Here is a 56,701-nt window from a genome sequence, read left to right on the forward strand (position 1 = left end):
GGTCTCCGATACGGTGACGAACGAAAGCGGCGAAGCGATCTCGCTGTCCAACTACGGACGCGTCGCACGCATCGGAACGCCGAAGACCGCAGGGTTCTTCATCCTGCACGAGGGTCTGATCGGTGTCACCGGCGAGGAGGGGCTGCAGGAAATCAAGTACAGCAACCTCGTTGACGACCGCCAGATCGTGCCCGGCAAGTCGCAGGACGGCTGGCTCGGCATCACGGACAAGTACTGGGCCGTGGCAATGGTGCCCTCGGGCGCCCAGCCTTTCCAGCCGCGTTATGCCTATTTCGACGATGGCCGCATCCGTTTCCAGGCGGACTACCTGACCGACCCGCTGGTGGTCCAGCCCGGCCAGTCGCAGACGGTCGATACGCTGGTCTTCGCCGGCGCCAAGGAAACCGGCCTGATCGATGCCTATGAGGAAGACCGCCAGATCAGGCAGTTCGACCTCTTGATCGACTGGGGCTGGTTCTACTTCATCACCAAGCCGATGTTCTACCTGATCGACTGGCTGTTCCGGGTGCTCGGCAATTTCGGCCTCGCAATCCTGGCCACCACCGTCATCGTGAAAGCGATCTTCTTCCCGCTCGCCAACAAGTCGTACAAGTCGATGGCGAACATGAAGAAGATGCAGCCGAAGATGCTGGAAATCCGCGAAAAATACGCGGATGACAGGATGAAGCAGCAGCAGGCGATGATGGAGCTCTACAAGACGGAGAAGATCAATCCGATCGCCGGCTGCTGGCCGGTGCTGATCCAGATCCCCGTCTTCTTCGCGCTCTACAAGGTGCTCTACGTCACCATCGAGATGCGGCATGCGCCGTTCTTCGGCTGGATCCGCGACCTTTCGGCGCCGGACCCGACGTCGGTGTTCAACCTGTTCGGCCTGCTGCCTTACGACGTGCCGTCGTTCCTGATGATCGGCGTATGGCCTCTGATCATGGGCGTCACCATGTTCCTGCAGATGCGCATGAACCCGACGCCGCCCGATCCGACACAGGCGATGATCTTCAACTGGATGCCGGTGGTCTTCACCTTCATGCTGGCGACATTCCCGGCCGGCCTCGTGATCTACTGGGCATGGAACAACACGCTCTCGATCATCCAGCAGGGCGTGATCATGAAACGCCAGGGCGCCAAGATCGAGTTGTGGGACAATCTGATGGGCTTGTTCCGAAAGAAACCGAGTCAACCGGCGGAATAGCCGGCTGCCCAACTACCAACGGCCCGCCTTGCGCGGGCCGTTTTCGTTTCGATGCCAGTCAGAGCGCGGACAGTTCCCGGTCCGCCATCCGCTTGAAACCATCGACGATCGCCCGTCCTTCATCGGGCGGCATTTGCAACGCCATGCGCATCGTTGCCTCGCCAAGATGCATGATCAGGAAGGCGGAGGTTGAGACCGTCTCGGCGTCGGCATCGGGCTTGAGCGTCATGATGGCTTCGGCGAGCAGCGCACCGTTACGACGGCTTTCGGCGAGTTCCAGCGCGGCCAGCGACTTGTCGGTCTGCATCGCCCCCCAGATGTCCCGCATGACCGGTTCGGCGAGGAAGATCGCGTAGTACTCGTCGATCAAATCGGCGAATGAGTTGCGCAGGGCCATCATCTCCTGCGCGCCGGCCAGCCCGTCCTCGATGCACTGTCGGCTTTCCGCATGAGTGCGCTCCGCCAGCACCCGAACGATCGACGCCTTGTCTGGGAAGAACTGATAGAGCGAGCCGATCGGAACCCCCGCACGTGCAGCGATGTCGCTCATCTTCATGGCATCGCTGCCGCCTTGCGTAATCAGTTCCTTTGCCGCCTCCAGCATGCGCTCGTATCGCTCGCGGCTGCGCTTCTGTACCGGCTCGCGCCGCGGCGCGGGCGCCTCGGTCGCGGCGCCATTCTCCGACAGTCGGCCATCTATCATGAGTAGTCCTCATATTTTGCTTGACGCCCATAATACGAGGATGTATCACGTTTGCAAATGCGAGCAGTACTCATATTTTGAAGGAGAGATCAAATGAGTGGCATCAATGCAGGCAGCGGTCCGGTTCTGTTGATCGGGGGCAGGGGCAAGACGGGCAGTCGCGTGACCGACGCTCTGGAAGCCAAGGGGATTGCGGTCCGACTGGGCTCCCGATCCGCCACGCCGTCTTTCGATTGGCACGACGCAAGCACCTGGCCTGCGGCAATGGAAGGCGCAAGCGCGGCCTACATTACCTATTATCCAGACGTCACGGTTCCCGGCGCCGTTGAGGCGATCGAAGCTTTCGTCCGGCTTGCGCTTGATAGCGGCCTGCGTCGTCTCGTCTTGCTGTCGGGTCGTGGTGAAGAGGAGGCGATCCGTGCCGAACAGGTGCTCATAGGCTCCGGAGCGGACTGGACGGTGGTGCGCGCATCGTGGTTCATGCAGAACTTCAGCGAGAGCTTCCTCGCGGAGGGCGTCGTTTCTGGGGAAGTTGTCTTCGCCGCCGATGCTGTGCGCGAGCCCTTTGTCGATGTCGAGGACATCGCCGACGTGGTCGTGGAAGCGCTCACCGGTGACGGCCACGTGGGGCAGATCTACGAATTAACCGGCCCGCGCCTCATAACATTTGCAGAGGCTGTTGGGGAAATCGCGGAAGTGACGGGGCGGCAGATCCGCTACGTCCCGCTCAGTGTCGATGACTATGCGGAGGGCCTTAGGCAGGCAGGCGTCCCGGACGAATATATCGATCTGCTGGTGATGCTCACCCGCGAGGTTCTAGACGGCCGTAACGAGAGCCTGTCCGACGGTGTACGCCGGGCGCTCGGCCGCGAACCGCGCGACTTCCGGGACTATGCGCGTGCCGCTGCGGCATCCGGCGTCTGGAAAGGATGAATGCCATGAGCCCGATCATATATTCGACCACGGTGGCCGCCGCGGTCGGCGCGGGCCTGATGGGCGGCTTCTTCTTCGCATTCTCCAATCTCGTCATGCCTTCGCTGCGGCGGCTAACGCCGCAGGCCGGCATCGAGGCTATGCAGGTCATCAACGAGGTCGTGCTGAACCCGATCTTCTTTCTCGGCTTCTTCGGCACGGCGCTTCTGGCTTTGGTTCTGGTAGCTGTCGCGGCCATGAACTTTGCCGGGTCCGGCATGCCATGGCTGCTTGCCGCAGGCATAGCCTATCTGGCCGGGGTGATCCTGGTCACCGTGTTCTTCAACGTGCCGATGAACAACGCCCTGGCCGCGGTCGATCCGTCGAGCGCTGCCGGCGCAGCCTTGTGGGCCGACTATGTCGATCGCTGGACGATGTGGAACCATGTCCGCACGGTCGGCGGGCTGGTTTCCAGCGGCGCCTTCATTCTCGCCGTAAGGGCCGCCGCATGACGAAACGCAAGGCGCGGTAGCCCTCTTTGTCGCCGTGCCTTGCTCTTGGACTGGTCGCGATGGATTATTGCTCTGCGATCTGCAGCAGGATTGGAGAGCGTCCATGGAAGGAAGTGGCCCAAGACCCGAGATCAAGCATCCCATCCCGATGCACCCGCGCGTCGGCTTTCTCAAGCCACTAATCAATCGGCCCAACATCGAGATCGGCGACTTCACCTACTACGACGATCCCGACGGACCTGATGCCTTTGCCGAGAAGTGCGTGCTGCATCACTATGAGTTCATCGGCGACAGGCTGGTGATCGGCAAGTTCACGGCGATTGCCGAAGGCGCGCGCTTTATTATGAACGGCGCAAATCACGCCATGTCGGGTTTCTCAACCTATCCCTTCAACATCTTCGGCGGGGGATGGGAAGAAGGCTTCGATGAGACGACCTGGGAGCGCGAGCTGCGCGGCGACACGGTGATCGGCAACGATGTGTGGATCGGCATGGAGGCCGTGGTGATGCCGGGCGTGACGATCGGCGACGGCGCCATCGTCGCGGCCCGCTCGGTTGTCACGCACGACGTGCCACCCTACGCCATCGTCGCCGGCAATGCGGCGCGCGTGGTCAAGATGCGCTTCGACAAGCAGACGGTTCGTCGCCTTCTCTCTGTGGCCTGGTGGGATTGGCCGGTTGACAAGATCACCCGCAACCTTGATGCCATCCGCGGCGCCGACATTGATCGGCTCGAACGGTCGACATAAGGGAAGCGCGATGAACAACGATGCCGAGGACGCGACGCGCGACCTGTTCTCGCGCCCATGGGTTTTCATCCGCGGCGTTCCCTCGATGAAGTTCCTGCCACCGGAAGGGCCGGCGGAGATCGCGTTTGCTGGCCGGTCGAATGTCGGCAAGTCCTCGCTCATCAATGGGCTCGTCAGCAAGAAGGGCCTTGCGCGCACCTCGAACACGCCCGGCCGTACCCAGGAACTCAACTATTTCGTGCCCGACGGCTTCTCCGGAGAAAAGGGAGACCTGCCGCCAATGGCGCTCGTCGACATGCCGGGTTACGGCTACGCCAAGGCTCCCAAGGCTCAGGTGGATGCCTGGACGAAGCTCGTCTTCGACTATCTGAAGGGGCGAGTGACTCTCAAACGCGTCTATCTGCTGATCGACGCGCGCCACGGCGTCAAAAAGAATGACGAGGAGGTCATGGACCTGCTCGACAAGGCCGCCGTGTCCTATCAGATCGTCTTGACCAAGGCGGACAAGATCAAGGCGGCCGGCGTGCCGCGCCTCATAGAGGAGACGGCCGCGAAAGTGCGCAAGCGGCCTGCCGCCTACCCCGCGATCATCGCGACGTCGTCGGAAAAGGGCGAGGGGATGGACGAGTTGCGTGCGGCCATAGCGCTTGCGGTGGCCGGCGGCTGAGATGTTGCGGGGGGATATGCCCCTTCATCCAAGATTCTGCTGCAAAACAAGGCAGCTTGATTGCCGGGCCCATAAAATTCGCATAGCTTTGACCAAACGATAAAAAGACGGGATTCCAACAGAGTTTCGCGCCAGCCAGAGGTGGTTCAATGCCCAGTTTTTCAAACAAGTCCAGAACTTTGCCAGTTTCGCGCCGCGCCCTGCTGAAGACAGCGGGTGCCGGCGCTGCGCTCGGCCTCGTCGGCACCTTGCCGTCGCGGCTCTTCGCACAGGAGCCGCTCAAGGTCGCGGCCGTCTACACCGTGCCGACCGAGCAGCAGTGGGTGAGTCGTATTCACCTTGCCGCCAATGCCGCAAAGGAGCGCGGCGACATCGAATATGTCTATTCAGAAAATACCGCCAACAACGACTATGAGCGCGTCATGCGCGAATATTGCGAGGCCGGCCACAAGCTGATCCTCGGCGAGGTGTTCGGTGTCGAGGATGCGGCGCGCGACGTTGCCCGCGACTATCCGGACGTCGCCTTCCTGATGGGCTCCAGCTTCAAGGAAGACCCGTCGGTGCCGAACTTCGCGCCGTTCGACAACTACATCCAGGATGCGTCCTACCTGACCGGCTTGATCGCCGGCGCCATGTCACAGACCAAGAATTTCGGCATGGTCGGCGGCTACCCGATACCTGAGGTCAACCGGCTGATGCATGCCTTCATGGCCGGTGTGCGCGAGGTGGCGGCCGACGCGAAGTTCCAGGTCGCCTTCATTGGTTCGTGGTTCGACCCGCCGAAAGCTAAGGAAACCGCCTTCGCCCAGATCGATGCCGGCGCGGATGTGATGTATGCCGAGCGCTTCGGCGTGTCGGATGCCGCACAGGAGCGCGGCATCCTTGCCATCGGCAATGTCATCGACACCCAGGCTGACTATCCCGAGACGGTGGTGGCCTCTGCCATCTGGCATTTTGAGCCGACGCTCGACAAGGCGATCGAACAGGTCAAGGCCGGCAGCTTCACCGCGGCCGATTACGGGGTCTATTCCTTCATGAAAGAGGGTGGCTGCTCGCTCGCACCGCTCGGCACCTTCGAAGGCAAGGTGCCCGCCGAAGTGAAGGCGCTGGTGGCGGAGAAGGAAGCCGCCATCAAGGATGGAAGTTTCACGGTCGAAATCAACGACGAAGAGCCGAAATCGAGCTAGGCACCCGTTCTTCTCCTCGCTTGAAGAGAGCCTACCCGTGGCGCACACGATGATACCGCTTGGCGATGCTGACCGGTGTCATGGTGCGAGCGCAGCGAGCCTCGAAGGACGCACCTCGTCGATAACCGGCAGTTGGACTCTCTTGGTTTGGCTTCATGACCGCACCCGCCCTCCGCATTTCCGGCATCACCAAGCGCTTCGGGTCGCTCGTCGCCAACGATGCGATCTCGCTCGAGCTTGGGCAGGGCGAGGTGGTGGCCTTGCTTGGCGAGAACGGCGCGGGCAAGACGACTCTCATGAACATCCTCTTCGGCCACTATGTCGCCGATGAGGGCACGGTGGAGGTGTTCGGCGAGGCATTGCCGCCCGGTGACCCGCGCGCGGCACTGGCTGCCGGCATCGGCATGGTGCACCAGCATTTCACGCTGGCCGACAATATGAGCGTGCTCGAAAACATTGTGCTGGGCACGCAGAGCCCGTGGTCATTGCGGCTGGATCGTGCGCAGGCCCGGTCGCGCATCCGCGAGCTCTCGCGCGATTTCGGCCTCGCGGTCGATCCTGAGAGGCAAGTCGCAGCACTGTCCGTCGGTGAACGCCAGCGCGTCGAGATACTCAAGGCGCTCTATCGCGATGCCCGGATCCTTATCCTCGACGAACCGACGGCGGTGCTGACGCCGGGCGAGACGGATGCTCTGTTCGCCACGCTGAAGATGCTTGTGGCCAAGGGGCTTTCGATCATCTTCATCTCGCACAAGCTTCACGAAGTCATGGCCGTCAGCGACCGGGTGCTGGTTCTGCGCGCCGGGCGCATCGCCGGCGAGCGAACCACGCGCGACACGACTCGGCAGGAATTGGCCGCGCTGATGGTCGGAGAGGAGGTCCAGGCGCCGGCCGTTGCGCCGGTATCCCGGGGCCGGGCGTTGCTGACGCTCGACAATGTCTCCACATCGCCGCTGGGCGGCGGCAGCCGGCTGGATGGCGTGTCGCTCGCGCTGCACGAGGGCGTCATCACCGGGCTCGCCGGTGTGTCCGGCAACGGACAGGCAGCGCTTGCCGCACTTCTCGCCGGCACAGCCGTTCCGGCAGATGGCGTCATGACCATCAATGGCGAAGCCGTTTCAGGCTGGTCGCCGCGCGCTGCCCTTGCAAAAGGCGTCGCACGCATTCCCGAGGACCGTCACGCCGTCGGAACGATCGCCGATATGAGTGTAACGGAAAACGTGATTTCCGAGCGCTACCGCTCCGAGCGTTTCAGCAGTCGCGGCCTTGTCGACTGGAAGGCCGCGCGCGGGTTTGCCGAAACGCTCATCCGCGACTACGACGTGAAATGCCCATCGCCCGACACGCGCATTCGCTTGCTCTCCGGCGGAAATATCCAGAAGCTTATCCTCGGCCGTGCGCTCGACCCCGAGCCGAAGATCATCCTTGCCAACCAGCCGACGCGGGGCCTCGACGTCGGTGCTGTCGCCTACGTGCATGGGAGGTTGCTGGAAGCGCGGGCGAGGGGTGCTGCGATCCTGTTGATCTCGGAGGATCTCGACGAGATCATGGCCCTGTCCGACGAGGTGAGGGTGATGTTTCGCGGCCGCATTTCAGCCCCCTCGCAGCGCGGCGAGCGCTCCATAAGCGAGCTTGGCGAACTGATGGCCGGCCATGGAGTGGAGGCGGCGCCTCATGCGGCTTGAAGCCAAGCCCGCGCCGACGCTCGCCGTCACGCTGCTGTTTCCGCTCGGCGCCGTGGTCGTGACGGTCGTTTTGTCGTCGCTGCTGGTGCTGGCCGCCGGCGCATCGCCGTTCTCGGTGTTCGGCCTCGTGGTCAAGGGCGCAGCGGGCTCGCCCTTCGCGCTCGTCGAGACACTGACGCGGGCGACGCCGCTGATCTTTACCGGCCTTGCCGTTGCCGTCGCCTTTCGAGCCAAGCTCTGGAACATAGGTGCTGAAGCGCAGCTCTATGCGGGCGCCGTCATCACCGTGGTCTTGGGAACTGGCGCATTGCCGCTTCCCGCGCTCGTGCTCATCCCGCTGCTGATGATCGTCTCGATGGTTGCCGGCGGGCTGCTGCTGCTTGGGCCGGCGATACTCAAGACCCGCTTCGGGGTCGACGAGGTGGTGACCACGCTCCTGCTCAACTTCATCATGCTGCTTTTCGTCTCCATGCTGCTCGAAGGCGTGCTGAAGGACCCGGTGGGTCTCGGCTGGCCGCAGTCCCAGCGGGTCGTTGCGGAGGCGCGGCTGCCGCGTCTGGTTCAGGGCTGGCGGCTCCACGCCGGCTTCCTGATCGCCGTTCTTGCCGCCGTCGCCGTCTGGGTCGTCATGAAGAAGACGACGCTCGGCTACGAGATGCGCGCCGTCGGGCAGAACGCCGAGGCTGCGCGTTTTGCCGGCATCCCCGTCAACGGGGTGCTGATGAAGACCGCGCTTCTGTCCGGTGGGCTGGCGGCTCTCGCCGGTTTTTCCGAGGTCGCCGGCCTCAAGGGCAACCTGACGCTCGATCTGTCGCCGGGCTTCGGCTACACGGGCATCGTCGTTGCCATGCTCGCCATGCTCAATCCGCTCGGCGTGGTGCTGGCGGCGATCTTCGTCGCAGGCATCTTCGTCGGCGCCGACGCCATGAGCCGTACGGCCGGCGTGCCGTCCTACATCGCCGAGGTGATGGTCGCGACCGCGCTGCTGACCATGGTCGTCGCGATCATGCTGACGCGGTTCCGGGTGAGGTGGAGATGAGGCGAATGTTGGCGCTCTGCGTTGCCCCCCTCTGTCCTGCCGGACATCTCCCCCACGGGTGGGGAGATCGGCCGACCGTTCGGTTTTCGCCAATCGCCGGAATTGCAGAAGGAGCGATGGGCGTGAAGCTGCCGATCTCCCCCCTTGTGGGGGAGATGTCCGGCAGGACAGAGGGGGGCGCGAAGGAGCGCGGGCCTATCCACAACGGAGACGCCCCGTGATCGAAGCCTTCGAGATCCTTTTCACCGCCTCTTTCTGGGTCGCTGCGATCCGCATCGCATCACCGCTGATCTTCGCCACCATGGGTGAGCTGATTTGCGAACGGGCCGGCGTACTCAATCTCGGCATCGAGGGCATCATGGTCGTCGGCGCCTTCGCCGGCTGGCTCACGGTGTATATGGCGGGCGATTTGTGGTTCGGCGTGGCGGTCGCAGCCCTTGCGGGCGCGGCCTTCGGCCTGCTCCACGCGACGCTGACCGTGCCGCTGGGCCTGTCGCAGCATGTCGTCGGCATCGGCATCACGCTGCTCGCCACCAGCCTCACTTATTTCACCTACCGGATCGTGCTGCCGGAAGTGACGTCGCCGCCGCGCATCGAGCCTTTCCAGCCACTGCCTGTGCCGTTGCTCTCCGACATCCCCGTCGTGGGGCCAGCACTCTTCAATCAGACGCCGCTGACCTACCTTGCCTTTGCAACCGTCGCGGTGGTCGCCTGGGTGCTCTACCGCACGCCGCTCGGGCTCGCCGTGCGCGCCGCGGGCGAGAACCCGTCCGCCGTCGAGGCGCAGGGCATCAGCGTCAACGCGGTTCGCATGGGCGCGGTGATGGTGGGCAGCGCGCTGATGGCGATCGGCGGCGCATTTCTGACGATGTCGGCCTTCAACTCGTTCTTCTTCGAGATGATCAACGGACGCGGGTGGATTTGTATCGCGCTTGTCGTGTTCGGCTCGTGGCGGCCGGGCAAGGCGCTGCTTGGGGCAATTCTGTTCGCCGCCTTCGACGCCTATCAGGTGCGGCTCCAGCAGCTTACCGGCGGTGTTGTGCCCTACCAGCTATTCCTGATGATGCCGTTCGTGCTGTCGATCCTCGCCCTCGTCGTCATGTCGCGGCGCGCGGCCTATCCGAAGGCGCTGATGATCCCCTACCAGAAAGGCGAGAGATGAGTTTCGACCTGATCGTGAAGGGCGGCACCCTGCCATCCGGCGAGTCTGCCGACATAGCCATTTCCGGAGAGCGGATCGCGGCAATCGAACCGCGCATCGAGGCCGAGGCAGGCCGCATGGTGGACGCATCCGGCTGCCTCGTCTCGCCACCCTTCGTCGACCCGCATTTCCACATGGATGCGACGCTCTCCTATGGCATCCCGCGCATCAACGCGTCGGGCACGCTGCTTGAGGGCATCGCGCTCTGGGGCGAGCTGAAGCCGCTGCTGACGCATGAAGCGGTGAAAGCGCGCGCGCTTGCCTATTGCGACTGGGCCGTCTCCATGGGGCTGCTTGCGATCCGCACCCACGTCGATGTCTGCGACGACAGGCTGCTTGCCGTCGAGGCCTTGCTGGAAGTCAGGCGCGAGGTCGCGCCCTATATCGACCTGCAACTTGTCGCGTTCCCGCAGGATGGCTATTTCCGCGATCCGACCGCGAAGACCAACACCGTCCGCGCGCTGGACTTGGGCGTCGATGTCGTCGGCGGCATCCCGCATTTCGAGCGCACCATGGACGATGGCCGCCGCTCGGTGACGGAGCTGTGCGAGATGGCCGCCGAGCGCGGTCTGATGGTCGACATGCACTGCGACGAGACCGATGACCCGCTGTCCCGCCACATCGAGCAGCTCGCTTACGAGACCCAGCGCCTCGGCCTGCATGGCAGGGTGGCGGGTTCGCACCTGACTTCCATGCACTCGATGGACAATTATTATGTCTCGAAGCTGCTGCCGCTGATCGCGGAGGCACAGGTCGCCGCCATTCCCAACCCGCTCATCAACATCATGCTGCAGGGCCGGCATGACACCTTCCCCAAGCGGCGGGGCCTCACGCGTGTGAAGGAAATGCTGGCGCATGGCATCCGCGTCGGCTTCGGACAGGATTGCGTTCTCGACCCCTGGTATTCGCTCGGCACCGCCGACATGCTCGACGTCGCCTTCATGGGCTTGCACGTCGCCCAGATGTCGCATCCCGACGAGATGCGCCGCTGCTTCGACATGGTGACGACGGAAAGCGCCGGCATCATGGGCCTCGATGGTTACGGCCTCGCGATCGGCAACAAGGCGAGCCTCGTCGTGCTCGACGCCGGCAACCCGGTGGAAGCGATCCGCCTGCGCGCCGACCGGCTTTGGGTCGTCGCCAAGGGCAAGGTGGTCGCCGAACGCGAGAGGCGCCACATGGCCCTGGCACTGCCCGGCCGGCCAGCGAGCATTCATCGCCGTCACGAAACGCCCCGTAGCCGGTAGATCGATCGGGGCGGACGTTTCCGGTCAGGGCTGCATTTCCGCGCCGCTTCCCATCGGGCTTCCCCTGCGGCATCATTCGCCCGCCTGCGAGAGTCGCGGGCAGGGGGAGGAGGACACATGGCTGCCATCGGAACGATCGTCATCTACATCATCATGGCATGCGCCGTCGCCGGCGCGATTGCCTCGATCAGGAATGCGGAAGAGGGGCTGGGCAAGGAGTTCCGCGAAGGCATCTATGCGATAGGCCCGATCTTCATTCCGGTGGCCGGCATCATGGCGGCTATCCCGTATCTGTCGGAGTTCGTGCGCGTGCTGGTGGGGCCGCTGTTTTCCGCGATCGGCGCCGATCCGGCAATCGCCGCAACCACCATCATCGCCGTTGACATGGGCGGCTACCAGCTCGCCGACGCGCTGGCGCAAACGCGCGACGGCTGGATCATGGCGGCGGTGGTCGGCTACATGGCTGGCGCCACCATCATCTTCTCCATTCCCGTCGGGCTGGCGATGCTGGAGAAACGCGATCACAAATACATGGCGCTTGGCATCATGTCGGGCATCCTCAGCGTGCCCATCGGCGTTTTTATCACCTGCGCGCTGCTTGCGGTTTCAGGGCTCGAGGTGCGCCCGGTCGTTGCGACCGCCGACCCCGAAACCATGCACGCCATCGGCCTCACCTTCGGCGCGATCTTCGCCAACCTGCTGCCGCTGATCGTGTTCTGCGTGGCGATCGCGCTCGGCCTGCGCTTCGCGCCCGATGCGATGATCGCCGGGTTCCTCTGGTTCGGCCGCATCATGTATGCCGGGATCACGCTGGTGCTGGTCTTCTCCATCGTCGAATATTTCACCGGCTTCTTCACCAACGTGTTTGGGGGCTGGGGCTTCGACCCGATCATCGCCGACGAGGCCGACCAGTTTCGTGCGCTGGAGATCGCCGGCTATATCGGCATCATGCTCGCGGGCGCCTTCCCGATGGTTTACCTGCTGACCAAATATCTTGCGACGCCGATGGAGGCGCTTGGCAAGCGCATTGGTGTTGAGGCGCAAGGTGCGGCGGGACTGCTGGCGGCCTGCGCGAATATCCTGGCGATGTACCGGCTGGTTGGCTCGATGCGGCCGCGCGACAAGGTTCTGGCGATCGCCTTTGCCGTATGCGCGGCGTTCATGTTCGGCGACCATCTGGCATTCTCGGCCAATTTCCAGCCCGCCACGATCCTACCGCTGATACTCGGCAAGCTCGGCGGCGGCATTGCAGGTTTCGCCATCGCGTTGTGGCTGTCGGTGCCCAAGGCCGTCGAACTGGCGGCCAGAGAACCGGCCCTGGCGGGGCCAGAGCCTGCAGTTGTAACAGGCTAACTGAACAGGCTGCGGCGGCGCGGCAGGAATCTGTTGAGTCGCCCCTTGTCAAAGTGGACTGTCGCGCTCAATTTTGTTGCATCATCCCGGATGTCGCGAGGACACCATGAAGCCGATCGTTCCGACCCTGTTTGCCCTTGCCGTCCTGGCTGGCTGCACCACGATGACGCCCGAGGAGCGCCGCGCGGCGGATGAGGAGACATGCCGCGAATACGGATTCCGCAAAGGCAGCGAGGCGTTTGCCGAGTGCCTGCAGCGCATCGAGCTGGACCGGCGCGCCGAGCGCCGCGCCAACATGGCTTCGTTCGAATTCAGCCGGCCGATGGTGGTTTATAGACCGGTTCCGGTGCCCGTGCCGCCGTCGAACTAGCTCACGCCTTCACGCGGCTGGACGACGGATCGTAGAGCGGTTCGAGATGAATTTCGGCCGGCACGTTTTCCATTGCCACCACCAGCTCGTAGCGGCCTGACCGGAGGAAGTCTTCGGAAACACCTTCCGCCTTGCGGACATAGCCGTAACCGATGCCCTTGCCGACCGTGTAGCCGTGGCCGCCGGAGGTCAGGTAGCCGACCGGCTCTCCGTCGCGCAGGATCGTTTCGCGCCCCAACAGCACGACGTCGGGATCATCCACCGTGAAGCAGGCCAACCGCTTGCCGAGAGGCTTCGCAGACATTTCTTTGGCGGCCTTGCGACCGAGGAAATCGATGTCCTTCTTCAGCTTCACCGCCCACCCGAGCCCCGCCTCGAACGGCGAATCGTTGGGCGTGATGTCGGAACCCCATGCGCGGTAGCCTTTCTCCAGCCGCAGCGATTCCAGCGCGCGGTAGCCGACCGGCTTTATCTCGAACGGCTTGCCTGCGTCCATCAACGCGTCGAAAACCTCGCCGGTTGCCGAGATGGGAACATGAAGCTCCCAGCCGAGCTCGCCGACATAAGTGACGCGCAGTGCGCGAACGGTGTGGCCGGCGATCGCGATCTCGCGGACATGGCCAAACGGGAAGCCTGCGTTGGAGATGTCGGCCTCCGTCACCGCCGCAAGCACGTTGCGCGCCTCCGGCCCCATCAGCGACAGCGTTCCGAAATCTTCGGTCACGTCCAGCAGCTTGGCGTCGCGGCCCGCCTCGATGTGGTCCTCGATCCAGCCGAAATCGTGGGTGCGGAAGCCGGTGCCGGTGACGATGTAGAACCGGTCTTCGGCAAGCCGCGCCACCGTCAGGTCCGCCTCGATGCCGCCGCGGGTGTTGAGCAACTGTGTATAGGTGAGGCGCCCCGCCGGCTTCGACACGTCGTTGGCGCAGATGAAATCCAGGGCCTTTAGCGCGTCGCGTCCGGTCAGCTCGTATTTGGCGAAGGATGACTGGTCGAAGATGCCAACCTTTTCGCGCACGTGACGATGCTCTTCGCCGACAGCATCGAACCAGTTCTGCCGGCCCATCGAATATTCGTCGCGCGCGCCGGGGTTCGTCGCGAACCAGTTGGGTCGCTCCCAGCCGAGCTTGGAACCGAACACCGCGCCGTGCGCCTTCAGACGCTCGTAGAGCGGCGACACGATGCGGGGGCGGCCGCTCTCATATTCCTCGTGCGGGAAGGCGACGGTGTAATGCTTGCCATAGGCTTCCAGCGTGCGCGCGCAGACCCAGTCGCGATCCTTGTGCAGGCCGGAGAAACGGCGGATATCGACCGTCCACAGGTCGAGCGGCGCTTCACCGTCCATCGTCCATTGCGCCAGAACCCACCCCGCGCCGCCGCCGGACGCGATGCCGAAGGCGTTGAAGCCCGCCCCCACGAACATGTTGGCGCATTCGGGTGCAGTGCCGAGGATGAAGTTGCCGTCGGGCGTGAAACTCTCCGGGCCGTTGATCATCTGCTTGACGCCGGCGGTTTCGAGCGCGGGAACGCGCGCGATCGCCTGCATCATGTGCTGCTCAAAATGGTCGAAATCGTCGTCGAACAGCCGGAACTCCCAGTCGTCCGGCACGTCCCCGCCAGGGAGGTTCGTTTCCCATGCCTGCGGGTCGGGCTCGTAGCCGCCCATCACCAACCCGCCGACCTCCTCCTTGAAATAGGTGCGACGGTCCGGGTCGCGGATCGTCGGCGCGTCGGCCGAAAGCCCGTCGATCGCCTCGGTGATGATGTACTGGTGCTTCACCGGCTGTAGCGGTACGTTGATGCCGGCCATCGCACCCACCTGCCGGGCCCATTGTCCTGCGCAGTTGACCACCTTTTCGCAGCCGATGTCGCCCCGCGTGGTCTTCACCTTGACGATGCGCTTGCCGTCCATCTCGAAACCGGTGACGCGCACGTCCTCGAACAGTTTCGCGCCGTGCATGCGCGCGCCCTTGGCGAGCGATTGGGTGATGTCGGACGGGCTCGCCTGGCCATCGGTCGGCAGCCATGACGCGCCGACGAGGTCGCTGGTGTCCATCAGCGGCCACATGCGCTTGACCTCGTCCGGCGAGACGAGGTGCATATCCATGCCGAAGCTCCTGGCCGTCGTCGCAAGCCGGCGGAACTCCGTCCAGCGGTCCTGATTGGTGGCAAGGCGCAGGCAGCCCGTCATCTTCCAGCCGGTGGCAAGGCCCGTCTCAGCCTCCAGACCTTTGTAGAGGTCGACCGAATATTTCAGCACCCGCGTGATCGAGGCTGACGAGCGCAGTTGCCCGACGAGGCCGGCCGCATGCCAGGTCGAACCCGAGGTGAGTTTGCCCTGCTCCAGCAGCACCACATCGGCCTTGTGGTCGCGAGCCAGATGATAGGCGGTGGAGCAGCCGATGATACCACCGCCGATGACGACGATCTGGGCGTGTGATGGCAGGCTCATGTCAGGGCTTTCCGTAGGTCGAGCGATAGGTGTCCAGCGCGGCGGCAAGGCGCTCGAGGTTTTCTTCGCTGTAGGCGACGAAATCGACGCCCGGCGTATCCAGGTGAAGTTCGGATACCATGCTCCACATCGCCTCGCGCAGCAGCGAGGCGCATTGCATGGCGGCAAGCGAGCGCTTCAGTTCCGGCGAGGGTGGCGCATTGAAATAGGCATGCAGCAGGGCCTCGGATGCCTCGGTGGAGAAGCCGGCGTTCGACGACAGCCCCGCAAGGTCGAACATGGCGGTCGAAAAGCCGGCATATTCGAAATCGATCAGCCAGAGCCGGTCGCCGGTGTCGAGCAGGTTTGCGGGCAGCAAATCATTGTGCCCGAAGACGATCGGCAGCGGGAGCTGAGCCTTTTCCATTTCCTCGGCAAGCGCGAGATAATCCGGCAGGTCGGCAACCCTGCGGCTGTTGCCCGCTTCCAGCGTGCGCGCATAGTCGCGGATGACGTGGAAGACCCAGAAGATGAATCCTGCGCCGGTCACATGGGCCGGCATGGTTGTATGGAAATCGCGCATAAGCGCGGCGACACGGCCGATATTGGCCCGCACGTCTTCCGGGCCGTAGGTTTTCGCGCCGAGAAACTGGCTGACCATCACGCCTGGCTGCGCGAACTCCAGTGCTGGGGCAAAGCCAGCTTCATGGGCTGCGCGGGCCGTCATTCTCTCACGCTCGCGAAAGACATGGTGGAAAGGATAGTCATCGCCGAACCGCACGACATGTTTGCCGGCATCGTCGATGACGAGAAAGTTCTCGTTCGAAAGGCCGCCATGCAGCGGAGAAATCGTGATGTCGCCTTGCCAGCAGGGAAGATTGCGAATGGCGGTGTCGAGAGAGTCCATGGCCGCAGATTGTTTCGAGGTCTAGCGCCTTGTCAATCGGCCACGACCGACCGGCAGTTCCGATATTGCGGAAGGTGTTAGGGTCACGAGACCGGCGTCATATGGACGACATATTGGGCATCTAGAAACGCAGCCAACACGAAATCGTCCTCCCGATGACCACGGATGAACTGGCATCGACGGCGGGATGTAGGGAAGGGTCGGGTCAATCCCGGCCTTTTTCGTTTTTATCGCCTGTGAGCGAGCCTCGAAGGACGCACGGAAAGGCTGGATCTACCCCGCCTTGCGATCTTCGGCCGGGCGCCGGATCGAGGCCGATGCCTCGAGAACGATGGGCAGAAGTCCCTCGCCGCCGGCGTCGACCACCTCGAAGAAATGTCGCCGCATGCGCGGTTCCCAGAATTTGTTGATGTGCTCGGCCGTGCCGGCAACGCCCTCGTCATGCGGTTTCGACAGGAAGAAGGTGCCGATCTGGTTCGCCATGCGGATCAGCTTCGCGTGCGGACCACCGGCCCCGGTATCGTCATGCGACATGCCTGGCTACTCCACTTGTCAGACGATGGGGATGGGTGAAAACGTCGAATTCCTCGCCGCGCACCAGCGCAACCAGCGTCATGCCGGCGTCCTCGGCGGTGCGGACCGCAAGGGCGGTTGGCGCGGAAATGGCGATGATGACGGGCGAGCCGATGGCTGCCGCCTTCTGCACCATTTCGACCGAGACGCGCGACGTCACCAAGACCGCGCCGGTCGATCCGTCGACGCCTGCAAGCGCTAGCGCGCCGGCAAGCTTGTCGAGCGCGTTGTGGCGGCCGACATCCTCGCGCGCTGCGACGATGCCCTTGCCTGCCAGGTAGAAGCCTGCTGCGTGAACCGCGCCGGTCTGCGCATGCAGCGGTTGCAGGCGCGACAGGTCGCCGACAGCTCGAACAATGTCGTCCGCGGACAGTGTAAGCAAAGACGCACTGACGTCGCGCGTCTGGCGCATCGCCTCGTCGATCGATTCGATGCCGCAGAGCCCGCAACCGACGGGGCCAGCCAGACGCCGACGCCGCGCCTCGAACTGCCGGTTGGCGGTGTCCTTCAGGCGGATCTGTATATCGATGCCTTCGCCCGCTTCTTCCACCGTGATCGCATCGATCTCCTCCGGCGAGGCGACGATGCCCTCCGTCAGCGAGAAGCCGGTGGCGAAATCCTCAAGGTCGGCGGGCGAGGCCATCATCACAGCGTGGGTCGTACCGGCATAGCTGAGCGCGACCGGCGTTTCCTCAGGCACCATGCGCGCCGCGGCCTTGGTGCCGCCGGCCCGGCGCGCGATGCGTGTGGTGGAGGCGAGGGGAGGGCGGGTCATTATACGATCACCGGGCAGGGCCGATGACGCTCTACGTTGCCCCCCTCTGTCCTGCCGGACATCTCCCCCACAAGGGGGGAGATCGGACGGGCGCCTACCATCCGTCCTTTCTTCGACGTTGGCGATTGGCGAAACAGAACGTGAAGGCCGATCTCCCCCCTTGTGGGGGAGATGTCCGGCAGGACAGAGGGGGGCGCGAAGGAATTCCACATTTCCGTATCGGCGAAGCTACTCCGCCGCCTCCAGCCGGCCGGCGATGCGGCGGGACTGGCGGGACAGTTCCTCGTATTCCTCCTGCCATTCCGACGGGCCGTTTGACGGGCCGACCTGAACCGCGGTCACCTTGTATTCCGGGCAGTTGGTCGCCCAGTCTGAGAAGTCCGTGGTGATGACGTTGGCTTGCGTATCGGGGTGGTGGAAGGTCGTGTAGACGACGCCCGGCGACACGCGATCGGTGATCTGCGCCCGAAGCGTGGTCTCGCCTGCCCGGCTCGTCAGCCGCACCCAGTCGCCGTCGCGGACCCCGCGCTGTTCGGCATCGTGCGGGTGGATTTCCAGCACGTCCTGATCGTGCCAGATCACGTTTTCGGTGCGACGCGTCTGCGCGCCGACATTGTATTGCGAAAGGATGCGGCCGGTGGTGAGCAGCAGCGGGAAGCGCGGTCCCGTCTTCTCGTCGGTCGCGACATATTCGGTGCGGATGAACTTGCCCTTGCCGCGCACGAAGCCGCCGACATGCATGATCGGCGTGCCTTCCGGGGCCTTCTCGTTGCAGGGCCACTGCACCGAGCCCTTTTCGTCCAGCAACGCATAGCTGACATTCTGGAAGCTCGGCGTTGTCTGCGCGATCTCGTCCATGATCTGCGACGGGTGCGTGTAGTTCCAGTCGAGCCCCATGGCCTGGGCGAGCTTCTGCGTCACCTCCCAGTCGGCATAGCCGTTCCTCGGCGCCATCACCTTGCGCACGCGGTTGATGCGGCGCTCGGCATTGGTGAAGGTGCCGTCCTTTTCCAGGAAGGTCGAGCCCGGCAGGAACACATGGGCGTAGTTGGCGGTTTCGTTGAGGAACAGGTCATGCACGACGACGCATTCCATCGCGGCAAGGCCGGCCGAGACGTGCTTGGTGTCGGGGTCGGACTGCAGGATGTCCTCACCCTGGATGTAGATGCCCTTGAAGGAACCTTCGACCGCGGCATCCAGCATGTTCGGAATGCGCAGGCCCGGCTCGTTGTCGAGCTTGACGCCCCACAGCGCCTCGTAGATGTCGCGCACCGCATCGCCGGAGACGTGGCGATAGCCCGGCAGCTCGTGTGGGAAGGAGCCCATGTCGCAGGAGCCCTGTACGTTGTTCTGGCCGCGCAGCGGGTTCACGCCAACGCCGGGCCGGCCGATATTGCCGGTCAGCATGGCGAGGTTGGCGATGCCCATCACCGTGGTGGAGCCCTGGCTGTGCTCCGTCACGCCGAGGCCGTAATAGATCGCGCCGTTGCCGCCGGTGGCATAAAGCCGCGCGGCCGCGCGAATGGTCTCCGGATCGACGCCTGCGAGCTTTCCGACAACCTCCGGGGAATTGCTTTCGTCGGCGACGAAGGACGCATAATCCTCGAACTCCGACCAGTCGCAGCGCTCGCGGATGAAGGCTTCGTTGAAAAGGCCTTCGGTGACGATGACATGCGCGAGCGCGGTGACGACAGCAACATTCGTGCCGGGCCGCAGCGGAAGGTGATGCGTTGCCTTCGCATGCACCGAATCCACCGTCTCGGTGACGCGCGGATCGAGCACGATCAGCTTGGCGCCTTGGCGGATGCGCTTCTTCATACGGGAGGCGAAGACCGGATGCGCGGCGGAAGGGTTGGCGCCGATCACTACGATGACGTCGGAATGCTCGACCGAGTCGAAATCCTGCGTGCCGGCCGAGGTGCCGTAGGTCTGGCCGAGGCCGTAGCCCGTCGGCGAGTGGCAGACGCGGGCGCAGGTGTCGACATTGTTGTTGCCGAAGCCCTGCCGGATGAGCTTCTGGACGATATAGGTCTCTTCGTTGGTGCAGCGCGAGGATGTGATGCCGCCGATCGAGCCCCTGCCGTACTGGTACTGGATCCGGCGGAACTCGCTGGCGATATGCGCGAACGCTTCTTCCCAGCTCACCTCGCGCCAGGGATCGGTGATCTTTTCGCGCACCATCGGGTTGAGGATGCGCTCCTTGTGGGTGGCGTAACCCCAGGCGAACCGGCCCTTGACGCAGCTATGGCCCCGATTGGCCTTGCCGTCCTTCCAAGGCACCATGCGCACGAGTTCGTCGCCGCGCATCTCGGCCTTGAACGAGCAGCCGACGCCGCAATAGGCACAGGTGGTGACGACGGAATGTTCCGGCTGGCCGATCTCGATGACCGATTTCTCGGTCAGCGTCGCCGTCGGACAGGCCTGCACGCAGGCGCCGCAGGATACGCACTCCGAGGACAGGAAATCCTGGTGCATGCCGGGCGATACCCGGCTTTCGAAGCCGCGCCCCTCGATCGTCAGCGCGAAGGTGCCTTGCACCTCCTCGCAGGCCCGCACGCAGCGCGAGCAGACGATGCACTTCGAGGGATCGTAGGTGAAATAGGGGTTGGATTCGTCCTTCGGCATCCAGCGGAAATTGTCCGCCCCGTCGGTGCGGTCCTTGGCGAAGACGTGGTTGTCGCCCTCATAGCCGTAGCGCACGTCGCGAAGGCCCACTGCGCCTGCCATGTCCTGCAACTCGCAGTCGCCATTGGCGGCACAGGTCAGGCAGTCGAGCGGGTGGTCGGAGATGTAGAGCTCCATCACGCCGCGGCGGATGTCCTTGAGCCGGCCTGTCTGGGTATGCACCACCATGCCCGGCGCAACCGGCGTGGTGCAGGAGGAAGGAGTGCCGTTGCGGCCCTCGATCTCGACAAGGCACAACCGGCAGGAACCGAATGCGTCGACCATGTCGGTGGCGCACAGCTTCGGAATCTGGATGCCCGCCTCCATCGAGGCGCGCATGACCGAGGTGCCTTCGGGTACCGTGACCTCGAAGCCGTCGACTGTCAGCGTGACCTGTTTTTCGGCCTTCGAAGCGGGGGTGCCGTAGTCGATTTCGTGGATGAGACCCATGGGAATGCTCCTAGCGGTCCTTGTTCTCTGTCAGCGTGTGCGCGACGAGTGCGTTTGCGTGACCATGGCCGAGGCCGTGCTCGCTCTTCAGCCAGTTCACGATTTCCATGTGTTTCGCGCCGACCCGCTGCTGGATCAGCGTCTTCCAATGGTCGATCGGCTGGCCATAGGTCTTTTCGATCGATGGGAAATAGGAAGCGGGGCCTTTGACCTTCTCGTTCATTCCGCGGCCTCCAGCTTCGCCTGCGGCGCGAAATCGTCCGGAAAATGGTTGATCGCGCTCATGACAGGGTAGGGCGTGAAGCCGCCCAGTGCGCAGAGCGATCCGAACTTCATCGTGTTGCAGAGGTCGGTAACGAGCGCACGGTTTTTTTCCGGCTCGATGCCGGCAGCGATCTTGTCGAGCGTCTCCACCCCACGCGTCGAACCGATGCGGCAGGGCGTGCACTTGCCGCAGCTTTCGATGGCGCAGAACTCCATCGCGAAACGGGCCTGCTTGAGCATGTCGGCCGTATCGTCGAAGACGGTGATGCCGGCATGGCCGATAAGCCCGTCCTTGGCCGCGAAGGCTTCGTAGTCGAAGGGCGTATCGAACAGGTCGCGGGGGAAATAGGCGCCGAGCGGTCCGCCGACCTGAACCGCCTTGACCGGCCGGCCGGTGGCCGTGCCGCCGCCGATCTCGTCGACGATCTCGCCCAGAGAGAGGCCGAAGCCGGCTTCGAACAGGCCGCCATGCTTCACGTTGCCGGCGATCTGGATCGGGATCGTGCCGCGCGAACGGCCCATGCCGAAGTCGCGGTAGAATTCGCCGCCCTTGTCCAGGATGATCGGCACCGAGGCGAGCGAGATCACATTGTTGATGACGGTCGGCTTGCCGAACAGCCCCTGGATGGCCGGCAGCGGCGGCTTGGCGCGCACCACGCCGCGCTTGCCTTCGAGCGAATTGAGTAGTGACGTTTCCTCGCCGCAGACATAGGCGCCGGCGCCGGCGCGAATCTCAATGTCGAATGCATTGGGCGACCCGAGAACGGCTGGACCCAGAACACCGGCGCGCCGCGCGACGCGGACCGCCGCCTCCATGGCGCGGATCGCGTGCGGGTATTCGGAACGGATGTAGACGAAGCCCTTTGTCGCGCCGGTGGCGATGCCTGCAATCGCCATGCCCTCGATCAGCACGAAGGGGTCGCCCTCCATGATCATGCGGTCCGCGAAGGTCGCGCTGTCGCCCTCGTCGGCGTTGCAGACGATGTATTTGCGCTCGGCAACCGTGTCGTGGACGGTCTTCCACTTGATACCTGTCGGGAAGCCCGCGCCGCCGCGCCCGCGCAGGCCGGAATCCGTCACCGTCTGCACGATGTCGGCCGGCGTCATCGCCACGGCCTTCCTCAGGCCGGCCAGCCCGCCATGGGCCTCGTAATCGTCGAGCGAAAGCGGGTCGGTGACGCCGCAGCGCGCGAAGGTCAGCCGGGTCTGCTTCGCCAGGAACGGTATCTGTTCAGGATTACCAAGCGATAGCCGATGCTGCCCGCCCGAGAGCAGCCCGGCATCGAACATCGAGGCGACGTCGGACGGCTTCACCGGACCATAGGCGACGCGGCCGGCGTCAGTCGCGACCTCGACCATCGGCTCCAGCCAGTAGAGGCCACGCGAGCCGTTGCGCACGATGGTCGCCTCGATGCCGCGTTTTTCGAGCTCTGCGGCGATGGCCTTCGCGACCTTCTCCGCGCCAAGCGCCAGCGCGCCGGAATCGCCGGGGATATAGATGACGGGGATCACGTCCGCACCTCCGCCGCGATTTCCGCGATCGTGTCTGCGTCCAGCCGTCCGATCACCTCGCCGTCGAGCATGGCGGCTGGCGCGCAGGCGCAGAGGCCGAGGCAATAGACCGGCTCAAGCGTGACCGAACCATCCGCCGCCGTCTGGTGAAAGTCGACGCCGAGCGCGGCCTTGACCTGCGCGGCGATCGCGTCCGAACCCATCGACTGGCAGGCTTCCGCCTGGCAGAGCTTGAGCACATGCCGGCCGGCAGGCTGGCTGCGATAGTCGTGATAGAAGGTGACGACGCCGTGCACCTCGGCCTTGGAGAGGTTCAGCGCCTCGGCGATGACGGGAAGCGCCTCAGTGGGCACGTAGCCGAACTCTTCCTGAACGCCGTGGAGGATGGGCAGAAGCGGCCCCTCGAGGCCCTTAAGTTCCTCGATGATCGCGGCGACCTGCGCCTCGGTTTCGGTACCTTGCGACTGCATCACGCTGCAGCGCCCTCCCTGTTCCTTGCCGGAATTCGCTAAGTCTTTATGAGAACAGACGAAACCGGCAATATCAATAAAGCAGTCTCGTCGTTTGATAGAAGTTGTCTATCGTTCGGGTCGTGCCGGGATCATGGATCAGAGACGTTCGGCAAAATCGTCTGCCAGCGTCATCGCCTCGTCAAGCAGCGCCGCTACCAGCGGCGTGTGCGGCTCGCGCTTGGCCGCCACGAGGCCGACGATGTGGCGGGCGTCGGGTTCGACGATCGGTATGGCCCGGATAGGCTCCGAGAAGCCGAAGGTTTCCGCGAGGTTGAGCGGCATGATCGATGACCATTTCCCGGTGCGGATATGGGAAAACAGCACGATCATCGAATTGGATTCCAGCGTCGGCCGCGCCCCGGTGCCGGCTTCGGCCAGATGCTGGTCGATGATGCGGCGGTTCTGCATGTCGGGGGTCAGCAGGCACAGCGGCAGTTCGGCGACCTCGGCCCAGGTTACGCGTTCCCGGTCGGCCAGCGGCGTTCCCGCCGCCGTGATGAGCTGGTAGCGCTCGGCGTAAAGCGGCACCGAGACGACACGGCCAAGCGGCTCGTTGTCGAGATAGGTGATGCCGGCGTCGATGTCGAAATTGCCGAGCAGCGACAGTACCTCGATCGAGGTGCGCGACAGGATGGTGAAGGTGACGCCGGGGTGCTTCTTGCGGAATGGCGTGGTCAGAAGCGGCGTCATGGCGAGCGCGGTCGGAATGGCCGCGATCCGCAGACGGCCGGAGAGGCCGTGGCGGGCTGCGCGCATCTCCTCCTTCATCGTGCGGGCATCGCCGGTGATGCGCCGCGCCCAGGCGAGCACCTGTTCGCCTTCCGGCGTCAGGCCCTGAAAGCGCGATCCGCGCTGCACCAGCATCACGCCAAGCTGGTCCTCGAGTTGCTTGACCGCGGCCGAAAGCGTCGGCTGGGTGATGCCAAGTTCCTCGGCTGCCTTGCCGAAATGCCGTGTGCGCGCCAACGCAATGAAGAATTCGAGCTTATCGATCATGGGCGGACATTAGTCTCGTCAGCGCCGGATCGCCACAGTCACGATGGGCCTGCCCTTGGCCACGCATGCAAACTGCATTATCTGGGCAGCACAAAGAAACAAGCGGAAGCAAACGCCATGTCCGTGACCACGGAAGCAGTCCTCGAAACGCTGAGGACGATCAAGGGCCCCGATTTCGAGGGCGACATCGTCTCGCTGGGGCTGGTCTCCGACATCTTCATCGCCAATTCCAAGGTGTTCTTTTCCGTCACCGTACCGGCCGATCGCGCGCAGGCGCTGGAGCCATTGCGCGCCGCCGCCGAGCGCGCGGTGAAGGCGATGCCGGGCGTCGAGGGCGCCGTCGTGGCATTGACGGCCGAAAAGAAGGGCGGCGGCATGGAAGCGGCGCCGACAGCACCGCCCCGGCCGGCCGCGCCGCCGCGTCCGGTGCCGGCCCAGGCTGCGCCCGCCGGGAAGCAGCGCGCCAAGGCCGGCGTACCGGGCGTCGAGGCGATCATCGCGGTCGCATCGGGCAAGGGCGGTGTCGGCAAGTCGACCACCGCCGTCAATCTCGCGCTCGGGCTTGCGGCCAACGGGCTCAAGGTCGGCATCCTCGATGCCGACATATACGGTCCCTCGATGCCGCGGCTTCTCGGCATCTCCGGCAGGCCGCAGACGGTCGACGGCAAGATTCTCAAACCGATGGAGAATTACGGCGTAAAGGTCATGTCTATGGGCTTCCTCGTCGATGAGGAGACGCCGATGATCTGGCGCGGGCCGATGGTGATGTCGGCGCTGACCCAGATGCTGCGCGAAGTCGAGTGGGGCGCGCTCGACGTGCTCGTCGTCGACATGCCGCCCGGCACCGGCGACGCGCAGCTCACCATGGCGCAGGCCGTGCCGCTCGCGGGCGCCGTCATCGTCTCGACACCGCAGGACCTCGCCCTGATCGATGCCCGCAAGGGCCTGAACATGTTCCACAAGGTCGACGTTCCGCTGCTCGGCATCGTCGAGAACATGAGCTATTTCCTCGCGCCGGACACAGGCAATCGCTATGACATCTTCGGCCATGGCGGCGCGCGCCGGGAGGCCGAACGCCTCGGCGTGCCTTTCCTCGGCGAAGTACCGCTGACGATGGACGTGCGCGAATCCTCCGATGCCGGAACGCCGGTCGTCGTCTCCGACCCGCAGGGCGCACAGGCTACGGTCTATCGCGAGATCGCCGGCAAGGTCTGGGAGCAGGTGAAGGCCGCAAGCGCCGCGTCTGCAGCGGCAGCGCCGGCGATTGTATTCGAGTAGGTGATTAAGGGAGTAGGGCAGTAAGGCAGTAGGGGGAGAAGAGCTTGAATGCCCTACTGCCTTACTGCCCTAGTTACCATCGATTCAGGGAGGAACCTTTGTCCGAAACACCCGTCATTCATGAACGCCGCGACGGTTATGCCGTCATCACGTTGAACCGGCCGGAACGGCTGAATGCGTTCAACGAGGCCCAGCACCTGGCTTTGCGCGCCGCGCTGGAGGCCTGCGAGGCCGACAGGGATTGCGGCGCGATCGTATTGACCGGCGCAGGGCGCGGTTTCTGCGCCGGGCAGGACCTTTCCGACCGCGATCCGACGATCCTGGGCGAGAGTCCCGACCTCGGCATGACGCTGGAGACCTATTACAACCCACTGGTGCGCAAGCTGCGGGCGCTGGAAATGCCGGTCATCTGCGCCGTCAACGGTGTGGCTGCGGGCGCAGGCGCCAACATCGCCCTTGCCTGCGATGTCGTGCTGGCGGCCAAGTCGGCGAAGTTCATCCAGGCCTTCTCGAAGATCGGTCTCATCCCCGATGCAGGCGGCACCTACTGGCTGACGAAACATCTCGGCGAGGCGCGCGCCAAGGCGCTGGCGCTGACGGCGCATCCGCTCTCCGCAGAGGATGCGGCGCAGTGGGGGCTGATCTGGAAGGCGGTGGACGATGACAGGCTGAAGGAGGAGGCGACGGCTCTTGCCGAAAGCTTCGCCAAGGGCCCCACGCGCGCCTATGCGCTGACGAAACAGGCGATCCAGGCTGCGACGATGAACGACCTCGATGCGCAACTCGAGGTCGAGCGCAGCTTGCAGCGCGAAGCCGGCTGGTCCGACGACTACAAGGAAGGCGTTGCCGCCTTCCTGCAGAAGCGGCCAGCGGATTTCAAAGGGCGCAGAAGCAGCTAGTCGCCCTTATCACGCCTGTACGGCCAGGTACTCCGGCAGGTCCGCCACCGAATCGAGAATCACGTCGGCGAGCTGGCTGAGCGAGTCGCGCGTGCCGGTGCCCGAAAGCACACCGACGGCGAGCCCTGCGCCTGCCGCCTTTGCCATTTCGAGGTCGTGGCGGTTGTCGCCCACCATGGCCACCTGCGAAGGCCGCAGGCCGGTGAAGTCGCAGAACGCGTAGACCGTGTCAGGCGCCGGCTTCGGATTGGCGACGGCGTCGTATCCGTAAGTCGCGGCGAACATTTGCGCCACACCCAGCGCAAGCAGCGTTCGTTCCGCCCCGCCGGTGGAATCGTTGGTCGCGATGCCGAGCTGGCGGCCGGTTGCGTGCAAGGCGGCAAGCGCTTCCCGGCAACCGGGCAGCACGACCGGCTTCGACGCCCCTTCCTCGGTGGTGAAGCGGTCGAATTCGGCAATCAGTGCCTGGCGCGCGCCGTTGGCAAGATGTGGATACCAGAGGCTGACGATATCGGCATTTGTGCCGGCGGCGAAGATCGAGTCCGGCCGGAAGCTGTGCGTCGCGAAATCGAAGCCCGCAACGTCGAGCAGATCGTTGGCGCGGTCGCGGTCGCCGTCCGCCGCTCGCAGCGCGAGAATGTCACCGATGGCGAACCATGTGGCGTGGAAATCGACAAGTGTGCCGTCCTTGTCGAAAAGAATGCCCTTGATGTCGGCCAAGTCGATCGCCTTCGCTACTGGAGTTCGCGCATGTGTCGCACGAGGCCGGCGGTGGATGCGTCGCGGCCCGCGGCATCCTCCTTGCCTTCCACGACAGGCAGAAGCCCCGTGGCCAGCTCCTTGCCAAGCTCCACGCCCCACTGGTCGAATGCGTTGATGTTGAAGAGCTGCGCTTCCACGAACACCCGGTGCTCGTAGAGCGCGATCAGCCTGCCGAGCGTGAAAGGATCGAGCGTACGGTAGAGCAACGTCACCGACGGCCTGTTGCCGGAAAAGACGCGGTGCGGCGCGATGCGCTCGACCTCCTGCGCAGCCATGCCTTTCGCAAGCATCTGCGCGCGCGCCTCTTCCAGCGTGCGGCCCTTCATCAACGCTTCCGACTGCGCGAAGCAGTTGGCGACGAGGAGATCGTGATGGTGGCGCAACGCCGGCTCATGGCCCACGGCCGCGATGAGAAATTCGACCGGGATGACGTCCGTGCCCTGGTGAAGGAGCTGGAAGAAGGCGTGCTGGCCGTTGGTGCCGGGCTCGCCCCAAACAAGCGGGCCGGTAGGCGTGGAAACCGGCGTTCCGTTGAGCGTGACGCCCTTGCCGTTCGATTCCATGTCCAACTGCTGCAGATAGGCGGGCAGCCGGGCAAGACGCTGGTCGTAGGGAATAACCGCACGGGCCGGATAATCACAGACGACGCGATGCCAGTAGCCGACCAGCCCCAGCATCATCGGCAGATTGTCCTGCAGTGGCGCAGTCTCGAAATGCCGATCCATCGCGTTGGCACCGTCGAGCAGCCTGCCGAAATTCTCCGGCCCGATCGCGATCATCACCGGCAGGCCGATGGCCGACCACATCGAATAACGCCCGCCGACCCAATCCCAGAAGCCGAAGACCCGGTCTTGGCCCATGCCGAAAGCGGCCACCTTGTCGAGCGCGGTAGAGACGGCCGCGAAATGGGCCGACACCGCGTCTTCGCCAAGCGCTCCGGCGATCCAGCGCCTTGCCGTCTCGGCGTTGGTCATGGTTTCGATGGTGGTGAAGGTCTTCGATGCGACGATGAAAAGCGTCGAGGCGGGGTCGAGCCCCTTCAAGGTGTCGGCGATATGAGCGCCGTCGACATTGGAGACGTAATGCGCACGCGGGCCGTCATGATAGGGCGCGAGCGCCAGCGTCGCCATGGCTGGTCCCAGGTCCGAACCGCCGATGCCGATATTGACCACGTCGGTGATCTTGCTGCCGGTGGCGCCGACGATCGTGCCGGAGCGGATGCCGTCGGCGAAAGCTGCCATCGCATCCAGGACTGCGCGCACTTCACCCATGACGTCGGCGCCGTCGACTTTTACGCCACGATCCGAGCGGTTGCGCAGGGCGGTGTGCAGGACTGCGCGCCCCTCGGTAGCGTTGATCGCTTCGCCGGCAAACATCGCGGCGCGGCGCTGCTCCACCTTGGCGGCGCGGGCAAGCTGTTCTAGCAGCGCAAGCGTTTCCGCCGTTACCGCGCATTTGGAGAAGTCGAAGAGCAGGTCGTCGAGACGCAGCGAGAAGGCCTCGAAACGGCCCGGGTCGGATGTGAAAGCGGCGCGCATATCGAGCGGCATAAGCGCGGCGTGGTGGGTCTTGAGTGCGGCGAGCGCCTCGTCGAAACCGGTCCTGTCCATATCTGTCTCCGCCAGCTTTTGGGGCAGCCGCAACCGGTCGTGCCGGCGCGCGCGGATTCATAAGCCTTGGGCAGCCGAAGGTTCAAGCGGCAAATGGCCCAAGCGCCGATCTATCAGTGGCACAAATTGGTATCATCAATTTATTTCATTGGCTTAAGTCATTGGACCAGTCTTGAATGCGTTGCGCCAGAGACCGTCGAGTCTCTCGGCATTCGGGAGTGAAGCCATGCCTACGCGAACCGATCCGGCCATATGGTCCGGCTTGTTCAGGATTTCGGCCGATTCCGGCCAGACGCTTCAGGCGCAGATCCGGCAGGCCATCGTGGCCGCCATCCTCGATCGGCAGATCGCAGCTTCAATGCCGCTGCCCTCTTGCCGTATCTTGGCGGAAAAGCTCGGCGTTGCGCGCGGCACGGTGGTGCTGGCGTTCCAGCAGCTCGTCGACCAGGGGTTTCTCATCGCGAAGGAGCGTCGCGGCCACTTCGTGAACCCGGAAGTGCTCGCAACCCCCGGACGCATGCGCGAGGTTCCCAACCGCGAGCAGCAGGACAAGATCGACTGGAAAGCGCGCCGGCAGATCGCCGCTTCCGACATGCCCGAGCCGACCAAGCAGGAGAACTGGATCAAGTCGTCCTACCCGTTCGTCTACGGGCAGTTCGATCCGGCGCTGTTTCCGACCGCAGAATGGCGCGAGTGCAACCGCATGGCGCTTGCCGTGCTGGAGATTCGTAACTGGGCGGCCGACATGGTCGACCGCGACGATCCGCTGCTGATCGAGCAGATCCAGGCGCGCCTTCTGCCGCGGCGCGGCATCTTCGCCAATCCGGACGAGATCATCGTCACGCTGGGCGCGCAGAACGCGCTCTACATGCTGGCCACGCTGCTGATGAACAAGGGTTCGCGGGTGGCTATGGAGGATCCGGGCTATCCCGATGCGCGCTCCATCTTCCAGCTTGCAGGTGCCGAGGTCGCGCCAGTCAGGGTCGACAAGGACGGCATCGATGTAGGCGCCATCCCCCGCGAGAGCGACTTTGTCTTCGTGACGCCCAACCACCATTGCCCGACGATGGTGTCGCTGAGCGAGGCGCGTCGCCGGCAGTTGCTGGCCGATGCCGAGGCGCACGACCGCATCATCATCGAGGATGGCTATGACAGCCAGCTCATGGACGACGCGCCGCAGCAGGCGCTACGCGGCATGGACCGTTCCGGGCGGGTGGTCTACGTCGGATCGATGTCCAAGACGCTCGCGCCGGGCCTGCGGCTCGGCTACATCGTCGCGTCCGCCGGCCTGATCGCCGAGCTGCGCGCACTGCGCCGTTTCATGCTGCGGCATCCGCCGGCAAACAACCAGCGCGCCGTGGCGCTGTTCCTCTCGCTCGGTCACCACGAGGCGCTGGTGCGCCGGCTCTCGGCCGCGTTCGCGGAACGCCGCAAGCGGCTTGCCCATGCGATCGACGCCTTCCTGCCGGAATGGCGCTTCGGCGAGACGCCGGGCGGAACCTCGCTCTGGCTGGAAGGTCCGCGCGGCACGGACAGCGCGGCGCTGGCGCAGATGGCGGAGTCGCGCGGCGTGCTGGTCGAGCCAGGCGCGCGCTTCTTCGACCGACCCGAGAAGAACGGCCACTTCCTGCGGCTGGGCATTTCGTCGATTGCGCTGCAGCACATCGAGCCGGGCATCCGCGAACTGGCGACGGCGGCAGGTCGCAGGCCGGCCGCCGCCTGATCCGAACCTTTGGGCCAGCATTTCAGTGCTGGCTCATCTTCGCCGAATCGGCTGGCACAATCCCGCAAACCGCGACCGCGCCATAGTTCCCGAAGGCGCAGCGACAAGAGTGGCCCGTAGATGGCCGCCCCCGCTGCCCGAACGCCAGTTGGGGAACTGTCGATGCCGGTCACGGTCGATGAACAACAGGCTGCCGCACCCGCTTCAAGGCGCTCGGGCGGCCGCGAGGCGCGGCGTGCGATGCGGGCGGCGCCCCTTGGGCAGGACATAAACCCGGTCAGGCCGGGGCTTGAAGGCGGCCGCTACCAACCGCTCGACCGCAACGACATGGACCAGATCCACGAGGCGGTCCTGACGATCCTCGAAACGGTCGGCTTCGCCAACGCCATTCCGAGCTGTATCGCCGCGCTGACGCGGGCCGGGGCGCAATATGGCGCGGACGGCCGCATCCGCTTTCCGCGCGCGCTGGTGCTGGAGACGATCGCAAAGGCCGCGCGCCACTTCACCCTCCACGGCCAGGATGAGCGGCACGACATGGTCGTGCAGGGTAGTCGGGTGCATTACGGCACGGCGGGCGCGGCGGTGCATGTGGTCGACGTCGAAAAGCGCGAATACCGCGAATCGCTGCTGCAGGACATCTACGATGCCGCGCGCATTGTCGACGCGATGGACAACATCCATTTCTTCCAGCGCCCGATGGTGGCACGCGACATGGTCGACCCCGCCGATCTCGACCTGAACACGCTCTATGCCTGCCTGATGGGCACGACCAAGCATGTCGGCACCAGCTTCACGGTTCGCGAAAACGTCGCGCCGGCGCTCGACATGCTTTATGCCATCGCCGGCGGCGAGACGAATTTCCGCGCCCGACCGTTCGTCTCCAATTCCAACTGCTTCGTCGTGCCGCCGATGAAGTTCGCCGAGGATGCCTGCGGCGTGCTGGAAGCCTGTGTCGAGGGTGGCATACCGATCCTTTTGCTGTCGGCAGGGCAGGCGGGCGCGACGGCTCCTGCTGCCATCGCCGGCGCGGTGGTGCAGGCCGTGGCCGAGGTGCTGGTGGGCCTCATCTATGTCAACGCGCTCGCGCCCGGCCATCCCTGCATATTCGGCACCTGGCCCTTCGTGTCGGACCTGCGCACCGGTGCGATGTCGGGCGGCTCCGGCGAGCAGGCGCTCTTGACGGCGGCCTGCGCGCAGATGGCGCAATATTACGACCTGCCAGGCGGCTCGGCGGCCGGCATGGCCGATTCCAAGCTGCCCGACGCTCAGTCAGGTTACGAGAAGGGCATCACCGACGTGATGGCGGGCCTTTCCGGGCTCAATCTGGTCTACGAGTCGGCCGGCATGCACGCCTCTCTCCTCGGCTTTTGCCTGGAGAGCCTCATCATCGACAACGACATGATCGGCCAGTGCCTGCGCTGCGTGCGCGGCATCGAGGTGTCGGAGGCGAGCCTCTCGGTCGCTTCGATCGCCGACGTATGCCTCAACGGGCCGGGCCACTATCTCGGCCACGAGCAGACCTTGCGGCTGATGCAGACGGAATATTTCTATCCGGCCATCGCCGATCGGTTCAGCCCGAAGGAATGGAACGAGAAGGGAAAGCCCGACATCCTGCAGCGCGCGATCGCCGAGAAGCGGCGTATCCTGGAAACGCACTTTCCCCGGCACGTATCCCGCGAAATCGACGATGCGCTGCGCGCCCGCCACGCCAACATCTACCTGCCTCGCAAGGCAATGGGCTGGTAGGGGCTACTCGACGCTCAGCTCAAAGCGGGCGATGATTTCAGGGTGCATCAGTCTTGCATGAAGAGCCAGCAGCACCAGTTGCGCGTCGATGCCGCCATTGCCGTCCAGGGCGTGTTCGATGCGGGCCTCGACATCGTTCACGCGGTCGGTGCCGTTAACGGCTGCAAACGCCTCCGGGCCTACCGCGCAATAGGCGAACAGGCCAGCCAGTGGCGGATAGGCTTCAGGCGGCGGCTCGGCATCCGGCCAGTGATCCTTCATCAGGTTGACGATCGTCAGCTTGACGCCTTCGGGGACAAGCGCGGGGTGAAGGTCGACGGATCGCAGCGCGGCATCCAGCCGGCGCAGGTCTTCCGAGCGGCCGAATAATCCGAAGAAGCCGAGAGATGAATTGCGTCTGGTCAAGAATACGTTCCGTTCAGCCACAAAAGCGGGACCGGTTACTTATACGCAATAATGTGACGGCACATCTTTTTTGCGTAGAGCAAACCGTGTGACGAGCATCCGGTACGGGAGTACAATACGCCCCAAGCGGGGTTTGTGCCTGGTACCGGGAGGTTCGACATGGCGCGCAAATACATAGACTGCCGCGAATTTCCAAGTGAAATGAAATGCACAGTTGCAATCTCGGCCGATGGCGAAGACGAACTCGTCGAGGCCGCCGTTCAGCATGCAGTTGCTGTGCATGGAGAGCACGACACTCCCGACTTCCGGAAGGAAATCAGGAATGCCATGCATGAGGGCACGCCACCTCTGACGGTGGCGTAGCAAGCTGAAACGGGACCGTGCCTTCCGGCGCGGCCCCGTTCGTTCAGTGATTGTTTCGCGGCACGCCTTTTTCCTGCGCGACCCGCCGGTATTTCACCGCGGGCTTCAGCACCATGCCGGCTGAGAGCTGGTCGACCATGCCGCGCTGGATTTCCTGCCACGGCGTCTGGTGCTCGGGATAGGCGTAGCCGCCATTGGCTTCCAGTTTCGCGCGGCGCTCGGTGAGTTCCGCGTCCGAAATCAGGATGTCGGCTGTCGCCTTGCGCAAGTCGATCCGCACGCGGTCACCGCTCCTCAGCAGAGCCAGCCCGCCGCCGACCGCGGCCTCCGGTGACGCATTGAGGATCGACGGACTGCCCGACGTGCCGGATTGCCGCCCGTCGCCGATGCATGGCAGGGCGTGCACACCCTTTTTGATGAGATAGGCCGGCGGCTGCATATTCACGACTTCCGCCGCACCCGGATAACCGACCGGCCCGGTCCCGCGCATGAACAGAATGGTGTTTTCGTCGATGCCGAGCGCAGGGTCCTCTATGCGGTTGTGATAGTCTTCCGGTCCGTCGAACACCATCGCCTTGCCTTCGAAGGCGTCCGGATCCTCGGGGTTGGAAAGGTATCGTTCGCGGAATTCCGTCGAGATCACGCTCGTCTTCATGATGGCGGAATCGAACAGGTTACCCTTGAGGTTGATAAAGCCGGCATGCTCCTTGAGCGGTGCGGAAACCGATCGGATTACCTTGTCGTCGAGGTTTTCCGTCTTGGCGCAATTCTCGCCCATGGTGCGGCCGTTCACGGTGCGCGCATCGGGATGCGGAAGGAGACCGCCCCTCATCAACTCGGCCACCACAGCCGGCACACCGCCAGCATGGTGATAGTCCTCGCCGAGATATTCGCCGGCCGGCTGCAAATTGACCAGCAGCGGCACATGGTGGCCGACGCTCTGCCAGTCGTCATTGTCGAGCGGCACGCCGAGATGGCGCGCGATGGCATTGAGATGGATCGGCGCGTTGGTCGAGCCACCAATGGCGGAGTTTACGACGATGGCATTCTCGAACGCCTCGCGCGTCATGATGTCGGAGGGCTTGAGATCCTCGTGCACCATCTCCACCGCGCGCCGGCCCGTCTCATACGCGATCTGGCCGCGTTCACGGTAGGGTGCGGGAATGGCCGCGGAGCCCGGAAGCTGCATGCCCAGCGCCTCGGCAAGGCTGTTCATCGTCGTGGCCGTGCCCATCGTGTTGCAGTAGCCGACCGAAGGGGCCGATGAGGCGACGAGGTCCATGAAGCCGCTATAGTCGATCTCGCCGGCGGCCAGCATTTCTCGGGCCTTCCAGACGATGGTGCCCGAGCCGGTGCGCTCGCCGCGATGCCAGCCATTGAGCATTGGGCCGACCGAAAGCGCGATGGCGGGAATGTTGACGGTGGCAGCGCCCATCAGCATCGCCGGCGTGGTCTTGTCGCAGCCGATGGTGAGCACAACGCCGTCGAGCGGATAGCCGTAAAGCACCTCCACCAGGCCGAGATAAGCGAGGTTGCGGTCGAGCGAGGCGGTGGGGCGCTTGCCTGTCTCCTGGATCGGATGAACCGGAAACTCGAAGGCGAGCCCGCCGGCCGCGGTGATGCCGTCGCGCACGCGCTTTGCCAGTTCGATGTGGTGGCGGTTGCAAGGCGACAGGTCGGAGCCGGTCTGTGCGATGCCGATGATCGGCTTGCCGGACTGAAGCTCCTCGCGGGTAAGCCCGTAGTTGAGATAGCGTTCGATGTAGAGTGCGGTCATGCCCGGGTCGGCGGGGTTGTCGAACCATTGCTGGGACCGAAGTTTCGTCCTGGCTGTACCGGCCATGTGCATTTCCCTCTTTTGTAGCAGGCTCCATTTATTGCATGCTCGCAGGCGATTACGCTACATCTGAGCAAGCCACGCGGGAGGATTTGAGCCATGGCGATGACGATCGAAGGCGAGGAGCGGATCGAGGCGCCGATCGGCAAGGTCTGGGAAGCGCTGAACGACCCGGAGGTGCTGGCCGCCAGCATCCCCGGCTGCGAAAGCCTCGAGAAGAAATCCGACACTGAGCTTGAGGCGGTTGTGACCCTCAAGATCGGGCCGATCAAGGCCAAGTTCAACGGCGAGGTCGAGCTCAAGAATCTCAAGCCGCCTCACTCCTACACCATCCAGGGCGAAGGCAAGGGCGGCATCGCCGGCTTCGCCAAGGGCGGTGCCGACGTGACGCTGACCGAGGATGGTCCCGACGCGACGATCCTGCGCTATGAAGCGAAGGCCGATGTCGGCGGCAAAATCGCCCAGCTCGGCAGCAGGCTCATCACCTCGACGTCGAAGAAGCTGGCGGGTCAGTTCTTCTCCAACTTCAACGAAAAGGTAAGCGCCGGCTGACGGAATTCGCCTGCCGGCGCGCCTGGTGGGCTACCGCAGCTCGCGCCGAAGAATCTTGCCGACATTGGTCTTCGGCAGCTCGGTGCGGAACTCGACCTGTCTGGGCCGCTTGTAGCCGGTCAGCTTGTCCTTGCAGAACTCGATGAGGTCCTTGTCGGTAAGGTTCGGGTCCTTCTTCACGACGAAGATCTTCGGCACCTCGCCGGATTTCTCGTCGGGCACGCCGACCGCCGCCACCTCGAGCACGCCCGGATGCATGGCAATGACGTCCTCGATCTCATTCGGGTAGACGTTGAAGCCGGAGACCAGGATCATGTCCTTCTTGCGGTCGACGATCTTGACGTGGCCGCGCTCGTCCATGAAGCCCATATCGCCCGACTTGAAGAAGCCGTCCTTGGTCATCACCTTGGCGGTCTCGTCAGGACGATTCCAGTAGCCCGCCATGACCTGAGGGCCCCTGATGCAGATCTCGCCCACTTCGCCGAGCGGCACGTCCTTGCCGTCCTCGTCGCGGATGGCGATCTCCGTCGACGGGATCGGCAGGCCGATCGTGCCGGAGAATTCGTCGGCGTCAAATCGGTTGGCGGTTGCGACTGGTGACGTTTCCGACAGGCCATAGCCCTCGGAGATGACGATGCCCGTCAGCTTCTTCCAGCGCTCGGCGACCGCCTTCTGCACGGCCATGCCGCCACCGAAGGTGAGAAGCAGAGGTTTGAAGTCGAGCTTCTGGAAATCCTCGTTGTTCAGCAGTGCGTTGAACAGCGTGTTGAGGCCGGGGAAAACGTTAACCGGATATTTCTGCAGTTCCTTCACGAAGGCCGGGATGTCGCGCGGGTTTGCGATGAGGATGTTCTCGGCCCCCTGCTGCATGCCCATCAGCGCGTTCACGGTGAGCGCGTAGATGTGATAGAGCGGCAGCGCGCAGACATAGATCAACCGGTCCGGCTTCGGCCGCTTCACATAAGCGCTTTCCACCCACAGTGCGTTCTGGGCAACGTTGGCGAGCACATTGCTGTGCAGCAGCGTTGCGCCCTTCGAAACGCCGGTCGTGCCGCCGGTATATTGCAGGAACGCAACGTCATCGAGGCCAACATCGGGCTTCTTGAAGGTCTTCGATCGGCCCTGGCTGAGCGCGTCGTTGAACTTGACGTGGCCTGGCAGCGACCAGGCGGGCACCATCTTCTTCACGCGGCGCACGACGAGATTGACGATGAAACCCTTGAGGCCGAGCATGTCGCCCATGGCGGCGACAATCACGTGCTTGACCGGGGTGTTCTTAAGCACCGTCTGGAGCGTGGTGGCGAAGTTTTCCAGGATGACGATCGCCTCGGCGCCGGAATCTTTCAACTGGTGCTCGAGTTCGCGCGGGGTGTAGAGCGGATTGACGTTGACGACGGTGTAGCCTGCCCGCAGCACCGCCATCATCGTCACCGGATATTGCAGCACGTTGGGCATCATGATCGCCACGCGCGCACCCTTGGCGAGACCCTTCGACTGGAGGTAGGCGGCGAGGTGGCGCGAATGCTCCTCGAGCTGCGAGAAGGTGAGCGTCTTGCCCATCGAGGTGAAAGCCGGCCGGGCGGCAAACGTCGCGCACGACTTGACCATCATGTCGCCGATCGAGGCGTCGGCAATCGGCTCGATCTCGTGCTTCACGACGTCGGGGTAGCTGGCAAGCCACGGCTTTGCCGATGCCTTGGCAGATGCGGCCTTCTTTGGCGTGGAGGCCGCCTTAGCAGTCTTGGCAGATGTTGCCTTGGATGCAGAAGCGGCCTTTGCCGCTGACTTGGCTGCGGGCTTTGTAGCCGCCTTCCTGGCAGCCGGAGCTGCCTTGTCGGCGGTGACCTTTGCAGCAGGAGCTTTGGTCGCAGCAGTCTTCGACGTGGATGCGGCCTTCGCAGGAGCCTTGGCGGTCGCCGTCTTCGAGGCTGCGGCCTTGGCCGGCGCCTTTGGCTGGGCGGCGGACGATTTTGCCGGCGCTTTAGCGGTCGCGGGCTTTGTCGCCGCTGTCTTGGTTGCCGCCGGCTTGGCCTTCGCGGCGGTGGTGGTCTTCTTCAGCGCGGCCGTCGTCTTCGCCTCGGCGGCCTTCGCACCCGGCTCCTTCTTGGTCGTTTTGGTTGCTGCCGACTTTTTGCCGGAAGCAGTCTTTGCCGGGGTCTTGGCCACGAGTTCCTCCCTGAGAGCTCTTGTTATGCGTCTATCTAGGGCGACAACCCACGCGGGTGCAAGTCTCGCTGGGGAAGTACGCGCAGCTCTTACTGCCCGTAGCCGGAATGCCCTTCGAGGAACGAAACCTCGGCTTGGGTGCTTTCGCGCCCGAGCACGCGGTTGCGGTGTGGAAAGCGTCCGTATTGCGCAACGATGTCGCGGTGCTCGATTGCGTATTTCAGCCCGTCGTCCTCGCCCAGCATCCGGAAGAGGTCGACGCACCGCTCCTGGTCGGCCGAAACCTCCGAGTGCATGAAGGGCATGTAGATGAACGACTTGGCCTTCGGCTCGACCTGGCTGTCGTAGCCGCGGTCGACAGCCAGCCGGGCGATGCCGATGGCAAGGTCGTCGGTGGCGAAGGCGGCCGCCGTCTTGCGGAACATGTTGCGCGGGAACTGGTCGAACAGGATGATCGCCGCCAGCGCCGTCTGCGGGTCGTCAATCGTCTTCACGTCAAGTTCGGCTTTCTGGCGCTCATAGACGTCCAGAAAGCGCGATCTTATTTTTTCATCCAGTTCCGGTGCGCCGCCGAACCAGTCCTCATAGGTGAGTTCCTCGAACCAGAACTTGAGGATGTCGTCGACCCACTTTTCGCGCGTCATGGCTTTTCCCTTTCCTATTCTACCTTCGAGATGTCCGGCACCGAGTTGAGCAGCATGCGTGTGTACTCAACCTTCGGGGCGTCGAAAATCTCGTCGACCGGACCCTGTTCCACCAGCACGCCGCCGTGCATGACGCCGACATCATCGGCCATCTGCCGCACGACCGCGAGATTGTGGCTGATCAACAGATAGGTCAGACCGAACTCGTCTTGAAGCCCGCGCATCAGGTCCAGCACCTGCGCCTGCACCGAAACGTCCAGCGCCGAGGTCGGTTCGTCGCAAACGATGAACTCCGGCTGGCTGGAAAGCGCGCGGGCGATGGCGATGCGCTGGCGCTGGCCGCCGGAGAACTCATGCGGGAACTTGCGCATGACGATCGGATCGAGACGAACCTTTTCGAGCAGGTCGGCGACGCGGTCCTCCGCCTCGCGCTTGCCGCTGACCAGTTTCAGCGCCCGCATCGGCTCAGCAATGATGTCGCCGACCCGCCAGCGCGGGTTGAGGCTGGCATAAGGGTCCTGGAAGATCATCTGCACGCGCTGCCGGCGCTTCTGCGTGCCCGATCCGCTTTCCCAGATGTCCTCGTCCTCCAGCAGCACCCGGCCCGATGTCGGCGGGATAAGGCCCACCAGCATGCGCGCGCAGGTCGACTTGCCGGAGCCGGATTCGCCGACCAGCCCGTAGGTTGAGCCCTTGCGGATGCCGAAGGACACGTCCTGAACCGCCTTGACGACGGAGCGCTTCGAACCCTTCACAAGCCGATCGAAGAACGACGGCGACAGGTCGAAGTCTCGCGTCAGGTTCTCCACCTTGACGAGTTGCGTCGCCGCTGGCGCCACCTCATGGCGGCGCGTCTCGTCGCGGATCGAAGGGATCGAGTCGATCAGGCCGATCGTGTACTCTTCCTTCGGTCGCTTGATGATGTCGCCAACGGAGCCGGTCTCGACGATCTTGCCCTTGTTCATCACGATCATGCGAGTCGCCGTTTCAGCGATGACGCCCATGTCGTGGGTAACGAGCATGACGGCCGCACCGCGACTTTCGCACAACTGCTTCAGCACCTTGATGATCTGCGCCTGAACCGACACGTCGAGTGCCGAGGTCGGTTCATCGGCGATGATCAGGTCCGGCTCGGCGGAAAGCGCAAGCGCAATCACCACGCGCTGGCGCATGCCGCCGGAGAACTGGTGCGGATAGCTGTCGATGCGGGTTTCGGGCGAGGGGATGCCGGCTTCGCCGAGAAGCTCGATCGCCCGCTGCCTGGCCTGCGCCTCGTTCATCGGCAGGTGCCGACGTATGGTTTCCACCAGTTGCTGGCCCACCGTGTAGAGCGGGTTGAGCGATGTCAGCGGGTCCTGGAAGACCATGCCGATGCGCTTGCCACGCAGCTTGGCCATCTCCTCTGGCGGCAGGTTGTCGATGCGCTTGCCGCTCAGGTAAATCTCGCCCCCGGCAATATGGCCCGGCGGCTCGATCAGGCCGATAATCGCAGCGCCCGTCATCGACTTGCCGGCACCGGACTCGCCAACGACACCCAGGATTTCACCCGGCATGATGTCGAAGGACACGTCGTTGACGGCGGTGAAAAGGCCTCGTCGAAGCGGAAACTCGACGACGAGGTTCCGGACTGAAATGATGGGCTCAGTCATCAGCGCAGCCTCGGGTTGAGCGCGTCGCGCAGCCAGTCGCCAAGCAGGTTCACGGCCAGAGCCAGCAGCACCAGCGTGATGGCGGGGAAGAACAGGATCCACCATTCGCCCGAGAACAGGAACTGCTGGCCGATGCGGATCAGCGTTCCCAGCGAGGGCTGGGTCGGCGGCACGCCGACGCCGAGGAACGACAGCGTCGCCTCCTCGATGATCGCCAGCGCAAGCCCGATGGTGGCGATCACCAGCACGGGAGCCATAACGTTCGGCAGCACGTGACGGACGAGGATAACCAGCGGATGCACGCCCATGATGCGCGCGGCAGAGACGTAGTCCTTCTGCCGTTCGACCATGGTGGCCCCGCGCACCGTGCGTGCGAACTGCGCCCAGTTGGAAAGGCCAATGGCCACGATCAGCACCCAGATCGCCATGCCTTCCTGCTGGCTCGGCGGAATGATGCCGCGCGCGATGCCGAAGATGAGCAGCGCGATCAGGATGGCGGGGAAGGAGAGCTGGATGTCGGCGACGCGCATGATGATGGAGTCGGTTGTGCCGCCGACATAACCGGCGGTGAGGCCGAGCGAAATGCCGATCGCCATCGCGAACAGCGTTGCCGAAACGCCGACGAACAGCGACACGCGGCTGCCATAAAGAATGGTCGACAGCACGTCGCGCCCCTGATGGTCGCTGCCCAGCAGGAAGTAGTTGCCCATCATCGAGTTTGAGTTCGGCGCGGTGAAGCCGTCCATCAGGTTGAGGCTTGCAGGGTCGAACGGATTGTAGGGCGCGATCCATGGCGCCAGGATCGCCGCGAGCACGAGCACGAATGCCACGGTTGCAGCGACGATGGTGACCGGCGAGCGCCGGAACGAGAAGAAGACGTCGGAATCCCACATGCGGTAGAGGCGGGACGGCGGCTTGGTGGCCACGGGCGTGGCCGGGTTTTGTGGTGTGGACATGGGCCTATTTCCCCGATCCGGAGGCGTGTACCCGCAGGCGCGGATCGACGGCGTAGTAGAGGATATCGACGATCAGGTTGATTACGACGAAAACGAAAGCGATGAACATCAGGTAGGCGGCCATCACCGGAACATCGACGACCTGCACCGAGTTGATGAACAGCGAGCCCACGCCGGGCCACTGGAACACGGTTTCGGTGACGATCGCGAAGGCGATGACAGAGCCGAGCTGCAGGCCGGTGATGGTGATGACCGGGACCATCGTGTTCTTCAGCGCGTGGCCGAAATTGATCGCACGCTTGGACAACCCGCGCGCCCTGGCGAAGCGGATATAGTCCTGCCGCAGCACCTCCAGCATCTCCGCGCGCACCAGGCGCATGATGAGGGTGAGCTGGAAAAGCGACAGCGTTATCGCCGGCAGGATGAGCGAGCGCAGGCCGGATTCAGTCAACAGCCCCGTGCGCCACCAGCCGAGATCGACCACCTGGCCGCGGCCGAAGGACGGTAGCCACTGCAGCTCCACCGCGAAGATGTAGATGAGCCCGATGCCGATCAGGAAGGTTGGCAGCGAAACACCAACCAGCGACAGCGTCATGATGATCGCGGTCGAAAGGCTTTTCGGCCGCAGCGCCGTGAAGACGCCGAGCGTGACGCCCACGACCAGCGCGATCAGCGCCGACGTGAAGGCCAACTCGATGGTTGCCGGCAGGCGCGACATGATAAGTTCGCTGACCGGCTGCTGCAGGCGGTACGAAATGCCGAATTCGCCTTGCACCGCGTCGGTGATGAAGCGGAAGAACTGGACATAGAACGGATCGTTCAGACCCAGCCTCTCACGGAGGGCTTCGAAGTCTTCCAGACGCGAATCCTGACCGAGCAGCGAGGCGACCGGATCGCCCACATAACGGAAGAGCATGAAAGAGATGAGGGCGACGACCAGCATCACGACGATGGACTGGGCTAGCCGTCTGAGGATGAAGGCAAGCATGACTTTGGTCCCCATAGGGTGCAGCGTCCGGCGTTGCCGAACGAACGATGCACGGCATCGCGGCGTCCACCGGTCCATCGATCAGGATGGAGGCGGAAACCGCGACCTTTGAGTGCGGGATGCTAACGAAAAAGGCCCGCGCCGCAAAGTTTGCGACGCGGGCGTTCAACGCAAGTCCTGTTACTCGCCGAAGGTAACGTTGTAGAGGCGCGGCTGGTTTTCCGGATGCACGTCCAGGTTCATGCCATCCTTCATGGCGTAGGCCAGAACCTGATTGTGGATCGGCAGCAGCACGCGGTCTTCCTGCACCTTCGCCCAGATCTCGGCGATCGTGGCGTTGCGCTTGTCCAGGTCGACCTCCGTCTCGAGAGACTCGATCTTGGCGTCGAGTTCCGGGTTGGTATACCCGCTCGGGTTATAGGCGCCGTAGTGCCCCGCCTGCGTGTGGATCAGGTCGTTGAAGATGTAGGCCGAATCGAAGGTCGGAACGCCCCAGCCGAGCAGGTAGAAATCCGTCTCCGAATTCTGGATCAGCGGCGAGTGCTGCGTGATCGGGCGCGAGGCCAGCGTGGCCTTGATGCCGATCTGGCCGAGCATGCCGACGACGGCCTGGCTGATCGCCTCATCGTTGACGTAGCGGTTGTTCGGTGTGTCGAGCGTGATCGTGAAGCCGTCCGGATAGCCCGCTTCCGCCAGCAGCGCCTTGGCGCCCTCGACATCGGCCTTTTCCGGATACTCGTTCAGCTCGGGGGTCCAGCCGTTGACGAAGGGCGGGGTCGCCACGCCGGTCGGCACCGACTGTCCGCGCATCACCACCTGCTGGATGGCGTTGCGATCGATGGCCAGGTGCATCGCCTCGCGAACCTTCGGATCGTTGATCGGGTTCTTGTCGGTGATGTTGGACGACTTCAGCGGTGCGTCGCCGAAGCGGTAACCGAAATAGATCACACGGTTTTCGGGGCCGGTGGTGACCTTGATGCCGTCGCTCGAGCCCAGGCGCTCGATGTCCTGCACGGGCACGTCCTGCACCAGATCGACTTCACCCGACAGCAGTGCCGCGACACGGGTCGCGTTGTCGGCGATCGGCAGATAGATGATCTCGGTGACGGCCGGCTTGGTTTCTGCCCAATGGTTTTCGTTCAGCTTGAGGACCGAACGCACGTCGGGGTCGCGCGACTCCAGCATGTACGGACCGGTGCCGTTTGTGTTGCGCACGGCGAAGTTGTCGTCGGTCGAGCCGGCTTCCTGGACTTCCACGGCGTTGTTCGCCTCGGTCCAGGTCTTGTCCATCATGAAGGTGTTGGTCAGGTTGTTCGGATAGAGCGGCGAAGGCCCGCTCATCTTCACCTCGACCGTGTGGTCGTCGACGGCGGTGACGCTCTGGACGCCGGCATGAAGCTGCTTCATGTTCGACTTGTCGGAACGGGCGCGGTCGAGCGAGAACACCACGTCTTCGGCGGTGAAGTCGGCGCCGTCATGGAACTTGACGCCCTGGCGCAGTGTGAACACCCACACCGTCGGATCGCCTTCCTTGACCGCCCACTCGGTGGCGAGGCGCGGGATCAGATTGCCCTCGACGTCGCGGTCCACCAGCGTTTCGTAGATATGGTGGGCGAAGGTGTGCGTTACACCCTGGTTCTGCGAATGCGGATCGAGCGTCAGCGCGTCGGACGCGCGGGCCCAGCGAACGGTTTCCGCGGACGCCGGCATGACAGCGGCGCCGAGCGCGAGAACGCTCGCAGTGAGAAGAAGTTTACGCATAGTGGCTCCCAAACTCTTTTTTGTTTGTTCAATGTTCCCCGTGAGGGCCTGAGCCCGCCCACGATTGGCGGGTACCATAAGGGAGGGGATTGTGTTTGAAAAGCGCCCTTTTTCAGGCTTCCTGACCACCGGTGCCGGTCGCCTAACCCGCTGATTTTAGGTTATTTTAGCGTTTCCGGATTGACTGGCTGCGGTGGGGGCCGACGAGCCACCGCGTAATCATTTTCAAGCTTATTGCCAAAGGTGTTTCAAACCTGAAACAATCGGTCAGGATGACGGTGATCTGCGTAAGTTAATTATCCGGAAGGCAAGCGGCTGCACATTGGCGCAAGCCACCGGTACGTCACTTCTTTCACCGCCGGTCCGGGCCGGGCGCTGCCGCCAACAATGTTCAACATGGCATCCACGCCGCGGCTGCCTGCGCTTTGCTAGACGACGCAGCCGACACATCGTATCTCAGCCGGGTGACGGCCGCATGACGTCAGGTTCTGACCAACTGACCCTGGCTGCGAAGGCCCGTTGTTGCAAGAGGCTCGTCTAGGAGTACGCCACGCCGACGCGCATAAGCGACGAATACGTCGTGCGCTTCCTGCGGGGAGCAGCGCTCCGTCAAGGCATCGCGGCAGGCATCGCATGTCGCGTGATAGACCTCGTCTCGAAGGAGCCTGGGCACGTCCTCAAGATATGCGAACACTTCGCGCACGCTGGCGATCGACCGGGGGAAACCAAGTCCGACCAGGACTGTGACGGGACGCTGGAACGCCGCATTGCGCATGACAAAGCCCTTTTCATTTCGAAGTCTTTTTCGGGATGCTGCGGGGCGGCAGCGCAGCTAAACCTACAACGAGAGAAATGGTTCCGGCCGCCTGCTAGCCGAGTTGCCCGACCATAACACCAGCAAGCTTCCGGTTATTCCTACTGTGACCAAGGAACCGCCGCCCCGGCGCGCGAGTTGAGTCGCTAACTCACTCTTTCGCAAGGAAATGCACATGGCCAAGCAGGACAACCAGGAACAGAAGTCCGACCTTTCAGCCGCCGAGGTCCAGGATCGCATATGGGAGCTCGCCAAGGAGATCGACATCTGCATGTTCGTGACGTGGGATGGAGAGTACAACCGGGCGAGGCCTCTTTCCGCACGCGTTCATCGAGATGAGAATGCCATCTATTTTCTCGTCAACGACGACAGCCCTAAGAACGAGCAATTGGCCGAATATCCCAAGGTCACGATGGCCTGGACGGATAGCGGACGGTACAAATTCGTCACCGTTTCGGGGCATGCCGAAGTTTCGAACGATCGTGACAAGATCGCAAAGCTTTGGGAGCGCACCGACGAGGCGTGGTGGGACAGCGCTCAGGACCCAGACATTCGCCTGATAACGGTGACCCCGGATGAAGGGGAACTGTGGGATAGCCCAGGGCGCATCATTGCGACTGCCAAGATGGCGCTGGCTGCGGTGACTGGAGCCAAGCCTGACTTTGGCGATAACGCCAAGGTTGATCTCTAGCGGTTGAGCGTTTCCGGATGTTGGCCCGGCGTCGCGCCCGGGCCAACATCTTGCTGCTTCTGGCACCGCGAAAAGGTCCGTATCGTCTCCGATGGGTTCTATCGCTGCGGGGGTGAACGGCGGCGATGTTGCCGGTGTGGCATACGCCATGACTTGGAAATCATTGATCGCCCTTGTTGGATGCTCGCCGCTTCCAAAGTGTGGTTCTGGAAATTCCCAGCCGCCTTGCCGCTTCGCCGACCTTTCCGTCGCTTTCGATCAATGCGCGATCGATACGTTCGCTTTCGGCCTGTCTGCGAGCGTCGGCAAGGGTGTCGGGTTCCGGCGCAGCCAACGCAAGCTCCGGAAAAATATCCTCAGGTGCCAGCATGTTCCCGCGCGCAAGCACCGTGGCGCGCTCAAGACGGTTGCGGAGTTCACGAACGTTTCCGGGCCAGTCGTGGTGAAGGAGGGCCGTGAACGCGTCCGGCGAGATCCAGCGAACGTCCATGCCGTGGCGATGAGCTGCCTGCCTCAGCAACCGATCGGCAAGCGGCTCGATTTCAGCGGTTCGATGGCGCAGTGGGGGCAGCGAGATTTCGATTACCGACAACCGGTAATAGAGATCCTCCCGAAAGGTCTTTTCGATGCGCATCGTGTCGAGATCGGCGTTCGTCGCAGCGATGATGCGGCCCTGGAACGAGCGATCAGTGCGCGAGCCGACGGGACGAAAGCGACCGTCCTCCAGGACACGCAGCAGCGCGATCTGCAGGCGTGCATCCAGTTCTCCAACCTCATCGAGAAAGAGTGTGCCGTCGCCTGCTTCCTCAAAAAAGCCGACGTGGGACTGCGAGGCACCGGTGAACGCTCCGCGCTCGTGGCCGAAGAACTGGCTCTCCAGGAGGTCATGCGGGATCGCGCCGCAATTCACGGCAACGAACGGCTGTTTCGCACGGCGGGACGTCGCGTGAAGGTAACGCGCGGCGACCTCCTTGCCTGTTCCCGTTTCGCCCGTGATCAGGACTGGCAGATCGGTGTTGGAGACACGCCGGAGCTGCTCGGCGATGCGCTCGGTTGCCGGCGAAAGAGCGAAGTGGACTACGCCGTTTTCCTCGACTTCTGCAGCCGGTCGGCGCAGGCGCCCGCGAATACGTTCGATGACATCGTCGACGTCATAGGGCTTGGTCAAATAGTCGTCGGCACCAGCCTTGACCAGACGTACAGCCTGGTCGATCTCGCCAAAGGCGGTGGCAAACAGAATCGGCGTATCTCCGAGCCACGGCTGGGCCCTGCGGTATAGGTCTTCACCGGAACCGTCCGGCAGCACGATGTCTGAGAGGACGAAATCGGGTCGGCGGCGTCTCATGGCGATCAAAGCCTGGTCGCAGTCCTTGGCCCACGTGACCTCAAAGTCCTCCAGTTTCAGCCGTTGGGTCAGCGCGCCGCCGAGGATGGCGTCATCCTCCACAACCAGGACATGGTGCCTGCTCATTCGCCGCCGCCTTGGGCCTGTAGGGGCAGATGTAATGTGATGCGCGTGCCGAGCTGGGGAGGGGACTGCACCGAAACGCGACCGTTGAGGCGCTCTACCAGGCGAACGACCACGGCGATGCCGAGGCCCGGCAGATCGGGTGAAGGTGTTCCTTTTTGCAGCGCCTGTGTCATCTGCGGCTCCAGGCCGCTTCCCTGATCTTCCACTTCGATCTCCAGTTGCTTGCCCAGCAGCTTGGCCGACAGCCTTACGCTTCCACCCTTGTTCGATGCCTGCACGGCGTTGAGCAGAAGATTGAGAAGGACCTGCCGCACTTCAAGAGCGGCTACCGGTACTTCATCCGGAATCGAAAGATCCATGTTGATCGTGACATCGCGAGATTTACCGTCTGCATCCACAAGCAATCGCAGATCTTGGAAGTCCTGACGCGAAAGAGGGCGCCACCGTATCCGTGTGCGGTGGCTCGCAAGCGTAGCGTTCACGACCTCGTCAAGCGCAATGACGCCTCTGTCGAGGAACTCGATTGCCTCGCGACGGGGTTGCTCGTGGTCACCGAAGCGCTTCAGGGTGCCGACGGCGGCACGCATGCCGCCCAGCGGATTGCGGACTTCATGAGCAATGGTGGCAGCAAGTCGCCCGAGCACGGCTTCCCGTTCCCTGTCGGCAAGGTGCTTGAGCAGGGCTTCACGTTCGTGCGTGGCATGCGCCATTGCATTGAAAGCATGGAACATTCTCGCCGATTGCCGGTCGCCAAGCGGGATTTCACCCTCCGCAATCGGGCGGGGATCTCCGAACGCCGCATCATACAAGCGGCGTGCGAGCAGGGTGACCGGCCGCTGCATCCGTCGCACCATGAAGAAGCCAAGCAGCGCGCAGACCAGACTGAACACGAGATCGAACAGCAGCAGCAACCATCGCAACTGCCGAGGTGATTCCTGGAAAGCAGAAAGGTCGAGATCGGCGGCGACCGTTCCCACCCGCACACCATTGGAATGCAGTCCGCGCCAGATCCACATCCCGCCGTCATTCGACATCGGCAGTGTGCCGGTTTCGGCCAGGCCCAATTCGGAGGGAAGTTCAGGCACCGCATTTTCACCGGCGCGCAGCGCCTCGGCCCTGACGTTCAGGTCGTTGTCGAGGAACATGAGCCGCCGATCGACGACACCTTCATGGAATTCCAGCGCCTGTTCGAGAACGGCGCCGACGGCTTCGTCGTCACCGTTGCGTACGTAGGGAAGCACCGCTGCGGACAACCCGTCCAGATAGACGTGGCCGAGTGTTTCGGCCTGGAGCTCGGCCTGTCGGGACATGACCACGATCGCGGTTTGCGTGGAAACCACCGCGGCGACGAAGATCATCATCGCCACGATCAGCGGCAATCGTATGGTGAGGGGGATTTTCTGCGCTAAGGGTTCCAGGACTCCGACACTCCCGATTGCGATGTCCTTTTCAGGTTCGCAAGTCGGGCGCTGCGCTTCAACCGAAAACGACGATCGGTGCATCGCCGTCGCGGGGCTCGCTTGCAGGAGTTATCCTGTGATGCTTGAGCTTGGACGTGGGGGCAATCTTCCTGTCAGCCAGACCGTGATCGAACCAGGCCTGGCGCGAGAGGACGAGAGCAACGCCGTCGGTCAGGCGGTCGCGAAGTATCGGGATAGGGTCTCCCTCCTCGACATACAGCCCGAAGCGCACGCCCGCCTGGGTCGCGGCTTCTTCGACGACCTCGACCGTTTCGGCGACGCGACGGCGCGCTCCTGCCGTCAGGGTGTTGCGCAACTGTTTCGCGTAATAGTTTCCGCCAACGGGCACCGGACCAACGTCATGCAACGTACTGGTATCGATGATCGCCAGTCCGGCCAAGTCGACCTGATGTGCCTTTGCCATTGCGACAGCATGGGTGATCGCCGCATCCATACCCGGCCCGCTTGCAATGCCGAGAACGACCTTTTCAATCTTTTGATTCATGTTTTTCCTCCGAAACACTGCGGATGCGGGATGATCGAAATCGCCACGCTTCAATTCGCCCTCGAGTTGGTCTTCACGCGTTCCACCCCACAGCGGCACACCGGCGACGTATCCCGCTCGAGCCAGCAGATGACCCGCGATCGGTTGTGTCAGGAGCAGGAACGCTATGGCGATTGTCACCTTGATCCATGTGCCCGCCGACGGTTCGGCAAAGGCAACGCCGACAAGCAACAGGCCGCAACCTGCTACTCCCGCCTTGGTGGCGGCATGCATGCGCATGAAAAAATCCGGCAGGCGCAGAATGCCAAGCGCCGCGACCAGGCAGAGCCCGGCGCCCGCTATCAGGAAGAAGGCTGAAAAAAACGCCATCATGGCCCTTCCTCCTCGTCGATCGAGCCGCGTTCGATAAAGCCCGCGAAAGCGACGGTGGCGAGAAAGCCGATGAGAGCCACACCCAGCGCGATGTCGATGAACGCGACCGAGCCCGAGACGATGACGGCCATGCCGGCAGCGGCGACACCCAGCAGACCGAGCAGGTCTAGCGCGACGACCCGGTCGGGGCCGGAAGGTCCCCGGATGATACGCAGACCCGCACACAGCATTGCGGCGAACAGCAGGATGCCGGAGATCGTGACACCGGCGGCAAAAAGAGTTCCGCCCATCATGACAGCACCTCCTTCACCCGCCTTTCGAAGCCATCCTTGATCTGGGTGACGCTCTCGTCAGAGGCGTTCATCACATGTACGTAAAGGGTCGAACGATCCTTGCTCACATGCAGGCTGGTGGTCCCCGGCGTCAGCGTGATCATGTTGGCGAGCAACGTGATTCCGGCGCGGCTTTCCACATCAAGCGGCACCGCGACGATTGCCGATCGGATCGCTCGGCGCGGACTGATAACCGTCAGGACGACGTCCTTCACCGAAAGCGTTAGCTCGCGGAAGAAGATGCCGGACAGGCGGCACCAGGAGAGAACCACATTCATGGGCGTGCCTCCGTGACTTGTTCGGGAGCGCCGAAGACGGCATCGATGTAAGCGGACTTGTCGAGGAGCTGTCCGCCGGCGCGCAGCGAGTAGTCGACGAAAGGCTCGGCGAAGAGCCCGATCGTCAGCGTCGTCGCGGCGAGGACCACGATCGGCGAAAGCATGATGATGCGCGCCCGGCGGTCGGCCTGCCAACGGTGCATAGCTTTGCCCGACTGGTCTGGAGCCGCCTTCCAGAAGGCTTCGTTCCAGATCTTGATCATCGAATAGAGTGTCAGGATGCCGACCGCGAGGCCCGCCGTTGCAAGAACGATGTGGCCTGCGTCCAGGCTTGCCTTGATGACGGTGAACTTCGACCAGAAGCCGGAGAGGGGCGGAAGGCCGGCAAGCGACAATGCGGGAATGAGGAACAACACGCCCAGCATCGGCATGGTTCTGTAGAGGCCGCCCGTCTGCTTGAGATCGAAGGATCCGCCTGCGCGGTTCACGACGCCCGCGATCAGGAACAGGTTGGCTTTCACGATGATGTGGTGGATCACGTAGAGGATCGACCCGCCTATCGCCAGGGGCGTGGCCACGGCGATGCCGAACAGCATGTAGCCGATCTGGCTGACGATGTGGAATGAGAGGATGCGGCGAATGTCGAAATGGGCGGCCGCCCCCAGAACGCCTGTCACCATGGTGAAGATCGCCACGGCGGTGACAATGGGGCCGGTGTAACCGCCGTCGCCATCGAAGAGCAGCGTGAAGGTCCGGATGATGGCGTAAACACCGACCTTGGTCAGCAACGCCGCAAAAATGGCCACGATCGGCGCAGACGCGGTGTGGTAGGCGGCAGGCAGCCAATAGAATAGCGGAAAGACCGCAGCCTTCGCGCCGAACGTTGCAAGAAACATGAGCGCGAGCGCCGTCACCAGACCCTGGTTTTCCAGTGTTGGGATGACGCGTGCCAGATCCGCCATGTTGAGCGTCCCGGTCATGCCGTAGAGAAACGCGACGCTCATAAGGAAGAAGGTCGTCGCGATAAGATTGAGTGCGACGTATTTAATGCCAGCGTCGAGCTGCTCGCGCGTTCCGCCCAGCGACAGCAAGCCGAAGGACGAGATCAGCATGATCTCGAACCAGACATAGAGATTGAAGATGTCGCCGGTCAGGAATGCGCCGGTCACGCCAAGGAGCAAGCCCTGATAGAGCACGTGGTAGAAGGCATTCTCGCGTGCTTCGACGTCGCCAACCAGCCCGTAGACGCCTACCGCGACGGCCACGAGCCCGGTGATGAGAACCATGGCCGCTGAAAACATGTCGCCGACGAAACTGATGCCGAAAGGCGGCGCCCACCCGCCGAACTGCGTGGCGATCACCGTACCATCGCGGACGGCCAGCAGCAGTACGACCGATGCGCAGAGCAGGCCGAGACTGGCAGCGAGGCTTATCAGTCGCTGTATCAGCGGGTGACGCCAAGCCAACGCGCAGAGGGCCACGCCGATCGCGGGTGCGAGAACCGGCAGCGTCAGAAGCAGGTCGTTCGTCATTCCGCAGGCTCCGTCTTTTTGGCAACGACGTGCTTGGGAAGGCTCGGAGCTTTCTTGGCGGTCTCGGGTTCCGCGTCGCGCATGGCATCGGTATCGACGGTGCCGAGGCGGCGGTGAGCGCTTTCGAACAGCACGGTCGTGAAAGCGACGAGCGAGAAGGAAATGACGATCGCCGTCAGGATCAGTGCCTGGGGCAGCGGGTTCGCCCCACCGATCAGAGCGGTCTCGCCGGCGGCGACGAGTGGCGGCGTGCGCGAGCCCATCCGGCCTGCCAGAAATATCGACAGGTTGGTGGCATTGCCGAGCACGAGCAGGCCAAGCACCACCCTGAGCACGTTGCGCGACATCAGCAGATAGGCGGCTACAGCCACCATAATGCCGAAAGCGAGAGCGAAGACGGGCTCCATCTCACTCCTCCAGATAATAGAACAGGAAACTCAGAACCGCGCCGATCACGACCAGGTAGACGCCAATGTCGAAGATGAGCGTGGTGCCGAGGGCGATCGCCTCGAAAGGCCATTGATGCGTGAGGTATGGCTGTGCCAGCCACAGAGCGGGCATGCCGGACGCAAGGGCGATGACGAGGCCCGCGCCGATATATGTCTTGGGCGACGCGAAGATGAGTTGCGTCAACGACACACGGCCACGCGGGAGCGCGTGAACGGCGATGCCGGCGGCGGCGATAAGCCCCCCGATGAAGCCGCCGCCTGGCTCGTTGTGGCCCCGCAGCAGGACGTAGATTGAGAAGATGAGCGCTGCCGGTAATATAAGGCGGCTGGTCGCACGAAGGATCATCGAGTTCATTGGCGCTCCTCCTGCTTCGCCCGACGCATTCCCGCCAGAACCGCAGCGGCTGCGATCGCCGCGAGGCCGAGGACAACGATCTCGCCGAGCGTGTCGATGGCGCGGAAATCGACGAGGATGACGTTGACGAGGTTGCGGCCATGGGCTTCGGGCACCGCAGTTTCGCGGAAGAACACGGAAAGGCGATCGTCGAAGGGTTGTGCCAGGACGCTCAACATCAACAGCGAAGCGACCAGGCCGATGCTTGCCGCTATCCAGCAATCACGGGTGCGCTGAGGTTTCGAACGGTACTCCTGTTCGCGGAAGGGCATTCGCCCCACGATCGCCAGCATGATGACGATCGCCAGCGCTTCGACAGAGAACTGCGTGAAAGCGAGATCCGGCGCACCCTGAAAGAGAAACAGCAGCGCGACCGCGAAACCGACCATGCCTGCGGCAACGATGCCGGCCACGAAATTGCGTGCCCGTAAGATGGCAAGCGCAGCAACCGCCAGGATGACCGCGATCGCTATTTCGGGCACGAGGCTGTCTGCGAATGACGGCAACTCAAGCCCGCCGCGCGCCACGAGCGTGATCCCGCCTGCCGCTCCGACGGTGAGCAGTGTGCGGCCAACATATACACGCATGCTGCCGGTCTGGATGAGACGGGTCTGCCATGCAGCGAGACGCTGCAGGCCGCTCATCAATCGATCGTAAGCCTGGTCCGGTCCCCACCGATCAATGTTGTCGATGGCTGCAAGCCTGAGCCGCAAACCGTCCCAGCGCCGGTATGTTACGACGCCCAACGCCAAGGTGAGCACACTGAGCGCGAGCATCGGCGTGAAGCCGTGCCAAAGGGTAAGGTAGTAGTCCAGCGGCGCGCCGGCCGTGGCGCTGGCTGCGGGCACGATCAGGCTGTCGCTGATAAGCCACGGCATGGCGCCGAAAAGGAGGCCCAGGGCGGCGAGCACAACCGGACCGGCAAGCATTGCGACGCCGGGGTCATGAGCCGCCTTGGGTGTCGACGAGAGATCGCCATAGAAGCACCGGATCGCAACAATCGCGGCGACGACCACCATCGACACATTGGCAACGAGGGCAATGACGACGAGTATCCAGGATCCGGAGAGTTCGAGCCCTGTTTCGTAAACGAGTTCCTTGGCGGCGAAGCCGATGAAAGGCGGCAAGCCAGCCATCGACAGCGCGCCCAGCATCGCAACACCCGCCGTGATCGGCATATGGTGCCGGAGGCCGCCAAGGGTCGAGGAGTCACGCGTACCGGTTTCGTGGTCGATGATCCCGGCCACAATGAACAGGCACGCCTTGTAGAGCGCATGGACGACCAGGAAAATCACGACGGCCACCGAGGCGAGTTCGCCGTCGATGCCGATCAGCATCACCAGAGTGCCCAGTGATACGATCGTGGAATATGCGAGCACACGCTTCAGATCGGTCTCGCGCATTGCGAGCACCGCTCCCGTGAGCATGGTCAAGGCTCCAAAGCTCGTCAGCAGTGCGATCCAAAGCGCATGTGCGGAAAACACCGGGTCCAGCCTTGCGAGCAGGTAGACACCCAGCTTCACCATGGTTGCCGAGTGCAGGTAGGCCGACACGGGCGTGGGCGCGACCATGGCGTTGGCAAGCCAGGCGTGCAGCGGAGCCTGCGCCGATTTTGCGAACGCACCCGCTGCGAAGAGAATTATGATGGCCGGCGCAGTCGGATGCGCGGCAATCACTTCCGCTTGCCCCAGGATCGCGGTGATGGAGAAGGTGCCCGCAACCCACCCCAGCAGGATCACGCCCGCGAGCATTGCAAGACCGCCGGCAACGGTGATGAGAAATCCCTGTTGTGCCGAGCGCCGGGTGTCAGCCCGCTCCGGCGAATAACCTATGAGCAGGAAAGACGTGAGGCTGGTCAGTTCCCAGAACACGATCAGGACGACCAGATTGTCGGCAAGCACCGCGCCGAGCATCGACGCCATAAAGAGCGTCAGCACCGTGTAGAAGCGGGCAAGCCTTGGGGCGCCCTTCAGATATGACGAGGCATACAGGAAGACGGCGGTGCCGATGCCGCAGATGAGAAGGGCGAAGGTAAGCGAGAGACCATCGACCCTGAATGCGGCGTCGATTCCGAGCGACGGAATCCAGCGATAGGTCTCGAGTGCGACTTCACCGGCCGTCAGGATCGGCAGGAAAAGGCAGAACCCCGCAAAAAGAAGCAGGGGCACGGCGGCAATCACTGGCCACGAGCGTCCACCCGCCCAGCCAACGAGCGGCGCAGAAAGAAAGGAAAAGGCAACGAGTGTTAAAATGGTCATCATCAGGCGTTCCGTGTTGAAACTCCCAATGAAAGATCTGTGCCAGTTGGCGCCGGATCGCATGTTTTGGAAAAGAATCCCGGTTTTCCGGAGCTTCCCGCTCACCGCGGCGGTGCATCGGCCTCACGAAGTGTTGCTGGATGTGAACCGCTTGAACCGGTGATGTTCACGGATGTGAACATCACCGGAGAACGACGCCGCGACAACATCCGGCTGGCAGAACCGGGACGCCGGCGTTCACCTACTCGCCGACGAGTCTCCAGACCAGCCAGGAACCGCCGATGACGAAAGGCAGCGTTCCGAATAATGCCATCATGCCGCCTCCAAACTGCTGGTCGGCAAGGGGATCCAGACCGAAAGCACCGAGGCAGTATTGCGGCGCGTAGATCAGGGCCGGCGCGAGCACCAGCAGCACGCCGAGCATTGCCATATGCATCGACGTGAACAGCATGGCGCCGGCGCCGATCACCAGACCTCTCCGGTCGCGATCGGCAAGACAGACCCACCACAGGGCCATGCCCGCAAGCAGAAAGGTGAGTTGCTGGACCGCGAATATCGGGAGCCAGCGCGCAGCCGCCTCATGCATCCAAGGCGCATGCCAGCCCCAGACGACCGCGAACTCAAAAGCGGAAACCGCGAGTGCGGACAGCAACAACCGGCGCGGCGCTCGGATGTTTGGGAAAAGCCGCAACAGGCCAATGACGATCATTGGCGCAGCGACCACCGCGACGGCAAGATGAAGGATCATGTGCGGGGAAAAGGCTCTGCGGGCCAAATCAGGCAGAGGGCCCATCCACAGCCAGGCGAGCAGCACCAGTCCGGCAGCAAGGGGCCAGCCGCGGCTTATCCGCATGTCGTTGTGGTCAGCACGGGAAACAGCGTCCACACCACCGCCACCAGACCAACCCAGCCGCTAGCCCGGCTCACCACTCGCGAAAATCCCGGCGCGGCTCCAAACCGGTCGGAGTGGAGCATCATCGGCAGAACGACCTGAACCAGAATGGCAAGCGCAAAGGCGATGGCGAGCGATAGTCGCCGCCACGACGCACCGGCGAATGCCGCGCCGAGATCGATTTCGCAAAGAATGCCATGCAGGCCGTAGACCGCGCTGAACGCTGCCAGCCAGACGACGGGCGATACGAGTATGCGCAGCAGGTCCCTCATGCCACCATGCCCGGAAGATAAGCGCAGAAGAGGATCAGGGCGGTCGTTACGCATAGATAGCCGATCCAGAGCGGCGCGACGGCCAGTTCTGCACGTCGCCGCGATGACATGTAGCCGGCCCGCAGACGCAACAGAAGGAAGACCAGCATCAGCGCTGCCACCAGCACATGCACGAGACCGTAACTGCCCAGCACCCACAGCGTCGCGCCATAGGCGTGCGACGTGGGAGATGGAGCTATCGTGAGGAAGGCCAACAGCGAGACTCCGAGCGCGGCGATGCCGGCCAGTGCGATCAAGAGGCCGGCCACCGGTTTCGCGCCTCTGCGATTGCTGCTTACGGCGTGGCCGATGCCGGCGACCGCCGCAGCCGTGCCGATGATGGCCGTTGTCAAGACAAGCGCCGATGGAGTGACGAAGAACGGCGGCGGCCACCCGGGCGCGATGGTCCAAAGGAACGCGTATCCGAACAGCAGCGAGCCGAACAGGGTTGCATTCGCCACCAGCAGGAAAGCTGAACCCCACCAGCCCGGCGGTCTGTCGACTTCGGCGATGTTGGGAACCAGGACCCCGCGACCGATAGGCTGGTCGCCGAGGTCCTTCTTCGAACCGAGCGTCCAGGCCCAGCGCATGGCAAGCACGGCGACACCTGCCATCGCGAATGGGGCCAGCCAGAAAACCTTGAGGAGTATGGACAGAAAGAAAGTCCCCGTCACGGCTGCCATGCAGATCGGAAGCCGTGTGTTGTTGGGATAGACGACATGCTGCTGCGGCGTGCCGGTGGCGATGTCCACGATCAGCGTTTCGCGTTGTCCGCTGGCGGGATCGCCGAGATAGAACTCGCCGCGCGCGATACGTGTAGGCAGGTTCGGATCGTCCCACAGCGGTTCGCGCGAGTTAACCTGCGGAAGACTGGCAAAGTTGTATGCGGGAGCCGGCATCGTCGTTGCCCATTCGAGCGTCCCGGAGCGCCATGGGTTGCGCAGTGACCTGTGACGCACGATGACGTTGAGCACCACCTCCAGGAGCACGATGACGAGGCCGAACGCGAGCACGAAGCCTCCGATCGAGGAGATCAGGTTGATCGCAGTCCAACCGTCCTCCGGCCCATAGGTCGAGATGCGCCGCCGCTGGCCCATCAGGCCCACCCAATGCATCGCGAGGAAGGTCACATGGAAGCCCACGAATATCAGTGCGAAGGCGACTTGCCCCAATCGGAAATACCGCTTGCTGCCCGTGGCGAGGGGGAGCCAGTAGTAAAGGCCGGCCAGGAGTGGGAAGACGAAACCGCCGAAAAGGACATAGTGGAGGTGGGCGGTCACGAAAGCGGTGTCGTGCACTTGCCAGTCGAAGGGCACGACGGCGACCATCACCCCCGTCAGCCCGCCAATGACGAAGGTGACGAAGAAGCCGAGAATGTAAAGCATCGGCAGGCGTAGCCGAGGCGTGCCCTTCCACATCGTGCCTATCCAGGCAAACACCTGTACTGCTGTCGGAACGGCCACCAGCGTCGAAGCAGCCGAGAAGAAGGCCAGGCCCATATGGGGAATGCCTGTGGTGAACATGTGGTGGACCCAAAGCCCGAAGCTGAGGATCGCAAGTGCGACGGTCGCAGCCACCACCCATCGATACCCAAGCAGCGTCGTCGAGGACATGACAGGCAGGATGGTCGAGATGACACCCGCGGCCGGGAGAAAGATGATGTAGACCTCGGGATGGCCGAACAG

General features: G+C 63.4%; 52 protein-coding genes (2 of these 52 only partly in view). 19 read left to right on the plus strand and 33 right to left on the minus strand.

Annotation, left to right across the window (positions count from 1 at the left end; translation table 11 throughout):
- Nucleotides 1-1,210 carry the 3' portion of a membrane protein insertase YidC gene (yidC, locus tag V1479_RS05565; protein ID WP_368802048.1) on the plus strand. Its footprint begins 626 nt before the window's first position, so the window shows 1,210 of its 1,836 coding nt (coding positions 627-1,836); its start codon lies beyond the left edge, outside the window; it ends in the stop codon at nt 1,208-1,210.
- A 58-nt stretch (nt 1,211-1,268) separates the two neighbouring features.
- Here the strand turns inward: yidC and V1479_RS05570 are convergent, their stop codons facing one another.
- Nucleotides 1,269-1,913, minus strand: a complete 645-nt coding sequence (locus V1479_RS05570) for a TetR/AcrR family transcriptional regulator (RefSeq protein ID WP_368802049.1) — start codon at nt 1,911-1,913, stop codon at nt 1,269-1,271.
- A gap of 93 nt (nt 1,914-2,006) precedes the next feature.
- Here V1479_RS05570 and V1479_RS05575 point away from each other — a divergent pair, with 93 nt between their 5' ends.
- From V1479_RS05575 to V1479_RS05625, 11 genes are all read left to right on the plus strand, one after another.
- Entirely contained in the window at nt 2,007-2,846 is an 840-nt protein-coding gene (locus tag V1479_RS05575; protein ID WP_368802050.1) for a Rossmann-fold NAD(P)-binding domain-containing protein, read from the plus strand.
- Nucleotides 2,847-2,851: 5 nt separating this feature from the next.
- Nucleotides 2,852-3,337, plus strand: coding sequence for an anthrone oxygenase family protein (locus tag V1479_RS05580; protein WP_368802051.1), 486 nt, complete (start codon nt 2,852-2,854; stop codon nt 3,335-3,337).
- Between the two features lie 103 nt (nt 3,338-3,440).
- Complete coding sequence (locus V1479_RS05585) at nt 3,441-4,085, plus strand: CatB-related O-acetyltransferase (protein WP_368802052.1); 645 nt, start codon at nt 3,441-3,443, stop codon at nt 4,083-4,085.
- Between the two features lie 10 nt (nt 4,086-4,095).
- On the plus strand, nt 4,096-4,752 hold the full coding sequence (gene yihA, locus V1479_RS05590; RefSeq protein WP_368802053.1) for a ribosome biogenesis GTP-binding protein YihA/YsxC: 657 nt from the start codon (nt 4,096-4,098) through the stop codon (nt 4,750-4,752).
- A gap of 149 nt (nt 4,753-4,901) precedes the next feature.
- Nucleotides 4,902-5,939, plus strand: a complete 1,038-nt coding sequence (locus tag V1479_RS05595) for a BMP family protein (RefSeq protein ID WP_368802054.1) — start codon at nt 4,902-4,904, stop codon at nt 5,937-5,939.
- A 155-nt stretch (nt 5,940-6,094) separates the two neighbouring features.
- Nucleotides 6,095-7,624: an ABC transporter ATP-binding protein gene (locus V1479_RS05600; RefSeq protein WP_368802055.1), complete on the plus strand. Its 1,530-nt coding sequence runs from the start codon at nt 6,095-6,097 to the stop codon at nt 7,622-7,624.
- Nucleotides 7,614-8,663: an ABC transporter permease gene (locus V1479_RS05605; RefSeq protein ID WP_368802056.1), complete on the plus strand. Its 1,050-nt coding sequence runs from the start codon at nt 7,614-7,616 to the stop codon at nt 8,661-8,663. Before V1479_RS05600 ends, V1479_RS05605 begins: the two co-directional genes overlap by 11 nt.
- A 220-nt stretch (nt 8,664-8,883) precedes the next feature.
- On the plus strand, nt 8,884-9,825 hold the full coding sequence (locus V1479_RS05610; protein WP_368802823.1) for an ABC transporter permease: 942 nt from the start codon (nt 8,884-8,886) through the stop codon (nt 9,823-9,825).
- Complete coding sequence (locus V1479_RS05615) at nt 9,822-11,111, plus strand: amidohydrolase family protein (RefSeq protein WP_368802057.1); 1,290 nt, start codon at nt 9,822-9,824, stop codon at nt 11,109-11,111. Before V1479_RS05610 ends, V1479_RS05615 begins: the two co-directional genes overlap by 4 nt.
- A 117-nt stretch (nt 11,112-11,228) precedes the next feature.
- Complete coding sequence (gene eutH / locus V1479_RS05620) at nt 11,229-12,464, plus strand: ethanolamine utilization protein EutH (RefSeq protein ID WP_368802058.1); 1,236 nt, start codon at nt 11,229-11,231, stop codon at nt 12,462-12,464.
- A gap of 106 nt (nt 12,465-12,570) precedes the next feature.
- Nucleotides 12,571-12,834, plus strand: a complete 264-nt coding sequence (locus tag V1479_RS05625) for a hypothetical protein (protein WP_368802059.1) — start codon at nt 12,571-12,573, stop codon at nt 12,832-12,834.
- A gap of 1 nt (nt 12,835) precedes the next feature.
- On the opposite strand, the gene V1479_RS05630 is transcribed toward V1479_RS05625, so the two are convergent.
- The 9 genes from V1479_RS05630 to V1479_RS05670 all read right to left on the minus strand — a co-directional run bounded on the left by V1479_RS05630 (nt 12,836) and on the right by V1479_RS05670 (nt 23,918).
- Entirely contained in the window at nt 12,836-15,286 is a 2,451-nt protein-coding gene (locus tag V1479_RS05630) for a GcvT family protein (protein ID WP_368802060.1), read from the minus strand.
- Between the two features lies 1 nt (nt 15,287).
- A complete protein-coding gene (locus V1479_RS05635) occupies nt 15,288-16,172 on the minus strand; it encodes a phosphotransferase (RefSeq protein ID WP_368802061.1) in 885 nt (294 codons plus the stop codon).
- Between the two features lie 273 nt (nt 16,173-16,445).
- Nucleotides 16,446-16,706 (minus strand): formate dehydrogenase subunit delta, encoded by a 261-nt coding sequence (locus tag V1479_RS05640; protein ID WP_368802062.1) that lies wholly within the window; start codon nt 16,704-16,706, stop codon nt 16,446-16,448.
- Nucleotides 16,696-17,520, minus strand: a complete 825-nt coding sequence (fdhD, locus tag V1479_RS05645; RefSeq protein WP_368802063.1) for a formate dehydrogenase accessory sulfurtransferase FdhD — start codon at nt 17,518-17,520, stop codon at nt 16,696-16,698. Before fdhD ends, V1479_RS05640 begins: the two co-directional genes overlap by 11 nt.
- Nucleotides 17,521-17,748: 228 nt before the next feature.
- Nucleotides 17,749-20,634 carry a formate dehydrogenase subunit alpha gene (gene fdhF, locus V1479_RS05650; protein WP_368802064.1) on the minus strand — a complete coding sequence of 962 codons (2,886 nt, stop codon included), beginning with the start codon at nt 20,632-20,634 and terminating at the stop codon, nt 17,749-17,751.
- Nucleotides 20,635-20,644: 10 nt separating this feature from the next.
- Complete coding sequence (locus V1479_RS05655) at nt 20,645-20,857, minus strand: DUF4287 domain-containing protein (protein WP_173187311.1); 213 nt, start codon at nt 20,855-20,857, stop codon at nt 20,645-20,647.
- Nucleotides 20,854-22,410: a formate dehydrogenase beta subunit gene (locus tag V1479_RS05660; RefSeq protein WP_368802065.1), complete on the minus strand. Its 1,557-nt coding sequence runs from the start codon at nt 22,408-22,410 to the stop codon at nt 20,854-20,856. Before V1479_RS05660 ends, V1479_RS05655 begins: the two co-directional genes overlap by 4 nt.
- Nucleotides 22,407-22,880: a formate dehydrogenase subunit gamma gene (locus V1479_RS05665; RefSeq protein WP_368802824.1), complete on the minus strand. Its 474-nt coding sequence runs from the start codon at nt 22,878-22,880 to the stop codon at nt 22,407-22,409. Before V1479_RS05665 ends, V1479_RS05660 begins: the two co-directional genes overlap by 4 nt.
- Before the next feature lie 138 nt (nt 22,881-23,018).
- Nucleotides 23,019-23,918, minus strand: a complete 900-nt coding sequence (locus V1479_RS05670) for a LysR family transcriptional regulator (protein ID WP_368802066.1) — start codon at nt 23,916-23,918, stop codon at nt 23,019-23,021.
- A gap of 117 nt (nt 23,919-24,035) precedes the next feature.
- Between V1479_RS05670 and V1479_RS05675 the strand changes: the two genes are divergently transcribed.
- Both V1479_RS05675 and paaG read left to right on the plus strand, forming a co-directional pair.
- On the plus strand, nt 24,036-25,196 hold the full coding sequence (locus V1479_RS05675; protein WP_368802067.1) for an Mrp/NBP35 family ATP-binding protein: 1,161 nt from the start codon (nt 24,036-24,038) through the stop codon (nt 25,194-25,196).
- Nucleotides 25,197-25,294: 98 nt separating this feature from the next.
- On the plus strand, nt 25,295-26,095 hold the full coding sequence (gene paaG, locus V1479_RS05680) for a 2-(1,2-epoxy-1,2-dihydrophenyl)acetyl-CoA isomerase PaaG (protein ID WP_368802068.1): 801 nt from the start codon (nt 25,295-25,297) through the stop codon (nt 26,093-26,095).
- Nucleotides 26,096-26,104: 9 nt separating this feature from the next.
- Here the strand turns inward: paaG and V1479_RS05685 are convergent, their stop codons facing one another.
- Entirely contained in the window at nt 26,105-26,815 is a 711-nt protein-coding gene (locus V1479_RS05685; protein WP_173187301.1) for an HAD family hydrolase, read from the minus strand.
- Between the two features lie 14 nt (nt 26,816-26,829).
- Nucleotides 26,830-28,467 (minus strand): glucose-6-phosphate isomerase, encoded by a 1,638-nt coding sequence (gene pgi, locus V1479_RS05690; protein WP_368802069.1) that lies wholly within the window; start codon nt 28,465-28,467, stop codon nt 26,830-26,832.
- Between the two features lie 226 nt (nt 28,468-28,693).
- On the opposite strand from pgi, the gene pdxR reads away from it, so the two are divergent.
- Nucleotides 28,694-30,190: a MocR-like pyridoxine biosynthesis transcription factor PdxR gene (gene pdxR / locus V1479_RS05695; RefSeq protein WP_368802070.1), complete on the plus strand. Its 1,497-nt coding sequence runs from the start codon at nt 28,694-28,696 to the stop codon at nt 30,188-30,190.
- Between the two features lie 162 nt (nt 30,191-30,352).
- Entirely contained in the window at nt 30,353-31,936 is a 1,584-nt protein-coding gene (locus tag V1479_RS05700; protein WP_368802825.1) for a trimethylamine methyltransferase family protein, read from the plus strand.
- Between the two features lie 3 nt (nt 31,937-31,939).
- Here V1479_RS05700 and V1479_RS05705 read toward each other — a convergent pair whose 3' ends face one another.
- Entirely contained in the window at nt 31,940-32,341 is a 402-nt protein-coding gene (locus V1479_RS05705; protein ID WP_173187297.1) for a hypothetical protein, read from the minus strand.
- A gap of 159 nt (nt 32,342-32,500) precedes the next feature.
- Between V1479_RS05705 and V1479_RS05710 the strand changes: the two genes are divergently transcribed.
- Entirely contained in the window at nt 32,501-32,704 is a 204-nt protein-coding gene (locus V1479_RS05710) for a DUF1059 domain-containing protein (RefSeq protein ID WP_173187295.1), read from the plus strand.
- 43 nt (nt 32,705-32,747) lie between these two features.
- Here the strand turns inward: V1479_RS05710 and V1479_RS05715 are convergent, their stop codons facing one another.
- On the minus strand, nt 32,748-34,547 hold the full coding sequence (locus V1479_RS05715; protein WP_368802071.1) for an IlvD/Edd family dehydratase: 1,800 nt from the start codon (nt 34,545-34,547) through the stop codon (nt 32,748-32,750).
- Nucleotides 34,548-34,640: 93 nt separating this feature from the next.
- On the opposite strand from V1479_RS05715, the gene V1479_RS05720 reads away from it, so the two are divergent.
- Nucleotides 34,641-35,093, plus strand: a complete 453-nt coding sequence (locus V1479_RS05720; RefSeq protein ID WP_368802072.1) for an SRPBCC family protein — start codon at nt 34,641-34,643, stop codon at nt 35,091-35,093.
- A gap of 30 nt (nt 35,094-35,123) precedes the next feature.
- Here V1479_RS05720 and V1479_RS05725 read toward each other — a convergent pair whose 3' ends face one another.
- The 7 genes from V1479_RS05725 to V1479_RS05755 all read right to left on the minus strand — a co-directional run bounded on the left by V1479_RS05725 (nt 35,124) and on the right by V1479_RS05755 (nt 44,032).
- A complete protein-coding gene (locus V1479_RS05725) occupies nt 35,124-37,151 on the minus strand; it encodes a long-chain fatty acid--CoA ligase (protein ID WP_368802826.1) in 2,028 nt (675 codons plus the stop codon).
- Nucleotides 37,152-37,348: 197 nt separating this feature from the next.
- Nucleotides 37,349-37,903, minus strand: a complete 555-nt coding sequence (locus V1479_RS05730; protein ID WP_173187287.1) for a DUF924 family protein — start codon at nt 37,901-37,903, stop codon at nt 37,349-37,351.
- A 14-nt stretch (nt 37,904-37,917) separates the two neighbouring features.
- Entirely contained in the window at nt 37,918-39,552 is a 1,635-nt protein-coding gene (locus tag V1479_RS05735) for an ABC transporter ATP-binding protein (protein ID WP_368802073.1), read from the minus strand.
- Entirely contained in the window at nt 39,552-40,508 is a 957-nt protein-coding gene (locus V1479_RS05740; RefSeq protein WP_173187285.1) for an ABC transporter permease, read from the minus strand. Before V1479_RS05740 ends, V1479_RS05735 begins: the two co-directional genes overlap by 1 nt.
- Nucleotides 40,509-40,512: 4 nt before the next feature.
- Nucleotides 40,513-41,496, minus strand: coding sequence for an ABC transporter permease (locus V1479_RS05745; RefSeq protein ID WP_368802827.1), 984 nt, complete (start codon nt 41,494-41,496; stop codon nt 40,513-40,515).
- Nucleotides 41,497-41,676: 180 nt separating this feature from the next.
- The gene (locus tag V1479_RS05750) at nt 41,677-43,257 is read right to left on the minus strand and encodes an ABC transporter substrate-binding protein (RefSeq protein WP_368802074.1); all 1,581 of its coding nucleotides are present in this window, start codon (nt 43,255-43,257) and stop codon (nt 41,677-41,679) included.
- A gap of 481 nt (nt 43,258-43,738) precedes the next feature.
- A complete protein-coding gene (locus tag V1479_RS05755; protein WP_368802075.1) occupies nt 43,739-44,032 on the minus strand; it encodes a DUF982 domain-containing protein in 294 nt (97 codons plus the stop codon).
- Between the two features lie 214 nt (nt 44,033-44,246).
- Between V1479_RS05755 and V1479_RS05760 the strand changes: the two genes are divergently transcribed.
- Nucleotides 44,247-44,762: a pyridoxamine 5'-phosphate oxidase family protein gene (locus V1479_RS05760; protein ID WP_173187277.1), complete on the plus strand. Its 516-nt coding sequence runs from the start codon at nt 44,247-44,249 to the stop codon at nt 44,760-44,762.
- A 160-nt stretch (nt 44,763-44,922) separates the two neighbouring features.
- Here the strand turns inward: V1479_RS05760 and V1479_RS05765 are convergent, their stop codons facing one another.
- The 12 genes from V1479_RS05765 to ctaD form a co-directional block, all read right to left on the minus strand.
- Nucleotides 44,923-46,233 carry a sigma-54-dependent transcriptional regulator gene (locus V1479_RS05765; protein WP_368802076.1) on the minus strand — a complete coding sequence of 437 codons (1,311 nt, stop codon included), beginning with the start codon at nt 46,231-46,233 and terminating at the stop codon, nt 44,923-44,925.
- Nucleotides 46,230-47,594 carry an ATP-binding protein gene (locus V1479_RS05770; protein WP_368802077.1) on the minus strand — a complete coding sequence of 455 codons (1,365 nt, stop codon included), beginning with the start codon at nt 47,592-47,594 and terminating at the stop codon, nt 46,230-46,232. Before V1479_RS05770 ends, V1479_RS05765 begins: the two co-directional genes overlap by 4 nt.
- 115 nt (nt 47,595-47,709) lie before the next feature.
- Nucleotides 47,710-48,570, minus strand: a complete 861-nt coding sequence (mnhG, locus tag V1479_RS05775) for a monovalent cation/H(+) antiporter subunit G (protein ID WP_368802078.1) — start codon at nt 48,568-48,570, stop codon at nt 47,710-47,712.
- On the minus strand, nt 48,567-48,863 hold the full coding sequence (locus V1479_RS05780) for an MrpF/PhaF family protein (protein ID WP_368802079.1): 297 nt from the start codon (nt 48,861-48,863) through the stop codon (nt 48,567-48,569). Before V1479_RS05780 ends, mnhG begins: the two co-directional genes overlap by 4 nt.
- The gene (locus V1479_RS05785) at nt 48,860-49,180 is read right to left on the minus strand and encodes a Na+/H+ antiporter subunit E (protein ID WP_368802080.1); all 321 of its coding nucleotides are present in this window, start codon (nt 49,178-49,180) and stop codon (nt 48,860-48,862) included. Before V1479_RS05785 ends, V1479_RS05780 begins: the two co-directional genes overlap by 4 nt.
- Nucleotides 49,177-50,712 carry a Na+/H+ antiporter subunit D gene (locus tag V1479_RS05790; RefSeq protein ID WP_368802081.1) on the minus strand — a complete coding sequence of 512 codons (1,536 nt, stop codon included), beginning with the start codon at nt 50,710-50,712 and terminating at the stop codon, nt 49,177-49,179. The genes V1479_RS05785 and V1479_RS05790 overlap by 4 nt, the downstream gene beginning before the upstream one ends.
- Entirely contained in the window at nt 50,709-51,119 is a 411-nt protein-coding gene (locus V1479_RS05795; RefSeq protein WP_368802082.1) for an NADH-quinone oxidoreductase subunit K, read from the minus strand. Before V1479_RS05795 ends, V1479_RS05790 begins: the two co-directional genes overlap by 4 nt.
- Nucleotide 51,120: 1 nt before the next feature.
- Nucleotides 51,121-51,516 (minus strand): MnhB domain-containing protein, encoded by a 396-nt coding sequence (locus V1479_RS05800; protein ID WP_368802083.1) that lies wholly within the window; start codon nt 51,514-51,516, stop codon nt 51,121-51,123.
- Nucleotides 51,513-53,816 (minus strand): hydrogen gas-evolving membrane-bound hydrogenase subunit E, encoded by a 2,304-nt coding sequence (gene mbhE / locus V1479_RS05805; protein ID WP_368802084.1) that lies wholly within the window; start codon nt 53,814-53,816, stop codon nt 51,513-51,515. The genes V1479_RS05800 and mbhE overlap by 4 nt, the downstream gene beginning before the upstream one ends.
- Nucleotides 53,817-54,054: 238 nt before the next feature.
- Complete coding sequence (locus V1479_RS05810) at nt 54,055-54,666, minus strand: cytochrome c oxidase assembly protein (RefSeq protein ID WP_368802085.1); 612 nt, start codon at nt 54,664-54,666, stop codon at nt 54,055-54,057.
- Nucleotides 54,657-54,977: a hypothetical protein gene (locus V1479_RS05815; protein ID WP_368802086.1), complete on the minus strand. Its 321-nt coding sequence runs from the start codon at nt 54,975-54,977 to the stop codon at nt 54,657-54,659. The genes V1479_RS05810 and V1479_RS05815 overlap by 10 nt, the downstream gene beginning before the upstream one ends.
- On the minus strand, nt 54,974-56,701 hold the 3' portion of the coding sequence (ctaD, locus tag V1479_RS05820; RefSeq protein WP_368802087.1) for a cytochrome c oxidase subunit I. The gene runs 756 nt beyond the window's last position; only the last 1,728 of its 2,484 coding nucleotides appear in the window; its start codon lies beyond the right edge, outside the window — the gene reads right to left on this strand; it ends in the stop codon at nt 54,974-54,976. The genes V1479_RS05815 and ctaD overlap by 4 nt, the downstream gene beginning before the upstream one ends.

The organism is Neoaquamicrobium sediminum, from assembly GCF_040970315.1.
Lineage (GTDB): Bacteria > Pseudomonadota > Alphaproteobacteria > Rhizobiales > Rhizobiaceae > Aerobium > Aerobium sediminum.

What these genes read in the sequence shown, in the direction of transcription:
- V1479_RS05570 (WP_368802049.1), bottom strand. Translation starts at nt 1,913, where the DNA reads ATGATAGATGGCCGACTGTCGGAGAATGGCGCCGCGACCGAGGCGCCC.
- V1479_RS05575 (WP_368802050.1), top strand. Translation starts at nt 2,007, where the DNA reads ATGAGTGGCATCAATGCAGGCAGCGGTCCGGTTCTGTTGATCGGGGGC.
- V1479_RS05580 (WP_368802051.1), top strand. Translation starts at nt 2,852, where the DNA reads ATGAGCCCGATCATATATTCGACCACGGTGGCCGCCGCGGTCGGCGCG.
- V1479_RS05585 (WP_368802052.1), top strand. Translation starts at nt 3,441, where the DNA reads ATGGAAGGAAGTGGCCCAAGACCCGAGATCAAGCATCCCATCCCGATG.
- yihA (WP_368802053.1), top strand. Translation starts at nt 4,096, where the DNA reads ATGAACAACGATGCCGAGGACGCGACGCGCGACCTGTTCTCGCGCCCA.
- V1479_RS05595 (WP_368802054.1), top strand. Translation starts at nt 4,902, where the DNA reads ATGCCCAGTTTTTCAAACAAGTCCAGAACTTTGCCAGTTTCGCGCCGC.
- V1479_RS05600 (WP_368802055.1), top strand. Translation starts at nt 6,095, where the DNA reads ATGACCGCACCCGCCCTCCGCATTTCCGGCATCACCAAGCGCTTCGGG.
- V1479_RS05605 (WP_368802056.1), top strand. Translation starts at nt 7,614, where the DNA reads ATGCGGCTTGAAGCCAAGCCCGCGCCGACGCTCGCCGTCACGCTGCTG.
- V1479_RS05615 (WP_368802057.1), top strand. Translation starts at nt 9,822, where the DNA reads ATGAGTTTCGACCTGATCGTGAAGGGCGGCACCCTGCCATCCGGCGAG.
- eutH (WP_368802058.1), top strand. Translation starts at nt 11,229, where the DNA reads ATGGCTGCCATCGGAACGATCGTCATCTACATCATCATGGCATGCGCC.
- V1479_RS05625 (WP_368802059.1), top strand. Translation starts at nt 12,571, where the DNA reads ATGAAGCCGATCGTTCCGACCCTGTTTGCCCTTGCCGTCCTGGCTGGC.
- V1479_RS05630 (WP_368802060.1), bottom strand. Translation starts at nt 15,286, where the DNA reads ATGAGCCTGCCATCACACGCCCAGATCGTCGTCATCGGCGGTGGTATC.
- V1479_RS05635 (WP_368802061.1), bottom strand. Translation starts at nt 16,172, where the DNA reads ATGGACTCTCTCGACACCGCCATTCGCAATCTTCCCTGCTGGCAAGGC.
- V1479_RS05640 (WP_368802062.1), bottom strand. Translation starts at nt 16,706, where the DNA reads ATGTCGCATGACGATACCGGGGCCGGTGGTCCGCACGCGAAGCTGATC.
- fdhD (WP_368802063.1), bottom strand. Translation starts at nt 17,520, where the DNA reads ATGACCCGCCCTCCCCTCGCCTCCACCACACGCATCGCGCGCCGGGCC.
- fdhF (WP_368802064.1), bottom strand. Translation starts at nt 20,634, where the DNA reads ATGGGTCTCATCCACGAAATCGACTACGGCACCCCCGCTTCGAAGGCC.
- V1479_RS05655 (WP_173187311.1), bottom strand. Translation starts at nt 20,857, where the DNA reads ATGAACGAGAAGGTCAAAGGCCCCGCTTCCTATTTCCCATCGATCGAA.
- V1479_RS05665 (WP_368802824.1), bottom strand. Translation starts at nt 22,880, where the DNA reads ATGCAGTCGCAAGGTACCGAAACCGAGGCGCAGGTCGCCGCGATCATC.
- V1479_RS05670 (WP_368802066.1), bottom strand. Translation starts at nt 23,918, where the DNA reads ATGATCGATAAGCTCGAATTCTTCATTGCGTTGGCGCGCACACGGCAT.
- V1479_RS05675 (WP_368802067.1), top strand. Translation starts at nt 24,036, where the DNA reads ATGTCCGTGACCACGGAAGCAGTCCTCGAAACGCTGAGGACGATCAAG.
- pgi (WP_368802069.1), bottom strand. Translation starts at nt 28,467, where the DNA reads ATGGACAGGACCGGTTTCGACGAGGCGCTCGCCGCACTCAAGACCCAC.
- pdxR (WP_368802070.1), top strand. Translation starts at nt 28,694, where the DNA reads ATGCCTACGCGAACCGATCCGGCCATATGGTCCGGCTTGTTCAGGATT.
- V1479_RS05700 (WP_368802825.1), top strand. Translation starts at nt 30,353, where the DNA reads ATGCCGGTCACGGTCGATGAACAACAGGCTGCCGCACCCGCTTCAAGG.
- V1479_RS05710 (WP_173187295.1), top strand. Translation starts at nt 32,501, where the DNA reads ATGGCGCGCAAATACATAGACTGCCGCGAATTTCCAAGTGAAATGAAA.
- V1479_RS05715 (WP_368802071.1), bottom strand. Translation starts at nt 34,547, where the DNA reads ATGGCCGGTACAGCCAGGACGAAACTTCGGTCCCAGCAATGGTTCGAC.
- V1479_RS05720 (WP_368802072.1), top strand. Translation starts at nt 34,641, where the DNA reads ATGGCGATGACGATCGAAGGCGAGGAGCGGATCGAGGCGCCGATCGGC.
- V1479_RS05730 (WP_173187287.1), bottom strand. Translation starts at nt 37,903, where the DNA reads ATGACGCGCGAAAAGTGGGTCGACGACATCCTCAAGTTCTGGTTCGAG.
- V1479_RS05735 (WP_368802073.1), bottom strand. Translation starts at nt 39,552, where the DNA reads ATGACTGAGCCCATCATTTCAGTCCGGAACCTCGTCGTCGAGTTTCCG.
- V1479_RS05740 (WP_173187285.1), bottom strand. Translation starts at nt 40,508, where the DNA reads ATGTCCACACCACAAAACCCGGCCACGCCCGTGGCCACCAAGCCGCCG.
- V1479_RS05745 (WP_368802827.1), bottom strand. Translation starts at nt 41,496, where the DNA reads ATGCTTGCCTTCATCCTCAGACGGCTAGCCCAGTCCATCGTCGTGATG.
- V1479_RS05750 (WP_368802074.1), bottom strand. Translation starts at nt 43,257, where the DNA reads ATGCGTAAACTTCTTCTCACTGCGAGCGTTCTCGCGCTCGGCGCCGCT.
- V1479_RS05755 (WP_368802075.1), bottom strand. Translation starts at nt 44,032, where the DNA reads ATGCGCAATGCGGCGTTCCAGCGTCCCGTCACAGTCCTGGTCGGACTT.
- V1479_RS05760 (WP_173187277.1), top strand. Translation starts at nt 44,247, where the DNA reads ATGGCCAAGCAGGACAACCAGGAACAGAAGTCCGACCTTTCAGCCGCC.
- V1479_RS05765 (WP_368802076.1), bottom strand. Translation starts at nt 46,233, where the DNA reads ATGAGCAGGCACCATGTCCTGGTTGTGGAGGATGACGCCATCCTCGGC.
- V1479_RS05770 (WP_368802077.1), bottom strand. Translation starts at nt 47,594, where the DNA reads ATGATGATCTTCGTCGCCGCGGTGGTTTCCACGCAAACCGCGATCGTG.
- mnhG (WP_368802078.1), bottom strand. Translation starts at nt 48,570, where the DNA reads ATGATGGCGTTTTTTTCAGCCTTCTTCCTGATAGCGGGCGCCGGGCTC.
- V1479_RS05780 (WP_368802079.1), bottom strand. Translation starts at nt 48,863, where the DNA reads ATGATGGGCGGAACTCTTTTTGCCGCCGGTGTCACGATCTCCGGCATC.
- V1479_RS05785 (WP_368802080.1), bottom strand. Translation starts at nt 49,180, where the DNA reads ATGAATGTGGTTCTCTCCTGGTGCCGCCTGTCCGGCATCTTCTTCCGC.
- V1479_RS05790 (WP_368802081.1), bottom strand. Translation starts at nt 50,712, where the DNA reads ATGACGAACGACCTGCTTCTGACGCTGCCGGTTCTCGCACCCGCGATC.
- V1479_RS05795 (WP_368802082.1), bottom strand. Translation starts at nt 51,119, where the DNA reads ATGGAGCCCGTCTTCGCTCTCGCTTTCGGCATTATGGTGGCTGTAGCC.
- V1479_RS05800 (WP_368802083.1), bottom strand. Translation starts at nt 51,516, where the DNA reads ATGAACTCGATGATCCTTCGTGCGACCAGCCGCCTTATATTACCGGCA.
- mbhE (WP_368802084.1), bottom strand. Translation starts at nt 53,816, where the DNA reads ATGATGACCATTTTAACACTCGTTGCCTTTTCCTTTCTTTCTGCGCCG.
- V1479_RS05810 (WP_368802085.1), bottom strand. Translation starts at nt 54,666, where the DNA reads ATGCGGATAAGCCGCGGCTGGCCCCTTGCTGCCGGACTGGTGCTGCTC.
- V1479_RS05815 (WP_368802086.1), bottom strand. Translation starts at nt 54,977, where the DNA reads ATGAGGGACCTGCTGCGCATACTCGTATCGCCCGTCGTCTGGCTGGCA.